The sequence below is a fragment of the Bacillota bacterium genome, from assembly GCA_030019365.1.
Classification (GTDB): Bacteria; Bacillota; Sulfobacillia; order JACIYH01; family JACIYH01; genus JACIYH01.
The window spans coordinates 236,867-294,537 of the sequence record JASEFA010000002.1 but is presented as its reverse complement, the minus strand read 5'-3'; the positions used below and the strand labels follow the sequence as shown (position 1 = coordinate 294,537).

The window sequence follows — 57,671 nt, the reverse complement described above, 5'->3', positions numbered from 1 at the left end:
TGTGCAGGCACTGGAGCGGGCGCTGGATGTGCTGGAGGCGCTGGCCGCCCACAGGCAGCCCGCGCGCCTGGTGGATCTCTCTCACCAGCTGGGGCTCCACAAGAGCACGGTCCACCGCCTGTTGTCTACGCTGGGAAAACGCCGTTACGTGGAGCGCGACGGAGACACGGGCAGGTACCGGTTGGGGCTGAAAGTCTTCGAGCTGGGTTCCTGGTTCTTCAACAGCATGGAGCTGCGGCAGGAGGCCCGTCCCCTGTTGCAGGAGCTGGTCGATCAAACGCTGGAGACGACTCACCTGGGTATCCTCGACGAAGGTCAGGTGGTATACATCGAAAAGGTGGAGAGCCCCCAGACGGTGCGCATGTACTCGGAACTGGGGAAGCGGGCACCCGCTCACTGCACCGCCATGGGCAAGGTTCTGCTCGCCCACCTGCCCGAACCGGAGCGGGACCGCATCATTGCCACCCGCGGGCTCACCCGGTACACCAGCAACACCATCGCCGACCCGGAGCAACTGAAGGACCACCTGCGCCGGGTGGCGGCCCAGGGCTACGCCGTGGATGACACCGAGCACGAGGAGGCCATCCGGTGCGTGGCGGCACCGGTGCGCAACTACCGGGGGGAGGTGGTGGCAGCTTTGAGCGTGTCGGGTCCGGCGGTGAGGCTGAGCCGGGAGCGCATCGGGGAGGTGGCCCAGATGGTGAGGGCCACGGCCCTGCGCATTTCCCGCCGGCTGGGCTTCAACGGAGAAGGCGCTTGAGGCGCCCCTTTTTGCCCCCGAATTGCAACCCTGTTTCACAGTACGGTACGGAGGGAAACAGGTATGCGCGTAATCATGATCGGTCAGGAGGCTTTCGGGCGTGCCTCCCTGGAGGCCCTGCTCAACCAGAGTGAGCAGGTGGTCGGCGTCATTACCGTCCCGGAGGTACCGGGGGGTAAGCCCAATCCGGTGCGGGAGCTGGCGGATGAGCGGGGTATCCCCTGCCTGCAGCCACGCAACCTGAAGGGCAACCGGGTGTACGAGTGGGTGCGGGGCCTTGTTCCCGACCTGCTGGTACTGGCCTACGTCACCGAGTTCGTGCCCCGCCGCCTCATCGAGCTGGCCCGGCTGGGGGGCATCAACTACCACCCCTCCCTGCTGCCCGGGTTCCGGGGCGGCACCGCCATCAACTGGGCCATCATTTACGGAGAAAAGGAGACCGGTGTCACCATCCATTACATAGACGAGGGTGTGGACACCGGCGACATCATCCTGCAGCGACGGGTAGAGATCGGGCCCGACGACACCTCGGCTTCCCTGTACTACAACAAGCTGTTCCCCCTGGGCGTGGAGATGATCGCGGAGGCGGTCCGGCTCATCCGGGAGGGCAGGGCTCCCCGAACCAAACAGGACGAGGCCCTGGCCTCCTTCCAGCCCGTGATCAAGGAAAGCGACGCGGGCATTGAGTGGTCGCAGCCCGCTCACCGCATCCACGACCTGATCCGCGGTGCCGCCCCCCGGCCGGGGGCGTGGACCACCCGGAGCGGCCAGAAGGTGAAGGTGTGGGAGTCTGCCCTTCCCGGTGCCGCTCCCGCCGCGGGGGCGGCCGGGGATGGGACAGAGGGGGTGCCGGGTCAGATCCTGCAGGTGTCACCGGCCGGCGTGCTGGTGGCGACCGGTGAGGAGGTGGTGCTGCTCAAGAGGCTGGGTGCGGAAGCTGGTCCCAAGCTTCCGGCGGCGGAGTACGCGGCCCAGATGGGACTGGCCCCCGGCCAGCGCCTGGGCGATTGACCTCCGCAGCCGCGCCGGAGTGCAGAGATGCTTGCGAGGGAAGGAGGAGATGGCGGAGATGGCGATCGAGATCAGGTGGCACGCCCGGGGTGGACAGGGGGCGGTGCTGGCCTCCCGCTTCCTGGCGGCTTCGGCCCTGCGGGAGAACAAGTACTTCCAGGCCTTCCCCCAGTTCGGGACGGAGCGCATGGGGGCTCCCATCGTGGCCTTCACCCGGGTGAGCCCGTGCCCCATCCACCTGCACTGCGCGGTGGTGGAACCGGACGTGGTGGCGGTGATGGATCCCACCCTGCTGGGCCAGGTGGACGTGCTGGCCGGCCTGAAGCCGGGCGGCACCGTGGTGGTGAACTACGCCGGCCCGGTGGAGGAACTGCGCCGGGCGCTGGGGGTGAAGGACGGGGGCGTGCGGGTGGCGGCGGTGGATGCCACGCGCATTTCCAGTGAAGAACTGGGGCGTCCCATCCCCAACACGCCCATGGTGGGTGCCCTGTCCCGCATCACCGGGGTGGTGGGCATCGACAACGTGCTGGCGGAGTTCAAGGAGAGCATGGGCGCCCGCTTCAAGCCCCCGGTGGTGGAGGCCAACCTGCGGGCCATCAGGCGCGCGTACGAGGAGGTGCAGGTGGGGTGAGCGAACTGGCGGAAAGCAAGCTGGCAGCCGGAAGCAAGATCGCCGCTCCTCCCCGGGGGTTGCCCGCGTGGCTCGAGATCCCCCTGGGGGGCATCCTGGTGGAACCGGGCAACGCCGTGGAGTACAGGACGGGAAGCTGGCGCACACGCCGGCCCATTCACGATCCTGCGAGGTGCACGAGCTGCATGATATGCTGGCTCTACTGCCCCGACGATGCCATCGTGGTGCGGGAGCAGAAGGTGGTGGGCGTCGATAAGGATCACTGCAAGGGATGCGGCATTTGCGCCCGCGAGTGCCCGGTCAAGGGCGCCATGAACATGGCCGAGGGCGGCGCCTACTAGGCGGCGGAAAGGAGGAGAACGATGCCCAGGCTCATTGGACTCACCGGGGACGGCGCCACCGCCGAGGCCATGCGCCAGATCGACCCCGACGTGGTGGCGGCATACCCCATCACCCCCCAGACGGAAATCGTGGAACGGTTCGCCGAGTTCGTGGCGGACGGCCTGGTGAACACAGAATTTGTGGCGGTGGAGTCGGAGCACAGCGCCATGTCCGCTTGCTGTGGGTCGTCTGCGGCCGGCGCCCGTACCATCACCTGCACCTCCTCACAGGGACTGGCCCTCATGCATGAGGTGCTCTACATCGCGGCCGGCAACCGCCTGCCCATTGTGCTCATCAACGTCAACCGCACCCTCTCCGCCCCCCTCAACATCCACTGTGACCACTCCGACAGCATGGGGTCGCGGGACTCGGGCTGGATACAGCTCTACTGCGAGAACGTGCAGGAGGTGTACGACACCGTCATCCAGGCCGTGCGCATTGCCGAGCACCCGCAGGTCATGCTGCCGGTGATGGTCAACCTGGACGGATTCGTCCTCAGCCACTCGGTGGAGAGGCTGGAACTCCTGGACGACGAGCAGGTGCGGGAGTTCGTGGGGCCCTTCCAGCCGGTGGTGGACCTGCTCGACCTCGAGCATCCCCCCGCCCTGGGGGCGCTGGTGGCGCCCGAGTTCCACTTCGAGCACAAGTACGCCCAGTGGCTGGCCACCGACGGGGCCCGGGCGGTCATCGAAGGGGTGGGGTGCGAGTTCGGCGAGCGCTTCGGCCGCAGCTACGGCCTGCTCGACCTCTATCGCCTGGAGGACGCCGAACTGGCCCTGGTAGTGCTGGGGTCGACCGCCGGTACCGCCCGGGCTGTGGTGGACGATTTGCGCGAGCGGGGCATCCGGGCCGGCACGCTCCGCATCAGGTGCTTCCGCCCCTTCCCCGCCGACGAAATCGTGGGGGCATTGCAGGGGAAAAAGGCAGTGGCGGTCATGGACCGGGCGGGCACCCAGGGTGGCGAAGGCGGCCCCGTCTTCGGCGAGGTGCGGGCGGCCCTCCACACCCGCGGCGTCCTCCTGCCCGTGATCAACTACATCTACGGTCTGGGCGGCCGGGATGTGCCCGCCGCATCGGTGGCGCGGGTGTTCACCCACCTGGGCCAGGTGGCCGAGGCGGGCAAGGTGGACCGGGCGGTCAACTACCTGGACCTGAGGGGGTGGAACTGATGTCGGTGAACCTGAAGGAGCTGGCCACCCGGGGCTCGCCCCTCACGTCGGGGCACCGGCTGTGCGATGGCTGCGCCGCCCCCACCATCGCCAAGCAGGTCATGCTGGGCGCGGGCAAGCCGGTGGTGATCGTCCAGCCCACCGGGTGCCTGGAGATATCCTCGGTGGTGTTCCCCTACACGGCGTGGAAAACCCCATACTACCACAACGCCTTCGAAAACGCGGCGGCGGTGGCCTCCGGGGTCGAGGCGGCGCTCAAGGCGCGCAAGCGGCGGGGGGACCTGCCCGCAGATTTCGACGTGGCCGTGGTGGCCATCGGGGGCGACGGGGGCACTTATGACATCGGCTTCCAGGCCCTCTCCGGGGCCCTGGAGCGCGGCCACCGCATGCTGTATGTGTGCTACGACAATGGTGCTTACATGAACACGGGCATCCAGCGCTCGGGTGCCACCCCCTTCGGGGCCTGGACCACCACCACCCACGTGGGGTCGGCTTACAAGGGCAAGGTGCAGCACCGCAAGGACCTCACCGCCATCGCCGCCGACCACAACGCCGCCTACGTGGCGCAGGCCTCGCCCCACAACTTCCGCGACCTCATGCGCAAGGTGAAGAAGGCCGTGGACGCCGACGGTGCCTCCTTCCTGAACGTGATCTCCCCCTGCTGGCGGGGCTGGCGCTTCCCGGAGGAGGAGACCATCGAGATGGCCCGCCTGGCGGTGGAGACCTGCTACTGGCCACTCTACGAGGTGGAGCGGGGGAAAGTGACCGTCAGCTACGTGCCCCGGGAGAAGAAGCCGGTGTCCGAGTGGCTCAAGAAGCAGGGCCGCTTCTCTCACTTCTTCGCTCCCGGCAACGAGGGGATGCTGGCCGAGCTGCAGGCGGAAGTCGACCGCGAGTGGGAGGAGCTCCTGGCCCGCGCCGGCCGGCGGTAGCGCCCGCGGTTCCCCCGGCAGGAAGGAAAACCCTTTGCGGCCGGCGAAGGTGGGTGCAACCATCGGCTGCAACCTCAGTTGCAACGTTAGTTGAGGGGAAGGGTTATGACCCTGGAAGAGGTGCGGGACAGGGCTCGCCGGTTGCTGGGGCCCGAGTGCCGGGTGTGCCGGGAATGTAACGGGGTGGCATGTGCAGGCCAGGTGCCCGGTATGGGAGGGATCGGTACCGGAAGGTCCTTCATCAATAACTACCGGGCCCTGGCCTCCTGGCAGCTTAACCTGCGCTGCCTGCACACGGTGTCCGAGCCGGCCCCGGCCACGGAGGTGCTCGGCATCCCCCTTGCCCTTCCGGTCATGGGGGCCCCGGTGGCGGGAGCGGTGGTGAACTTCCGGGGAATCATCACGGAGGAGGAGTTGGCGGGAAGCTTCGCGGAAGGGTGCGTCGCCGCGGGTACGGTGACGTTCGTCGGTGACGGTCCGGCCCCGGAGACGTTTGCGGCCAGCCTCAACGCAGCCCGGCTGTATCCGGGGAGGGTCATCGTGATAGCGAAGCCTCTGCCGGAAGAGGTGGTGCGGGACAGGTTACTGCGTGCGGTGGAAGCCGGGGCGGCGGCGGTGGGTGTGGACGTGGATGCGGCCGGAATCCTCATGATGAGGCGGGCCGGGGAACGGGTGGGTCCCATGCCCGCAGTGGAGCTGGCCCGGCTGGTGGAGTCGGTGGGGGTCCCCTTCGTGGCCAAGGGCATCATGACCCCGGACGAAGCCGAGCTGGCAGCCGGGGCGGGGTGCGCTGCCATCGTGGTATCCAACCACGGGGGGAGGGTGCTGGACGACACGCCCGGCACCGCTGACGTGTTGCCCGCCATAGCTCGCGCGGTGAAGGGCAGGCTGGCGGTGCTGGTGGACGGTGGGATCAGGACGGGCGGGGATGTCCTCAAGTGCCTGGCCCTGGGTGCCGATGCCGTCCTGGTGGGGCGGCCCCTGGCCATAGCCGCCATCGGAGGCCGGGGAGAGGGCGTCCGGCTGGCCCTGGAGCGGTTCCGGGATGAGCTGTTGACCGCCATGGTCATGACAGGGTGTCCTTCACCTGCCAGGGCGGGACACCACCTGGTCTACATCGGTTCATCGGGTGTCGCCATGAGCAGGAAGAGGTGCGCGCCCCGCTGATGGTTCCAGGGTTGCCTTGGGGCAGGGTGAGCAGGAAAAGGGCGGGGGATGAGCGAATAGAGCCACCATATTACGCATGGGGGTACCCAGTTTCATATTGTGGAACGCCTGGGTAGGCTGGGTTCCCGGGAAAGGAGGGGTGCTTTGCCCGAGCCCGGTGAGGCGATTTCCGGCGAGTCGGCCCCGGTTGTTGTGTTGCTGCGGCGGTCAGGCGTGTCTGTGGTCAGGTCGGGTGAGAAGTGCGGTGTCAACCAGAGCAGGCGCTGGTCAGTCCCTGTCGTGGCGATCTTGCTCCCGGCAAGGAGGGAGAGAAGGTGAGTCCTGAAGGGAAGGAAGCTGCCCGGGTGAAGGCGGGATACGGGCCAGCCTGGGGAACGGACGAGTTGCCCGCGCCCGTGCCATACACCCGCGCCAATATCCTCAAGCTGATCGGACCGGGCGTGATCCTGCTTTCGTTGTCCATCGGCAGCGGTGAGTGGTTGATGGGACCGGCAGCCGTGGTCAAGTACGGCACTGCCATCCTCTGGATCACTACGGTAGGCATCGTCACCCAGACCCTGTTCAACCTCGAGTGCAGCCGGTATACCCTGTACTGCGGCGAGCCCATCATGATCGGGTTCACTCGCCTCTGGCCGGGTCCCAAGTTGTGGACTCCGGTGTGGATCATCATTTCGTTTCTGTGCCTGGGCCCGGGCTGGGCGGTGGCATCGGCCACGGCTCTCGCGGCCATGATGCTCAACCGCATGCCCGGCAAGGCCGAGCAACCCGTGGTCCAGGTGGCGGGGGCCATCCTCTTCGTGGCGGTCATTGTCATCCTGATGTTCGGGGGCAAGATCGAGGCCCTGCTGGAGAAGCTCAACAAGTACATCGTGGCCTTCGTGTTCGGCAGCCTGGTTATCCTGTGCGTCGGTTTTGTCCCGGGCAAAGCGTGGGCGGAGATCTTCACCGGCTTCTTCCGGTTCGGCTGGTTGCCTGCGGGCAAAGTGGACTGGTTCCTGTTAGCCGGTCTGGCTGGGTATGCCGGTGCCGGCGGCATATTCAACATGGCCCAATCCAACTGGTTCCGCGATAAGGGCTACGCCATGGGTGCCTCGGTGGGCTACATCCCCTCCCTGATTGGAGGCCGTCAGATCCGGGTGTCGCCGGTGGGTAAGGTGTTCCCATCCACCCGGGAGAGCTTCGAGAAGTTCCGCACCTGGTGGCGGTACGCCGTGTTCGATCAGGCCTGGGTGTGGGGCCTGGGTTGCTGGATTGGCATGTTCCTATGCACCCTGCTGGCGTTCGGGATGATCCCCACCGGGACCTCCCTGAGCGGTTGGTCGGCGGCTGCTCACCAGGCCGAGGGCGTCGGAAAAGTGCTGGGTACCGTCGGTTGGTACTGGGTGCTGCTCATCGGGTTTTGGGTCCTGTGGGGAACCCAGCTTACCGTATCGGACACCTTCGTGCGCCAGGTGACCGACCTGCTCTGGTACGCCAGCCCCACGGTGAGGCGCTGGAGCAAAGAAGACATCCGCAAGCTGTATTACAGCGTGCTCATCGCCTTCACCATCTGGGCCTTCTACATGTTCAACAAGGGCGTGCCCCTTCATCTGGTGGCCCTGGTGGCCAACTTCGCCAACGTTGCCTTCTTCGTAGCCGGCATCCAGCTCCTCTTCATTGACCGGATGCTGCCCCGCGAGATCAGGGGCCATGCGTTGTACAAGCTGGGCGTCGTGGTGCTCGTGCTCTTCTACGGTGCCTTCATGGTGGTGGGCCTGGGTACCCAGCTGTTCGGGCTGAAGTTCTGACCGGCGACACAGGTCGGGACTGCTGCGGCGGGGCCGGTGCCGGGGTTGCCCGGGACCGGCCCTTCGCCGCGGCCGGGACCGGCGTGGTAGAATGGGCGGGGGGGAAGACGTTGAGAGGGCAGTTACTGGTCAGGGCCCTGGAAAGGCTGGTGGGCCGCGGCAACGTGATGGCCTCTCCGGCCAGCCTGGCCACGTACGGCTACGATGCCACCCTGCTGGAGGGGCGGGCCGACGCGGTGGTCTTCCCCGCCACGACTGAGCAGGTATCGGCGGTCTTGCGCTATTGCCACGGAAATGGCATCTCCGTCACGCCCCGGGGGCACGGCACCGACCTGAGCGGGGGTTCGATCCCCCTGGGTGGCGTGGTGATGGTCCTCACCCGCATGGACCGCATCCTCTCGATCGACGCCGTCAACCGGGTGGCCGTGGTGCAGCCCGGTGTGGTCAACATGGATCTGCAGAAGGCCGTGGACCGGCTGGGCCTCATGTATGCCCCCGACCCCGCCAGCCAGAAGGTGTGCTCTTTGGGTGGCAACGTGGGCGAGGGCGCGGGCGGGATGCGCGGTTTCAAGTACGGCGTCACCAAGGACCACGTGGTGGGGTTGAAGCTGGTCCTGGCCGATGGTGAGGTATGCCAGGTGGGGGGAGCCCTCGAGCCCATCGTGCCGGGTGTGGACTGGATCGGGCTGATGGTGGGTTCTGAAGGCACCCTGGCCGTGGTGACCGAGATCACGGTGCGGCTCCTGCCCAAACCTCCGGCCGTAAGGACCATGCTGGCGGTGTTCGACCGCCTGGAGGATGCGGGTGGGACCGTGTCGGCCATCGTGGCCCGGGGGATCATCCCCACCACCCTGGAGCTCATGGACCGTCCGGTCATCGAAGCGGTGGAGGCGTACGTCCATGCTGGATTGCCTACCCAGGCGGAGGCGGTGTTGCTCATCGAGGTGGACGGGGTGGAGGCCGCCCTCGAGCGGCAGGCCGATGTGATCGGGCAGGTGTGCCGCCAGCAGGGAGCCCGGGAGGTGCGCGTCGCCCGCTCGGCGGCGGAACGGGACACCTTGTGGCTGGGCCGCCGTACCGCCATTGGCGCCATCGCTCGCCTGCGACCCTGCTACGACCTGGAGGATGCCACCGTGCCCCGCAACCGGCTCACGGAGATGCTGCGACAGGTGACGGAAGTGGGCCGCGAGTACCGGTTGCAGATCGGCATGCTCGCCCACGCCGGGGATGGCAACCTGCACCCGCTCATCCTGTTCGACGACCGCGACCGCGAGGAACTGGACCGGGTGATGACCGCCCGGAGCGAGCTGTTCCGGCGCGCCCTGGCCCTGGGTGGTACCCTCTCCGGTGAGCACGGCATCGGTATCCTGAAGAAGGAGTTCATGTCCTGGCTCTTCGAGGCGGGCGCGTTGCAGGCCATGACTGCCATCAAGGCGGCCTTCGACCCGGGTGGAGCCCTCAACCCCGGGAAGGTCCTGCCCGACCGCGCCAACGGTCTGGCGGGTCAGGGGGGAGGGTGGGGTCATGACGTCCGCTGAGGCGTCCCTGGCCAGTCGGCTGGAAGCCCTCCTGGGGGCCGAGGCAGTACGACCGGGCGATGCCCCGCCGACTGCTCCGGGCAGGTGCCCCGAGATATGGGTGGCGCCGCGCGACGAGGAGCAGGTGAGGGAGCTGTTGTCCTGGGCTACCCGGGAGAAAGTCCCCTTGTACCCCCGCGGAGGCGCTACCAGATGGCGGGCGGCATTCCGGCCCTTTCGCCGAGGCATCGGGCTGGATATGCGCCACCTGGATCAGCTTGAGGAGTTGGACCCTGACAACCTCACCGTGGTGGCCGGCGCCGGCATGAGCCACGGTGCCCTGCAGGCCGACCTGGCCGCCCACCGGCTCTTCTTCCCGCCCGAAACCGCCTGGCCGGAGAGCTCCACCCTGGGAGGTGAAGTGGCGGCCGACGCCTCGGGACCGCGCAAGTACGCCTACGGCTCCGCGCGGGCCTACCTGCTGGGGGCGCGGGTGTTGTTTCCCGACGGTTCCGGTGGCTGGTTCGGCGGTAAGCAGGTGAAGAACGTATCCGGGTACGACGTGTCACGGTTCCTGTGCGGTTCCTGGGGTTCCCTCGGGGTGATCACCCGGGTCGTGATCAAGGTGCGCCCCCTTCCCGAGCGCGGGATAGTGAAAGTCCTCACGGGAGCGATGGCTGCCGTACTGCGGGCGGCGGAGGAGGTGCGGCGCCAGCTATACGGCTCCACCGCCATAGAGGTGTTGCTGGGGCGGGCCGCGTCCTGGTGGTGCCAGGAGGCCGGCGTCGTGTCCGTCGTTGCGCACGCGGCACTCGCGGGGCCGGAGGACACGGCGGAGGCTCTGCCCGAGCTCGCCGGCGCGGAGGGCCCGGCGGAGGTCTTGCCTGAGTTTGCCCGCCCTGGGGACGCCGGAGTAACTCTGCCGGCGGTGCTCCTGGTGGGCCTGGAGGGTGCTCGGGAAGCGGTGGACCGTCAGTGCGAGTGGCTGGAGGGACTGGCCGCCCGCCACGGCCTGGCCCTCCCGGACGGGTGGGCCACCTCAGCAACGCTCGCACGAGAGGATGGAGATGCGGCTGCGGCCATCTGGGAGGCGCGGCGGAGTCTGTTCGACCGGGCAGCCGGGGCGGGGGCGTCCGTGTGGAATGTGGCCGTCCCGCCCGCCGACCTGGGTCCCCTGCTGGAGAACCTCCACGCCATCGAGGGTGCTGCACCGGGAGCCGGGGCGACGTTGGTTGCGCCTGAGGTCAGGCCGAAGCTGGATGACCCCGCTGGGGCTGCGGGTGGGGAGCCGGCACGTGGCATCTTAGGAGTAGCGGCTCACGCCGGCAACGGCCACGCCCACCTCTTCCTGGCCGGAGGCAGGGCGCCCGCAGGCGGGGTGTCCCGCTGCGTGGCCGGGAGCGAAGCCGGGGCCGTCGGCGACTGGCGCTGGCCGGAAGCGATCAGCGCGGTGGTGCGCGCACGGGGCGGTTACCTGCTGACCGACGACGCCGCCTGGTCAGGTAGCCCATACGAGGTGCTTCCCCCGGTGGGCGGCCTGGGTGCTGTGTGTAGTCGCTTGAAGGGGGCGCTGGATCCGGGGGGCATAATGTGCCCGGCCGGCCGGGTTGGGGGTGAGGGGGCATGAAGAGCCTGTCACAGGCGGCCGAGCAGGTGGTGCGCTGCAACAAGTGTGGCTTCTGCCAGGAGGTCTGCCCCACCTACAAGGTGACCGGGCAGGAGTTCGCCGTGGCGCGGGGACGCAACCGCCTCATGCGGCTGGTGGTCGACGGGCGAATCACCCTGGAGCGGGACCCGGAACTCAGGGAGTACCTGTATACGTGCCTGCTGTGCGGCGCCTGCACCGTGGTATGCCCGCCCGGGGTGCCCACCGACAAGTTGGTGGCCGCCGCCCGGGCCGACCTCACCGGCGGGCAGGGGTTGCCCTTGCTTTACCGGACGGCCCTGCAGGGTGTCCTGCGCAGCCCCCGCCGGCTGGCGGTCCCCATGACGCTCCTGCGCCTGTACCAGAACTCCGGCCTGCGCTGGGTGGCGCGACATACCGGCCTCCTCAACCTGCTCGGTACCCTCGGGCGGGTGGAGGGCATGCTGCCCGGCATCCCGCCGTTCTCCCTGCGCGCCCGCCTCAGCGCGCCGGGTGCTCTGGTGTACGCCACGCCGGCCGAACGGCTCGGGTCGGCGCCGCGCAAACGGGTGGCCTACTTCCTGGGATGCGTCACCGACAACCTTTTCCCGCCCGTGGGGGAGGCCCTCATCGGTGTCCTGGAGCGCAACGGCTACCAGGTGGTGGTGCCGGACAACATGTGCTGCGGGGTGGCGCACCGGGCGTACGGTGACCTGGCGGCGGCCGAGGAGTTGGCCCGCCAGAACGTGGCCATCCTGGCCGGAACCGGGGCGGAGCTGGTGGTGACCGATTGCGCCACCTGTGCCCACACGCTGCGAGAGTACGCCGACCTGCTGGCCGACGACCCTCGCTACGGCGCGGCTGCGGGCGAGCTATCCGGCAAGGTCCGCGAGGTGAGCCGGCTGCTGGTGGAGGAGGGTTTTGAGGAGCCTCCGGGGACGCTGGAAGAGACCGTCACCTACCATGACCCCTGCCACCTGGGTCGCGGCATGGGTGTACGGGCCCAACCCCGCCAGATCCTGCGCAGCATCCCTGGCCTGGAGTTCCGGGAGCTGCCGGAGGCGGACTGGTGCTGCGGGGGGGCGGGCTCGTACAACGTCACCCATCACGGGCTCTCCGTGCGCATCCTGGAGCGGAAGATGGAGAACTTCCGGCAGACGGGTGCCCGGTTGCTGGCCACGTCGTGCCCATCCTGCCTCCTGCAATTGGGGTTCGGGCTGCGGCGGGCCGGCCTGGGGGCGCGGGCGGTCCATCCCGTGCAACTGCTGTGGCAATCCTACCGGAACGGAGGTTGATGGGGTTGTACTTCGAGACGACCGGACCAGACCACACGGAGCGGACGGTCTCCCTCTGCCTGGACCGGGCCCGGGAGCTGGACGTTCGCCACATCGTGGTGGCCTCCAATCAGGGGGTCACCGCGCAGGAGTTCATCCGCCAGGCCCGCCAGCGCGGCCTGCAGCTATATCGCGCCGTGCCGGGCTCGGACGGGGCGGCCGTTCCCCAGGGCATGCTCAACCTGGTGGTGGTCACCCACCAGGTGGGATTCCGTGAGCCTGGGACGGACGAGATGCCTGCGGAGGTGCGCCGGGCCCTCACGGCCGAGGGCGCGCGCGTGCTCACCACCACCCACCTCTTCTCCGGCGTCGACCGCGCCATCACCAAGGAGTTCGGCGGCCTGTACCCCGGCCAGATAGTGGCCCACGCTCTCTACATGTTTTCTCAGGGGGTGAAGGTGGCCGTCGAGGTGGCGGTCATGGCCCTGGATGCCGGCCTCATCCCGTATGGCCAGGAGGTCATCGCCGTAGGGGGCACCAGCCGGGGTGGCGACAGCGCCGTGGTGATGCTCCCCGCCCACTCCCGTCGCTTCTTCGAGACCAAGATCCTCGAGATCCTCTGCAAACCCCGCGACCCCGGCGACTGACCGCCTTACTCCGCCGTGGCAGGATTGGGTGGTGCGCTGGGCGTATTGAAGTGCGGGAGGGGGCAGCATTTTGGGCAAGCGCGTACTGGTTACAGGCGGGGCCGGGTTCATCGGTTCCCACCTGGTGGAGGCCTTGCTGGCGCGGGGTCATCAGGTGGCGGTGGTAGACAACCTGTCCACCGGCCGCCGCGAGAACGTGCCTTCAGGGGCAGATTTCCAGGCCGTGGACATCGGCGACCCCGTGCGTGCGGGCGAGGTGTTCGAACGCTTCCGGCCCGAGATCGTCTACCACCTGGCCGCCCAGACCAGCGTGCGGCGCTCGACCGGGGATCCCGCCGGGGATGCCAGCACGAACGTGGTGGGCAGCATCAACGTGCTGGACGCGTCGGTGCGCACCGGGGTCGAGAAGGTGGTATACGCCTCGTCGGGGGGAGCGATTTACGGGGAGCCCGATGGCCTCCCCGTGCGGGAAGATCATCCGGTGCGGCCCCTTTCGCCGTATGGTCTCTCCAAGTACGTGGTCGAGCTGTACCTGCGCCTCTACCGGGACAACCACGGTCTGCGCTACAGCGTCCTCCGCTATCCCAACGTGTACGGGCCCCGGCAGGACCCTTACGGGGAGGCGGGGGTGGTGGCCATCTTCAGCCGCACCCTCCTGGCGGGCGAGCGTCCCGTCATATTCGGGGACGGTCGCCAGACCCGGGACTATGTGTACGTGGCCGATGTGGTGGAAGCCAGCCTGCTCTGCCTGGAGCGCGGGGGCGACGGCGTGTACAACCTGGGGTGGGGCAGGGAGGTCTCGGTGCTCGAGTTGCTCGCCAGCCTGCAGGAGGTGCTGGGCACGGACGTCCCCCCCAGGTACGACCCGCCCCGGCCCGGTGAGGTCAGCCGCATCTGTCTGGATGCTTCCCGGGCAAAAGAAGAACTGGGCTGGCAGCCCACCACCCCGCTGGCCGAAGGGTTGCGCCTCACCGCCCGCTGGGTGGCCCAGGCCGGATAGGGTGACGCCCGCCCGGGTGGCGGCGTCGAGCGAGGCCTGTGGCGGGCGCCTGACGGGGGGCTTGCCGCCGGTGCCCGGCCGGGGGGTCTGGGTAGCCGGAAGGTACCGGCTGGTCCGGCGCCTTGACAGGGGGCGTTTCATACGGACACGAGGCAGTTTCTCCTGGCCGCATCGGTGATCGTGGCCGGGAGCGTGGGGAGCAAGATCCTGGGGTTCGTCAGGGAGTCCTGCCTGGCGGCTGTGTTCGGTGCCAGCGCCGCCACTGACGCGTATCTGGTGGCCTCCACCGTCCCCAACCTCATCGTGGGGGTGGTGGTGGGAGCCATTGCCACCACCTTCATTCCCATTTACACACGGGAGCGCCAGCGAGACCGGGCTGCCTCTGCCCGCCTGATAAGTGACATGTTCCTCCTCCTGGCCGGAGTGGGCATGCTGGCCGGGGTGGCCGTGGTGATCGGGGCCCGGCCCCTGTGCCGGTTTCTCGCGCCCGACTTCCCGGCCGCCACCTTCGACCTGGCCGCCCGCACCGCCCTGTACCTCTCACCGCTGCCGGTCCTGCTCGGGCTGAACGCCCTCGCCACCAGCCTGCTGCAGTCCCACTACCGGTTCACCGGTCCCGCCCTGGCGGGCATCTGCCAGAACGTGGCCCTCATAGCCGCTATCGTCACTCTGGGGCGCTGGTGGGGCATCACCGGCGTGGCGGCCGGGCTGGTGCTGGGGACAGCCGCCCAGTGGGTGGCGCTAGCGCCCGGCATGCGGGGGATCGCCCTGCGGCCTCCCGGCCTCCCCTGGCGCAACCCCGGCGTGATGCGTACGCTTTCCCTGGCCCTGCCCCTGCTGGCGGGCGGGGTGGTCGGGCAGGTGGCCCCGGTCATGCAGCGAGTGCTGGCATCGGGGCTCCCCGAGGGAAGCCTCTCTGCTCTCAACTACGCCACCCTGCTCAGCGGCCTTCCCACCGGGCTCACCGTAGCTGCCCTGGGGACGGTGCTCTACCCCGCGTTTTCCCGCCACACCGCGCAGGGCGACCTGGAGGGCGTCCGTTCCCTCCTCGCCCGTGGCATCAACCTGTCGGTGCTGGTGATGTCGCCGGTAACGATGGGGTGCCTGATCCTGAGTACCCCCCTGGTCAGGCTGGCCTTCGAAAGAGGGGCCTTCGACGCCGCCGACACCGCCGCCACCTCGGCAGCCTTCTGGATGCTGGCCTGGTCCATGCTGGCCGTGGTGTGCAGCGATCTCTGGCGACGGGCGTTCTACGCCCTGCAGGACACCGGATACCCAACGGTGGTGGGCGTCCTGGGGATGCTCGTGTCGGTGGGGTTGAGCCTCGTGCTGGTGCGTCCCCTCGCGCAGGCCGGGCTGGCCGCCGCCGTAACGGTCACCAACCTGGTCACGGGGGCGATGCTGCTTTTGCGTCTGCGAGGTCGACTGGGGCACCTGGGGGGCAGGCAGATGCTGGACCGGGTCGGCAAGGCCGGGCTGGCTTCGGGAACCATGGGAGCGGCGGTCTGGCTGGCCGATCGCCTGAGCCTGGAGTGGATGGCCGCCCACGGCGTACCCGTGGGCTCGGCCCTGGTGGAGGCGGCCCGCCTGGCCGCCCTGGTGGGTGGGGCCGTCCTGCTCTACCTGGGCATCCTGTGGCTGCTGGGCGTTCCGGAGATGCGCCAGGCCGCCGGCCTGGGCCGCCGCACTGTCCGGGCTGTCTGGCGCCGCCTCAGGCTCCGGCCGGGAACAGCCTCGCCGGAGTAGCGGCCCGGCTGCTCCTGCCCGAGCGGCCTCGCCCCGGCACAGGGCTCACGCCTCCCGGTGCCCCGGCCGCCTGGCCGCGGTACGGGGTACAGGCCCCCAGGGCGCGCCGGCGGCTTGGCCGGTTGCAAAGGCCTCTCCGGCCCGGGGGTTCACGCGGGGAACATCCTCTGCAGGGTAGCGGCGAAAACGGTGTATGCCTGCTGTCCGTAAAGGCAGAAAACCACTTCGTTGATGGCGCCAGCCGCCCCTATCCAGTCGCGGGTGGTTTCCAGCATGATGCGGGCTGCCTCTTCCATGGAGAACCCGCCCACCCCGGTGCCCAGGGCGGGGAATGCCACGCTACCGATGCCCAGCTCTCGGGCCCGCTCCAGGGCGCTGCGGGTGGCCGCCCTGATCTTGTCGGCGTCCGTCACCAGATCCCGCCCCATCACGGCCGCGTGGATCACGTAGCGCGCCTTGAGATTGCCGGCCCCGGTCACGACAGCCTCTCCCACCGGGATGGGCCCCTTGCTGACGGCCTCTTTCTCGATTTCCACCCCGCCCTTGCGTTTGATGGCGCCCGCCACTCCCCCGCCCATCCAAAGGTGGCTGTTGGCAGCGTTGACGATGGCGTCCACTTCCAGACCCGTGATGTCATCCTCCACCAGCCGCAACAACGTTCCACGGACCTCGACCCGCTTCCGTTCTTCTTCCATGGCAACTCCCACTACCTGACGGCTGGCACTAGCGGTCGGCCAGTACCACGATGATACCCACGAAGCCGACCACAAGCGTGATCACTGCGCCCATGGCCCAGAAGCGCAGATGGTCAACCCTATCCTGTAGAGTCCGCAGGTCGGTGCGGACCTCGCCCCGCACGGCCCTGATTTCCCCGCTCAACTTGTCGTCGAGGGCTTTGATGTCCGTACGGACTTCCTCCCGCACGGCCCTAATTTCCCCGCTCAACTTGTCGTCGAGGGCTTTGATGTCCGTACGGACTTCCTCCCGCACGGCCCTAATTTCCCCGCTCAACTTGTCGTCGAGGGCTTTGATGTCCGTGCGGACTTCCTCCCGCACGGCCCTGATCTCGCCGCCCAACTCGCCCCGCACGGCCTTGATTTCCCCGCTCAACTCGTGGTGCAGAGCCTTGATCTCGCCGGTCAGCTTGTCGTCAAGGCCCCGGATGTCGCGCACGAGTTCGTCGACCCGGGACGACAGCTTCTCATCGAGCCGATCCATACGCTGCAGAAGGAAAAAGAACTCCGGGGACGCCGCGCCTGGGGTTTGCTCTCCAGTAGCGGCGACTTCTCTGGAGATGTCCTCCTCAGGTATGGCCACCTGCCCACCTCCATCTGTATGGTAGCATCAAGAACTACCCGAAGACAACCCGTCGTTTTCCCAGCCACGTCCAGGCGGCTGGCACAATTGATACTGGCAGTCGAAACCCCGCCGCCGGAGGCGGCGGACCCGGGCCGGGCGGATTCCGTGGCATAGGCGGCAGGCTGCTTGCCCAGCTGCCGGCGGCCGCGCGCATGAGCCTGGGCTGCTCTGGCGCGGGCGACCTTGCTCCCCCTTGCCCCAAGGCGCTGGCAGAGAGAAGGCGCTGGTGATAGCATAGAGGGCGGTGCCCATGCTCCAGGCGGCGGCCGTGCTCGGGGCACCTCGGTGCCGGGCTTTCCGCGCCTGGGTGGGTACGTTTGCGACCGAGCTCTTGGGTATAGGGGAATGGACCAGGCATGTGGACACTGCGCCGTTTTCGCCGGGAAGCGTCCCGGCTGCTGGCCGGAATTCCTTCCCCCCTGCTGGAAGACCTCAACGGGGGCGTGATCGTGGTGCCGGGGGTGGGGCAGCGGCCCGGCGACCCACCAGGGGTCTATCTTCTGGGCGAGTACCGGGTCGACCCGGGCCTGGGTCGCATGATAGTGCTGTACTACGGTTCCTTCCGGCGGGTCCCGGGGGATGCGCCCTGGGCGCAGGTGGTGGAAGAGTTGCGGCGCACCATCCGCCACGAGCTGCGGCATCACGCCGAGCACCGGGCAGGTCTGGCCGACCTCGAGGTGGAAGACGAGTGGCAGAGGAGGCGATGGCGTGAGCAGCTACACGGTAATAAGGGCAGGCTCGCTCATCGACGGAAGCGGCGCTGATCCGGTATCGCCCGCGGTGGTGGTGATCCGGGACGACCGGGTGGTGGCGGCGGGCAGACCGGATGAAGTTGAGTATCCCCCCGACAGCCTGGTGTACGACGCCGGAGGCCGGACGGTGATGCCGGGCCTCATCGACAGCCACGTGCACATAGCCGGTTCCGGAGAGGCAAGCTGGATGGAAACCGTCAAGTATACCATTCCTTACACCACGTTGCGGGCGGCGGTGAACGCTCGCGCCACCCTGGAGGCGGGTATTACCGCCATCCGGGATGCCGGGGCGGGCTGGGGGATCGACGTGGGTCTCAAGCGGGCCATCAATGAGGGGCGGATACCGGGGCCGCGTATGGTGGTGAGCGGGCCCGGTCTCTCCATCACGGGAGGCCACGGCGATCCCGCCAACGGCTGGCCTCCCGAAGTGGTATTCCGCGCGAGGGAGATGTCGGTGGTCGATTCTCCCGACCAGGCCCGTCGGGCCGCCCGTACCCACCTGCGAGACGGTGCCGACTGCATCAAGCTCCTGGCTACGGGTGGCGTGCTGTCCGAGGGGGACCTGCCCACCAGCCGGGGCCTCACCATAGAGGAGATGCGGGCAGCCATCGAGGAGGCTCACAACCTGGGCAAGAAGACCCTGGCCCATGCCCAGGGTAGTACGGGAATCAGGAATGCCATCCTGGCCGGGATCGACTCCATCGAGCACGGTTGCTACCTCACGGAAGAGATCATCGAGATGATGCTGGCCCGGGGCGTCTTTCTCGTCCCCACCCTTTCGGCGGTGCACCACATCGTGGAGCGGGGGGCGGAGGCCGGCATCCCGCCCTACGCCGTGGAGAAGGCCCGGCGCATGCAGGAGGACCACTTCCGCAGCTTCCGCATGGCGCTGGAGGCGGGGGTCAGGATCGCCATGGGGACGGACGCCGCCACTCCCTTCAACTATCACGGTGATAACGCCCTGGAGCTGGAACTCATGGTGAAGGCGGGCATGACCCCTGTGCAGGCCATCGTGGCCGCCACCGCCCGCGGGGCGGAACTGCTCGGCCTGGAGACGGGCGTGCTTGCGCCCGGCAGGCTGGCCGACCTGCTGGTGGTGGACGGCAATCCCCTGGAAGACATCTCCTGCCTGCAGCACAGGGGTCGCATACTGTTGATGATGAAGGGCGGCGAGGTCCAGGTGAACCGGGGTCTTCGCCCGGCGGCCTGAATCTGGCGGTCGCGCGTCGGCCCGGGTGCTGACAGGGGCAGGAGCGCGTCGGCCGGGGCGGCGCATCGGGTAGGGTGTGTTGGCCGGCTGGGGCTTGGGCCGGGCGCGGGGCTGCCCGCCCGGGCTGCAGCTGGGCTCGTCCACGAAGCGCAGACCGAGAAAGGGGGATGGGGCGGTGGCGACGTTGCCGCGTGTCCTCACCATTGCGGGATCGGATTCGGGGGGTGGGGCCGGCATCCAGGCCGACCTCAAGACTTTCACTGTGCTTGGCACCTACGGGATGAGCGCCATCACCGCCATCACCGCCCAGAACACCCTGGGTGTGCAGGGTGTGCACGTGCTCCCGGTGCACATGGTCGTCATGCAGATGGACTCGGTGCTCTCCGACCTGGGCACCGACGCCGCCAAGACGGGGATGCTCGCCACCGCCGAGATCGTGACTGCGGTCGCGGAGACCCTGTCTCGTCATCATGTGAAGAGTCTGGTCGTGGACCCGGTCATGCGCTCGAAGTCGGGACACGCTCTGCTGGACGAGCAGGCCCACCGGGCTGTGGTGGAGAGACTGCTCCCCCTGGCCACCGTCGTCACGCCCAACGCCCACGAGGCGGCGGCCCTGTCCGGGGTCGACCTGCTGGCGGAGGCCGCCCATCCGGCGCACCGGGACGAGGCGGTGCGCGAGGTGGCCCGGCGCATCCACGCCATGGGTCCCCGCTACGTGGTGGTGAAGGGTGGTCACCTGCCGGGCCGGGCGGACGACCTGGTGTTCGATGGAAGGAGCTTCTTTGTTCTGGAGTCGGAGCGCATCGCCACGCCGCACACCCACGGCACCGGCTGCACCTTCTCCGCCGCCGTGGCCGCCTACCTGGCTCGCGGCCTCGATGCGGAGGCGGCGCTGCGGGCGGGCAAGGAGTTCATCACCCGGGCCATAGCCGCCGCCTTCCCGCTGGGCCACGGCATCGGCCCCGTCCACCACCTGGCGGGTGCCCCCCGCGGGCAACCGACCACGGGGCAAGCCAGCGAAGGCTGACCCCGCGGGGGATGCAGCCCATGGGGCGTCCACCCGTGAGTACCGGGATGTCCGGCGCGCGAGCGGCCAGGCCGGAATCGGTGGCGGGAGAAATGGGCATGGGGGTTTCGCCGTGAAGGCCGAGCTACGCAAGCGCTTGCTGTTGTATGTGATTGTGGACCGGGCTTTCGCCGCGGGGCGCGGCGAGGAGGAAATCGTGGCCGCGGCCGCCCGTGGTGGCGCCACCGCCATCCAGTTGCGGAGCAAGGAACTCACGGCCCGCCAGCTTTACCTTACGGGGCTCTCGCTGCGCAGGCTGACGCGCGAGATGGGCCTGCTCTTCATCGTCAACGACCGGGTGGACGTGGCCCTGGCGGTGGACGCCGACGGGGTGCACCTGGGGCGGGAAGACCTTCCCCTGGAGGCGGCCCGGCGCCTCATGGGGCGCAGGAAGATCATCGGCGTGTCCGTGGATACCGTGGAGGAGGCCGAACGGGCGCGGCGGGGTGGGGCCGACTACCTGGGGGCGGGTCCCGTCTTCGCCACCACCAGCAAGTGCGATGCCGGCCCCGCCATGGGGCCGGACGGGCTGCGCTCGATCTGCCGGGCCGTCCGCATCCCGTTGGTGGGCATCGGCGGGGTGAACGTCCACAACGCCCGTCGGGTGCTAGAGGCCGGGGCGGCTGGCGTGGCCGTCATCTCGGCGGTGGTGTCGGCGCCGGATGTAACCGCCGCCGCCGCGGCCCTGCGCTCCGCCCTCGCCTGAAGCGCCGCCTGATTGCACCGCGCGTGACTACTTCCAGCGGGTGAGGATGGTCTCGCGCCGGAAGAGGGGCACCGCCACTTTGAGCAGCAGGTAGTTGGCAATGACCAGGCCGATGAACATGACCCCCACCACCGGGGGCGTCATGCTCAGGCGGCCGAACAGTGGTCCAGGTGCGAGCGTCCGAATTGACGCCCCGGGGCGGGTTGTGCTAATGTACTAGTACACCGTAGAAGCCCGGGAGATGAGTCGTGGTTTACTTGCACGTGGATCCCCGCAGCCCCGTTCCCATCTACCTGCAGCTGGTGGAAGAGGTCAAGAAGGCGGTTGCCTACGGCGCCCTGGCGGTCGGGGACCAGCTGCCCTCCGTGCGGGAACTGTCGGTCCGGCTTGCCCTCAACCCCAACACGGTGGCCCATGCCTACCAGGAACTTGAGAGACTGGGCGTCGTGGTCACCCAGCGGGGCCGGGGGACATTCGTGGCTCCGCAGGCGGCGGACCAGGCCCGCCGGGAACGGCGGGCGCGGGTGTCCGCGCTGGTGCGCAGGCTGGTGGACGAGTCCCGGTCCCTGGGGTTGCCGGATGACGAGTTGCGCCGCCTGGTTGAGCGTGAGTTGTCGGGCCAAGAAGGGGCGTCGCAGGACGGGACGTAGGCGTAGGGGATCGCGGCCCCGGGGCGGGGTGGGGGCGCAGGCCGGCCGAGGCGTCGGGCAGAGCGGGGTCTGGCGCGGGATACGGGCCGTGGCGGCACGGGGGAGAAGGCGGATGCGGGAGACGGGATACGGGACGGGAGGTGTGCGGAGGTGAGCGAGTACGCGGTCTGGACCGAGGGCCTGCGCAAGTGCTTCGGAAGGACCGTGGGCGTTGACGGCATTGACCTGCGGGTGCCACGGGGCAGCATCTTCGGGTTCCTGGGGCCAAATGGCGCTGGGAAAACCACCACCATCCGATTGTTGCTGGGTCTTCTGCGTCCAGACGCGGGCAGGTTTGCCGTGCTCGGCCGCGAGGGACCTCCCTCGCCCGAGGTGCTGGCCCGGGTGGGGTACGTCCCCGAGATCCCGGCCCTCTACCCCGGACTCACCGCAGGTGAACTGGTCTCCCTGTGCAGGCGGCTGTACCGCAGGTGGGATCAGGCCCTGGTGGACCGCTACCTCGATCTTTTCCGGCTGCCCCGCAACCGCAAGGTGAGCGGCTTCTCCCGGGGGATGAAGGGCCAGCTCGCGCTCGTGCTGGCCCTGGCGCCGCGCCCGGACCTGCTGGTGCTGGATGAACCCACCGCGGGCCTGGACCCCCTCGCCCGCAAGCATTTCTTGCAGGCGGTCCTGGCAGAGGCCACCGCCACCGGCCAGACCGTGTTCCTCTCTTCGCACCTGCTGGAGGACGTGGAGCGGGTGGCCGATACGTTGGCCATGATCAGGGACGGTCGCCTGGTGTTGCACAGGTCCATGGACGAGGTCAAGACCGGGGAGAAGAAGGTGCGCGTTGTGTTCCAGGGTCAGGCACCTCCCTGGCTGGACCAGGTACCCGGGGTGAGGCGGGTGGGACGGGAGGGCGCGGCCTTCCTGATCACCGTGGCTGGGGACGTGCCCTCCGTGCTGGAGCGCCTGCGCACGGTGCCCCTGTTCGCCCTGGAGGTGATCGACCTCTCCCTGGAGCAGGTCTTCGAGGAATACGCGACCGCACCCGAGGAGTAGGGCCGGAGGTGGCTGTGATGGGCAGGCTCGGTGTCCTGGTGGAGAAGGAACTGAGGCAGGTCAGGTGGGTGCTCTGGGTGGGGCTGGGGCTGACCCTCCTGGTCGGCCTCTCCCTCCCTTACTTCTACCGGTTCCTCAGCAGGATCGCAGGCGCGGGGGCCATGCTGCCCGGCCTCTCGGGAGAAATCCTGCGGCAGCTGGCGGACTTCCGGGTGTACCTGTGGGCCAACTGGTACGGCAAGAACCTGTACCAGAACCTGACCGTGATCGCCCTGGTGCTGGGGGCGGGCGCTCTGGCCGGCGAGCGGGCTCGGGGGACGCTGCCGTTTCTGCTCACTCTGCCGGTCAGCCGGCGGCAGGCGGTGGCCGCCAAGGTGATGGCGGGCGCGGTGGTGCTTGCCCTATGCACGGTGATCCCTACCCTGGGGGTGTGGGCGGCCTCCCCCTGGCTGGGCGGTGAGAGCGCACCCGAGGGCTTTCTCCTGGGGATGCCCCTGGCCTGGGCCGGTTCTCTGGTGGTGCTGGGTGTGGCAGTGCTTGCCTCGGTGTTTGCGCACGACGGGGTGCGTGCGGGGGTGGGTGCCGGGGTCGTGTGCCTGGCACTGGCGGTGCCGGGGTGGTTCCGTTCGACCTTCTTTCTCTCGTTCTTTTGGCACATGAAGGCGTTTGCCATCATGGCGGGGCCGGGTTTTCCCTGGGCCTCCCTGCTAGTGCTCCTGGGGGCCGCCCTGGTGCTGTTCTGGGCCAGCACTGTGGCGGTGGGCTGCCGGGATCTGTAGCGGCTAGCCCCATCCAAAAGGAGGGGACTTGGACATGGGGCGGGCGGTTGACAGGGGATTGGGTGATATGTTAGCCTGTGGTAGAACCGAATAATGCTTGGTTGGCTCACGGCCAATCCGCTTGATCGCTGAATTCCCCGCCAGGGGAAACGGGGGAACCAGACCAACGGGGCGAATCTCGTCCGGGCCCGGCACCGGTCCGACCGGTGCGGGTGAAGGCGAGACGGGTCACACTCTTTCGATCCGAGCCCGGCAGCTAACCTCGTAAGCGTGGAAAGAGGAGGTGGGTTGGGCCGGGCAACCGTGCCGCCCGACGGGAACGCTTCTCTGCGAGGGGCGTGACTAAGCGAGGCGAGCCTGATGCCCGACCCAGGATGTACCTCCGGGTCGGGTTTTTCCACCTCCAGAGCCGGTGCCACCAGGCCGAGGAGGTGTTTCGTTTGCCCACAGAAGTTCTTGCCGCGCGAGGATACCCCGGGTGGGTGCCCTTCGCCGTCCTGGGAGCGGGCAACGGGGGCCAGGCCATGGCAGCCCACCTGGCCAGCCAGGGGTGGGACGTCGTCCTGTACAACCGGAGCCCCGACCGTGTGCGGGAGCTGCTCGAGCGCGGGGTGCTCACTGTGTCTGGCGCCGTGGATGGCCGCATACCGGTGAGGCCCTGCGCACGGCCCGACGGCGGCCGGGGCAGCCGGTTGGGGGTCGCGCCGGGCAGCGAGCCGGGGCGCGTGTGGAGCAGCCGCATGAAGGGTGCAGGGATGAGTGCCGCCGGGGGCCGGCCAGGAACCGGGACGGTATGGCTGACGGGGTCGCCGGCCGAGGCAGCCCGGGCGCGGGTGCTCATGCTGACAGTGCCCGCCACCGGCCACGCCGACCTGGGGCGCGGCCTGGCGCCCCACGTGCGGGAAGACCAGGTGCTGGTGCTGAACCCCGGCCGCACGTTGGGTGCCCTGGAGATGGAATGCGCGCTGCGGGCCGGTGGGTGCCGCGAGTTGCCCGTGGTGGCGGAGGCGCAGACCCTGCTGTACGCCGCCCGCGTGGCGGGGCCGGGGCACGTGCACATCTTCAGTATCAAGCAACGGGTGCCCCTGGCGGCCCTGCCCGCCTGGCAGACGCCCCGGGTGCTGGCATTGCTGCGGGAGGCTTTTCCCCAGTTCGTGGGCGCGGAAACGGTGCTCCACACCAGCCTGGACAACATAGGAGCCGTCTTCCATCCCGCACCCGTGCTGCTCAACCTGGCCCGGGTGGAGGCGGGCGATCCCTTCGACCACTACCACCAGGGCATTACCCCGGCGGTGGCGCGGGTGCTGGAGGCCCTCGATGGCGAGCGGCTGGGCGTGGCCGCCGCCCTGGGGATCGCCCTGCCCACGGCGCGGGAGTGGCTGCATCAGGCCTACGGGGCCCACGGCCCGGACCTGTATCGGGCGCTCCAGAACAACCGCGCCTACCGGGGCATCAGGGCACCCGATGGCCTGGACACCCGGTACGTGTGGGAAGACGTCCCCACCGGCCTGGTGCCCCTGGTATCGCTCGGTGAATTTGCGGGTGTGCCCACGCCCACCATGAGGAGCCTCGTCCACCTGGCCTCGCTGGTGCACGGCGTGGACTATTTCCATCACGGTCGCACCCTGGCCCGCATGGGGCTGGACGGCATGGGCGTGGCGGACCTGCTGAATTACGTCCGCGAAGGGAGGGAAGCGGCATGAACCGTCCGGCTGTGCTTGCCGCCACGCTGGGGGATTGCGTGCATGTGGCCGGCGTCTTTGCGTTCCTGGGGCTGGCCGAAGACCAGGGGTACCGGTGCCACTTCCTGGGCTCGGCCCGTTCCCCCGAGGAGGTGGTGGAAGCGATCGCCCGGTACCGGCCCGACCTGGTGGCGCTGTCGTACCGGTTGACCGCTGAAGCCGCGGGACGGCTGCTCGCCGACCTCAAGGGGATGCTCGAGTCCAAAGGACTCCTGCCGGGGAGGATGGTGTTCGGCGGAACTCCGCCCGTGGTAGAGGTGGCCGGGGAGACGGGGCTCTTCGAGCGGACCTTCGACGGGTCGGAGGGGGACGAGGCGGTGATCGCCTACCTCAAGGGCCTCCGGGGTACGGGCCGGGTGGAGCGGCGGGACGGGGAGGCATCGTTCCCGCAGACCCTGCCGGAACGGGTGGTCCGGCAGGCCCCTTACCCCCTCATCCGGCACCACTTCGGGTTGCCCTCCCTAGAGGCCACGATCGCGGGTGCCCGGCGCCTGGCCGAGGCCCGGATGCTGGACGTGATCTCCATCGGGCCGGACCAGAACGCCCAGGAGAGCTTCTTCCGGCCTCAGGAGATGGACCCCCGCCAGGACGGCGCCGGCGGCGTGCCGGTGCGGCGGCCCGAGGATTTCGCCGCCATCTATGCGGCCTCGCGGTGTGGCAACTATCCCCTGGTACGCTCGTACAGCGGCACCCGAGACCTCATCCCCATGGCCCGCCTGCTCAAGAGCACCATCAACCTGGCCTGGGGTGCCGTGCCCCTCCTGTGGTACAACGTCCTGGACGGCCGCAGCGGCCGGTCGCTGGGGGAATCCATCCGGGAGGCTCAGCAGGCTATGCGCTGGCATGCCCGGGAGGGTATCCCCCTGGAGGTGAACGAGGCCCATCACTGGAGCCTGCGGGACGCCCCCGATCAGGTGGCGGTGGCCGCTGCCTTCCTGGCCGCGTACAACGCCAGGAAGGCCGGCGTCACCCACTACGTGGCCCAGTACATGTTCAACACCCCGCCCGGGACCACGTTCCCCATGGACCTGGGCAAGATGCTGGCCAAGGTGGAACTGATCGAGTCCCTGCAGGACCGGCACTTCACGGTCTACCGCCAGACGCGGACGGGGCTGGCCAGCCTCCCCGTGGACATGAACCTGGCCAAGGGACAGCTGGCCTCCTCCACCATGCTGCAGATGAGCCTCCGTCCCCACATCGTCCACGTGGTGGCGCACTGCGAGGCCCACCATGCCGCCACCCCGGAGGACATCGTCGAGGCGGTGGGGATAGCTCGTGGCGTCATCCGCAATGCCATCCACGGGCTACCCGACATGACCCGCGACCCGGCGGTGCAGGGGCGCAAGGAGGAGCTGCTCGAGGAAGCCCGGCTGCTGCTTGACGCCATCCGGGACATCGCCCCGCCCGGTACCGCCGACCCCTGGGCCGATGCCGCCACCCTCACTCTGGCCGTACGCATTGGCCTGCTGGACGCTCCTCACCTGCGGGGGAACCCGGCTGCCGGCGGCGCCGTGCGCACGTGCATCGTGGGGGGTGCCTGCCGGGCCGTGGACGAGGAAGGCGCTCCCCTGCCCGAGAAGGTGCGCATCGCCCGCCTGCTGGCCGGAGGCCGTCGCGCCGCCACCTGACGCTGCCCGCGCGGTCCGCGCCGCCAGCTACGCCGCCCACGAGGGGCGCCCTCCGCCTCCCCACCCGCGGGAGAGTGGGGACTACCTGCCCCGATGCAGGACTGCCAGTGGCGCGGGTGATCAGATGGGGGCGACTAGTGTGAGGGCCTCTTCTTCGCGGGAGGCCACCTCCAGCAGGATGTCCGCAACTCGCCGGAGGGCGGCGGCCACCGCGGGCTGAGCCGGTGGTCCCGCGGTCGGCTCGTCGGGAGGCAGGCCTTCAGGGGTGCAGCCTTCAGCGGGCAAGCCGGGTTGGCCCCCTGCCGGGTCGCTACCGATGGCCAGCTCGCGGAACACGGTCGCTGCCTCGCTCCAGAGGGCGGCGGCCATTTCCAGTTCGGTGATGGCCCTGAGGGGTATTGCGGGCTCCAGGGTGCGGGCTTCCCGCAGGAAGGCCGCATACATCCGCCGGAAGGCGCTCCCGCCTGTCCCCCGTTTCTCAATCATCTGGTAGGCGTAGCGGCAGCACCACGCGAAGTCGGGGGCGTCCGCCCAGGAGGGTAGGGTGGCGGCCATGGCACGCAGCCCGGAAATGCCGTAATGCTGCACGCCCAGACGTGCGAGCTCAGGGGGCGGAGGGGCCTGCAGGTAAGATCGGGCGCAGGTGGCCAGGGCGGACCGCACCGCGCGCGGCAGCACCCCTTCGGGTATGGTGGACCGCGGCACCGGAGTCCACTGGCCGTCCACGGGGAAGGGCGGGGCCAGGGAGTGCATGGCCCGGCGGAAGTGGGCGTACGGGACTTCCTGCAGGTCCGGCCAGGCAGTATCCGCCAGCAGCACGCTGCCCGCCGCGCCCCGGCCGGGCGAGCCGGCGGGCGCCGGGCTGGTGCCCGTGTCGATTGCGGGCAGGTATCCTGCTGCGATGACGGCGTGTCCCCCGAAGTGGACGCTGGAGGTGTAGTAATCGAGGTAGTAGAGATCGGTCAGGGTCAGGATGGGTGTGCCTGCGTCTATGTACTGGCACAGCTCTTCCCAGGGCAGAGGAGCATTGCGCCAGGAGAAAGGGGTGCCCAGGTGCAGGAAGAAGTGGGGTTCCAGGTAGGGGGCACGCGCGCAGAATCCGTGAGAGGGTGAGAGAGCGGGGGCTGCCAGGTACGCGAAGCCCAGCCCCGCCCCCAGCCCGAAGCACATGGCCTCCGAAAGGACGACGCCGGCGCAGGACTCGGCCAGGTCACGCAGGGCTGTGGAGCCGCAGTGAGCGCCCGGCCGGTGAACAAACCCGGTGACGGTGGGCACGGTGGCCTCCCTCCTTTAGCAGGGTAGTCCGGCGGGTGCTATCCCGGCGCGTGGGGACTCTGTTCGCCGGCCCGGGGCAACTCCCCTGCCTTTCGCTCCAGGCTCACCAGGCAGATGGCGCCCAGCACCACCGCCATCCCCGCGCCCTGGGCGAAAGTGAGGTGTTCCCCGAGTACCAGCCATCCCAGGAGCGTGGCCACCAGGGGTTCCACGGTGAGGAGTATGGAGGCCGGGGCGGCCTCCACCCGGGCCAGGCCGTATGTTACCAGGAGGAAGGCGACCAGGCCGGGGCCGAGGGACATGAGGAGGATGGCCCCGGCGGTGGCGCCCGTGACCGGAGTCCCGGCCAGGGCCCGGGAGGTGACCCCGACGATGGGGGTCACCAGGCTGTTGAGCAGGGAACGCATCACTAGGAGTACGGGGAGCCCCAGCAGGGGCCCCCACACCTGCACGGTGGCCGGGGAGTAGGTGCCGGACAGGCGCCGCAGCACGAGCAGGTTGACTGCGTAGAAGAATCCCGATCCCAGTCCTGTGAGCAGGGCCAGGGGTGTGACGGAGCAGGCGGTCAGCGTCCCGCGGGGAAGGACCCCGGTCACCAGGCCCAGCCCCACGATGCTGAGGCCGAGCGCGATCACCTTGGGCGGCGATAGCTTTTCCTTCAGAAACAGCCGGGCCAGCAGGGCGACGAAAAGCGGGGCGGTGTAGTTGAGCAGTACCGCCACGGCCAGCGGCGCCCCCGCCACCGCGAGGATGAACATGGGCTGGGAAGTGCCCGGCCCGGAAATGCCCGACAGGAGGAAATAGCGCAGGTCGCTGCGCCGGACCGACAGCAGGCGGGGTCGTATCAGGGCCACACCAGCGGAGAGGATGATCAGGGAGCAGGTGGTTCGGACAGCAGCTATGTCGAGGGGATGCCATCCGCGGGCATCGAGTGCCCGCACGAAGAGTCCCGTGGTACCCCACGTGATCCCGCCCAAGAGGAGCGCCAGGCAGCCGAGAACGTGTCCCCCAGATGTGACCACGGCTATTACGGTATCAGAAACACTCCCCCGCTCGCAACTGGTGCGTGCGATGCAGGGAGAGGGGCAGGGTGCGGCCAATATGACATGTCAATTGTGTCCTTCCGGCAGGGCAGGGGCGGCGGAGGGTTGAATGTGGCAGGGCACGCAGGAGGCACCGTCTACCGGATCGAGGCGGAGAAACTGAAGGAATTCTGCCGGAGCGCTTTTCGGAGGGCGGGGACCAGCGAAGAGCACGCCTGGCTGCTGGCGGATGCCCTGGTGGAAGCGGACCTGAGGGGCGTCGAGACCCACGGCTGTTCGCGACTGGGGATGTACGTGGAGCGCATGGGGACGGGGTCGATCAACCCCCGGCCCCGCCTGCGAATGGTGAGAGAGCATGGAGCCACCGCGGTGCTGGATGGTGACCGGGCCATGGGCCAGCTGGCCACCTGGGAAGCCATGGGGAGGGCGATGGACCTGGCGGAGATCCACGGCGTGGGAGTGGTGGCGGTGCGCGACAGCGGTCACGCGGGGGCACTGGGATACCCGGCGGCGCGGGCGCTGGTACGGGACATGATCGGGTCCGTGACCACCAACACCGGCCCGCTCATGGCCCCCTGGGGCGGGGCGAGGCCCGTGCTGGGGAACAATCCCTTCGCGATGGCCATCCCGTCCGACGCCGGGTTCCCGGTGGTCCTGGACACTGCCCTGAGCGTGGTGGCGCGTGGTCACATCATCATGGCGGCCAGGCGGGGGAAGCCCATACCCGAGGGCTGGGCCATCGACCTGGAGGGGCGTCCCACCACCGATCCCGAGGCCGCCCTGCTGGGATCGGTGTTGCCCATCGCCGGGTACAAGGGGTACGGCATGGCCCTCATGCTGGAGATCCTCACCGGGGTGCTGGCCGGAGGCACGTTCGGCTCCGACGTGGGTCGCTTCGCGGGCGGGGACCCACGGCGCCCGGTGGATATGTCCCACCTGGTGGTCGTCCTGCGGGTGGCGAGTTTGATGGACGTGGCCGAATTCCGGGCCCGGGTGGCGCGGCTGCTCCAGCAGGTTAAGTCCAGCAGGCGCCCCGATACCGCCGGCGAGGTGCTGGTACCGGGTGAGCGGTCCTGGCGCAAGCGGGAGCGGCGACTGCGGGAGGGGATACCCCTGGAAGAAGCCACGGCGGTCATCCTCAGGAAGGTGAGCTGCGACCTGGACCTGGAACCGCCGGCCCTCGAGCCTCTTTCCTGACAGGGGGCCGCGGGCGGGGCAGAGGGGCCGCCCGGTTTGGGCTGCTGAAGCAGCCCCGGCCCCTGTACGAGCAACTGCAGAGATCCCCCGCTGGACAGGCCCGCTTCTTCACCATCGTGACGGGGATCTGGTGGCAGGTTCGGGCGCGGGCCCCGGAGGTGGCCCTGGAGGACCGGGAAGCCTGACCGCCGAAAGATGTGGGGGCATCAGAACGCGCGGCCGAAGGGGGACCTCGCCACCGGGGAGCCCTCAGGCGGCTCGGCAGGCCGCGGGGGCTCGACCGCACGCGTCTTGGGGGGTTCTACATGGAGTTGCGGTATGGGTCGGGGACGGTGAGGCTGGAGCTTCCGGCGGAGTGGAAAGTCGAGGAGGTGGCGTTCCGCCGGTATCCCGCCGAGGCCGACCCGGTGGGGGCCATCCGCCGGGCCCTGGCCGACCCGGTGGGCACGGCGCCCCTGCGGGAGATCGTGCGACCCGGGGAACGGGTGTGCATCCTGGTCAACGACAGTACCCGCAAGGCCCGCAGCGAGCTGATCCTTCCCATTCTCCTGGAAGAGCTCAACTGGGCCGGCGTACGGGATGAAGATGTTTACCTGGTGTTCGCCACCGGCAGCCACCGCCGGGTGGGGCGCGACGAGATGGCCGCCCTGACCGGGCCGGAGGCGGCCGCCCGGGTGGCCATGTTCAGCCACGACTCCCACGATGCCGGCATGCTCACCTTCCTCGGCATCACGTCTCGGGGCACGCCGGTTTACATCAGCTCCCGGGTGGTGGAAGCCGACCGCCGCATCCTGACCGGGAGTGTGGTGCACCACTGGTTCGCCGGCTTCGGAGGCGGGCGCAAGGCCCTGGTGCCAGGGGTGGCCGGTTACGAGACCATCCGGCGCAACCACGCCCTGATGCTGGATCCCGCCTGCCGCACGGGGGTGCTGGACGGCAACCCGGCAGCGGAAGACATGTTCGAAGCGGCCCGCCTGGTGGGGGCCGACTTCCTGGTCAACACGGTCCTGAATCCGGAGGGCGATATCCTGGGTGTGTTCGCCGGGGATATGGATCTTGCCCACCGGGAGGCCTGCCGCCTGGCCCACCGGGCCTTCGCCGGTTACCGGGCCGGTCCTGCCGACCTGGTGATCGCGTCCTGCGGGGGATGGCCCAAGGACATCAACGTCTACCAGTCCCATAAGGCCCTGGAGAACGCCGCCCTGGTGTGCCGCCCGGGTGGGGTCATCATCCTGGCGGCCGAGTGCCGAGAGGGCGTGGGGTCGGAGAAGTACTGGGAGTGGGTGCAGAAGTACTCCACCCTGGCCGAACTGGAGCGGGCCATCCGGGAGGAGTTCGTCCTGGGCGGGCACAAGGCGTGGGCGGTGGCGCGCATCACCGCCCGTCACCCGGTGGTACTGCTTTCGGCGCTCAAGCCGGCCATGGTTTCCCGGCTGGGGTTCGCACCCGCCTCCTCAGCGGAGGAGGCCCTGGCAGCCGCACTGCGCCACCTTCACGCAGGCGGTGTCGCCGGCACCCCGCGGGTGGTGGTGATGCCGCAGGCCGGGCTCACCGTGCCCCTGGCCTGACCTGCTGGGGTCGGGCAGCAGGATTTTGCCTGACGGATGGGGAACATTCCCTTCCCTGGCAAGAGGTCCGTCGATTCCACGAAGAGGGGGGTCTGGTGGGGATGGCGTGGCGGAGGCTCCTGGTGGTCGGGTTGGTGCTGTTCTTCGCCGTGGCGGGGGTGGGCGCGGGTTGCGCCAAGAAGGAAGCGCCGGCTCCGGCGCCCGCGCAGCCCGCTCAGCCCGAGAAGCCCAAGCCGCTGCGGGTGGGTCTGGTGTTCGACATCGGCGGGCGAGGCGACCTGTCCTTTAACGATGCGGCCTATGCGGGCCTGGAGAGGGCTCAAAAGGAGTTCGGAGACAAGACCGGGACCAAGTACCTGGAGCCGTCTGCAGGCGGTGAGAACCGCGAGCAACTGCTGCGCCTCCTGGCGGAGGACAAGTACGACCTCATCTTCGGCGTCGGTTTCATGTTCACCGAGCACGTGGCCAAGGTGGCCCAGGAGTTCCCCAACACCAAGTTCGGGCTGATCGACGGCTTCATCGACAAGCTCACCGACTCGTCGAACATCTCCTGCCTGCTGTTCAAGGAGAACGAGGGGTCCTTCCTGGTGGGGGCCGCCGCTGGCCTGAAGACGAAGACGAACAAGATTGGCTTCGTGGGCGGCATGAAGATCCCGCTCATCGAGAAGTTCGAGGCGGGCTACATCGCCGGCGCCAGGTACGTCAACCCCAGGGTCGAGGTGTTCAGCGAGTACATCGGCACGACGGGTGAGGCGTTCAAGGACCCGGTGAGGGGCAAGGAGCTCGCCCTCTCCCAGATCAGGAAGGGTGCCGACATCGTGTACCATGCCTCGGGTGCCTCCGGGATCGGCGTAATCGAGGCATGCGCTGCTCAGAAGAAACTGGTCATCGGCGTCGACTCAGACCAGTCCCTCACCGCCAAGCCTGAGCAGCGTCAGTACGTCCTTACCAGCATGCTCAAGCGGGTGGACGTGGCCGTCTACGAGACCATCAAGGCCGCCCTGGAGAACAAGTTCAAGGGCGGTTACCAGGTGTTCGGGGTGGCTGAGGACGGCGTAGGCTACGCCGTGAACCAGTACAACCAGCAAATGATCAAGGACATCCAGGATAGGCTGGAAGACCTGAAGAAGAGGATCATCAGCGGCGACATCAAGGTTCCCGCGGACAAGAAGGAGCTGGCCGAGTTCGAGAAGACGCTCCCCAAGTAGATGGCGTTCCTGGAGCTCAGAGAAGTAACGAAGCGTTTTCCGGGGGTAGTGGCCAACGACCATATTTCCCTGGAAATCGACAGGGGCGAGATCTACGCCCTGGTGGGCGAAAACGGGGCCGGCAAGAGCACCCTGATGAAGGTGCTGGCCGGTCTCTACCAGCCGGATGCCGGGGAAATCCGCCTGGATGGCAGGCGGGTGGTGATCGACAGCCCCCGGCGCGCAATTGAACTGGGGATCGGCATGGTGCACCAGCACTTCATGCTGATCCCTCGTTTCCCTGTGCTCGAGAACATCGTGCTGGGATCCGAGCCGGCCCGGGCGGGAGTGCTGCGAGAGCGGGACGCCCGGCGGCTGGTGGAAGACCTGTGCCGGCGCTACGAGTTCGCCCTGGACGTGGGGGCGCGGGTGGGCGACCTGTCGGTGGGTCAGCAGCAACGGGTGGAGATCCTCAAGGTTCTCTACCGGGGTGCCGAGATCCTGATCCTGGACGAGCCCACCGCCGTGCTGGCCCCCCAGGAAGTGCGCGAGTTGTTCCTGAACCTGTGCAACCTGCGGGAGCAGGGCAAGACCATCATCTTCATCAGCCACAAGCTGGATGAGGTGCTGGAGATAGCCGACCGCATATCCGTCCTGCGCCGGGGCGTGCTGGTGGGCACCGTGCGCAGGGAAGAGACCGGGAGGGCGGAGCTGGCCCACATGATGGTGGGCCGGCCCGTCCTCTTTGAGCTTTCCCGCGGCTCCTATCGCCCGGGAGAGGACTGCCTGGTGGTAGAGGACCTCACCGTGTCCGGCCCGGGGCGACGGCCGGCGGTGCGGGGTGTGAGCCTGCGGGTCAGGGCGGGGGAGATCTACGGGATCGCGGGGATAGAGGGCAACGGCCAGTCCGAGCTGGTGGAGGCCCTCACCGGATTGCGGCGGGCATCCGGGGGGCGCATCCTGGTGCACGGCCACCCCGTGGGCGACGGGAAGGTGCGGGGGATGCGGGAGCAGGGCCTGGCTCACATCCCCGAGGACCGCCAGCGGCGGGGGCTCATCCTGGCCATGACCGTGTGGGAAAACGGCATCCTGGGCCTGCACCGGAGCTTGCCTTTCGCCCGCCGGGGATGGCTGCAGGTGGCGCCCATAAGGAAACACGCCCAGAGTCTGGTGCGGGAGTTCGACATCCGCCTGCCCGGGCTGGACATCCCGGTGCGCAACGTGTCGGGAGGGAATCAGCAGAAGCTCATCCTGGCCCGCGAGTTGGGGCGCGAACCCACCCTCATCGTGGCCTCCCAGCCCACCCGGGGCCTGGACATAGGGGCGACGGAGTTCGTGCGCCAGCAACTCCTGCGGGCGCGCGACCGCGGCCGGGCAGTGCTCCTGGTATCGGCGGACCTGGAAGAGGTGCTCTCCTTGAGTGACCGGGTGGGCGTCATGTACAACGGGGAACTGGTGGCCGAGTTCCGGCCGGACCAGGTCACGCCCGAGGAGATCGGCCGCTACATGCTGGGCGGGCGCGCCCGCGCCGGCGTGCCCGGGTCGTCCGGCGGGGAGGCGTCGGGCGGGGACGCGCAGGGCGGGGCGGCGGGGCGCGGAGGAGACCGCACGATGACGGGGACGGGCGGGGAGATGGGATGAGGAAGCGCTACCGGTACCTGGCCCTGGAGATGGCCTCGCCCCTGGTGGCCATAGCATTCGCGGTCCTGGTGGGCGCGGTGGTGATGGGTGCCATCGGGAAGAACCCGGTGGAGGTTTACCGCATCATGTTCACCTTCGCCTTCCGGCGGCTGGACAGCGTGGGCATCATCCTGTTCGGTGCCACCCCCCTCGTTTTCTCCGGCCTGGCCGTCGCCATCAGCTTCCGGGTGGGGCTTTTCAACATCGGGGTGGAAGGGCAGTACCTGATCGGCACCTTCCTGGCGGCACTGACGGGTTTTGCCCTCAGGGGGTTGCCATCTTTCATCCACCTGCCCCTGGTCATCGCCATGGCCGCCCTGGGTGGGCTGCTGTGGTCCCTCCTGCCCATATACCTCAAGGTCCGGCGCGGGGTGCACGAGGTCATCACCACCATCATGCTCAACTACATCGCCTTCTCCCTCATCCACTACCTGATCGCCGACGTATTCATGGATAAGCAGCAGGGGCTCATGCCCGGCGTTGGCAATCCCCTCATCCGGTTACCGAAGATCGCGCCCAGCGCCCTCATGCCCAGGATGCACGGATTTCTTGCCCTCTTCGGAGTGGACCTGCCCAGGCACGTGTACCTGAACTGGTTCTTTCCCCTGGGCCTGCTCCTGGCAGTGGCCGTCCACTACCTCATCTGGAGGACCGCTTTCGGATACGAGTTGCGGGCCGTGGGCCACAACCCCGCGGCTGCGGAGGCGGCCGGAATCCAGCCCGCTTCCGTGCAGACGAAGGCGTTCCTGCTGAGTGGCCTCATCGCCGGCATGACCGGGCTGAGTGATCTCCTCTCGTATTTTGGGTATATGGACCTGGACTTCCCCAAGGGGTACGGGTTCACGGGGATCGCGGTGGCCCTGATGGGCAAGAACAGCCCCCTGGGGATCGTGCTGGCGGCGCTGCTATTCGGGTTCCTCAGCCGGGGAGCTGAAGGGGTGCAAACCTTCGCGGCGGTGCCCATGGACACGGTGGTGATCTTACAGGGAGTAATGATCCTCAGCATCGTGGTGGCGTCGGCCGTCATGGGCCGCTACATCCGCCGCCAGGAACGGAAGGAGGCGCTGGGGGCCTGATCGTGAGCGAGCTCGTGGCTTCCGCCATCCGCATGGGACTGCCGGTGCTGCTGGCCGCCCTGGGCGCCGTCTACTCCGAGCGCAGCGGCGTGGTCAACATCGGCCTGGAGGGGATGATGATCACGGGGTCGTTCTGGGGCGCGGTGGGGGCTTACTACGCCGGTCCGCTGGCCGGGATGGCCCTGGCGGTGGTGGCGTCCGTGCTCATGGCCCTGGTGCATGCTGGGGTTTCGGTGACCTTCCGGGTGGATCAGATCGTGAGCGGGGTGGCGTTGAACATCCTGGCTTACGGCGCCGCGCGCTTCTCCAGCATCACCCTCTTCCAGAAGGCCACCATGAGCCCCCACGTGCAGGGTTTCACACCCATCAGCATCCCCGGCCTCGATCAGATCTCCTGGCTGAAGCCCCTGGTGAGCAACGTCTCCCCGCTGGTGGTGGTGGGCCTGCTGCTGGTACCCTTCAGCTACTGGCTGATCGAGAAGACGGTCTTCGGGCTGCGCCTGCGCTCGGTAGGGGAGAATCCCCTGGCCGCAGACACCCTGGGCCTGAAGGTTTTCCACCTCCGCTACGCGGGAGTGCTGCTGAGCGGGGTGCTGGCGGGTCTGGCCGGAGCCTACCTCTCGGTGGAGCACACCGGCATGTACGTGGAAGGGATGACCCAGGGCAAGGGGTATATTGCCCTGGCCGCCATGATCTTTGGAAACTGGTCTCCCGTGGGGGCCATGGGGGCGGCCCTGCTGTTCGGGCTGGCGGAGTCGCTGAGTTTCCGGGTGGTCGAGAGCGCGGTGGTGCCCTACCAGTTCATCAAGATGATCCCTTACGTCCTGACACTGGTCGTGCTGGCCGGCATGCTCAAGCGGACCACGCCCCCGGCCGCGGACGGCATCCCTTACGAACGCGAGGAAGCCTGACGGGTCGGCTTTCCCTACGAGCGGGAAGAAGACTGACGTTCCCCGACGCCGGGGGAGGGGGGTACCCGCTGCCGGGGGAGAGGGGGTATTCACTGGTGCGGGCCGTGGACCTGATCCTGAAGAAGAGGGACGGGGGCACGCTGTCGCGGGAGGAACTGGACTTCCTGGTTCAGGGTTACGTGCGGGGGGAGGTCCCCGACTACCAGATGGCCGCCTTCCTGATGGCGGTGTGCTTGCGGGGCATGGAACCCGGCGAGGTGGCCGACCTCACCATGGCCATGGCGGACTCGGGCGACCGCATGGACCTGGGTAGCATCCCCGGCATCAAGGTGGACAAGCACAGCACGGGCGGCGTCGGCGATAAGACCACCCTGGTACTGGCCCCCCTGGTGGCCGCTGCCGGGGTGCCGGTGGCCAAGATGTCGGGCCGGGGCCTGGGCCACAGCGGGGGGACCCTGGACAAGCTGGAGTCCATCCCCGGGCTGACGGTGGACGTACCCCCGGAGCGCTTCCTGGAGCAGGTGCGCCGCATCGGCCTCGCCGTGGTGGGGCAGGGGCGCCGCCTGGTCCCCGCCGACGGCAAGATGTATGCCCTGCGCGACGTGACCGGCACCGTGGACAGCCTGCCCCTGATAGCCTCCAGCATCATGAGCAAGAAGATCGGCGCCGGCGCCGACGCCATCGTGCTCGACGTCAAGACGGGCAGCGGCGCCTTCATGAAGGATTTCGAATCCGCCCTGGCCCTGGCCCGCACCATGGTCGACATCGGGGAGAGGGCCGGCCGTCGCACCCGGGCGCTCATCACCAGCATGGACCAGGCCCTGGGCCACGCGGTGGGCAACGCCCTGGAGTTGCGGGAGGCGGTGGCCACTCTGGCCGGCGGGGGTCCCGCCGACCTGAGGGAGCTATGCCTGGTGCTGGGCAGCCACATGCTTGTCCTGGGCGGAGTCGCCCGGGACCTGGCCCAGGCGCGCTCGCGCCTGGACGAGTTGCTGGAGTCGGGGGCAGCCCTGGCCAGGTTCCAGGCCATGGTGGAGGCCCAGGGGGGCGACCCCCGGGCCGTGCTCGCGCCCGGCGTTTCCGGGGGGGCCGACGCCGGCGTGCGCGACGGGGACCTGCTTCCCGTTGCCCGGTACGTCCACCTGCTCCCGGCCGATGTCGATGGGTACGTCACCCGTGTTGACGCCCTGCTGGTGGGCCGCGCGGCCATGCTGCTGGGGGCGGGCCGGGCCAGGAAGGATGACCGCGTTGACCCTGCGGTGGGCATCGTCCTCCGGCGCAAGGTGGGCGATCCCGTGCGGCGGGGAGAGCCACTGGCGGAAGTGCACTACAACGACGCCGACCGCCTGCCGGCCGCCCTGGAGCTGTTGGAGCACGCCTATCGCATTGAGGGACAGCGGCCGCCGGTCCCACCCCTGATCCTGGCCCTGGTCACCGCCCAGGGCGTCGAGCACTACCGTGCCGGACCACAGCGCGCGCGACCGGGATGCGGCGCCGGCTTGACGAAGGGAGATGTTGGCCGTGAGTGATAAGGCCGGGGCTCCGGCGCCGGGTGGGGCGGTGGAAGGCGGGTCTGCGGGGACCATCTCCGACGGGGAACTGGTGGCACGGGCTACGGAGGCCCGGGAATGGGCCTACGTCCCGTACTCAGGGTTCGCGGTGGGGGCCGCCCTGCTCACCCGGTCGGGTGAGGTGTTCACCGGGTGCAACGTCGAGAACGCATCCCACGGCCTGACCGTCTGTGCCGAGAGGGTGGCCATCTTCAACGCGGTGTCCCGGGGCCAGCGCAATTTCGCTGCCCTGGCGGTGGTGGCCGACACGGAGGGCGTGTGCTCCCCGTGTGGGGCCTGCCGTCAGGTGATGGCGGAGTTTGGGGACTTCCGCGTCATCATGGCCAACGTGAGAGGTGACCGGAGATCCAGTTCCGTGGCCGAGCTCCTACCCGCTGCCTTCGACTTCCCGCCCACGGGAGGCGCTGCCCATGACGCCCGCTGAACTGGCTGCCCGCATAGACCAGACCCTTCTTGCCCCCACTGCCACCCCGGCCCAGGTGGAGGCCCTCTGCGCGGGGGCACTGAGGCACCGCTTCCGGGCCGTCTGCGTGAGCCCGGCGTATGTGGCTCTGGCCGTGGAGCACCTGGAGGGAAGCCCGGTGCGCGTATGCACGGTGGCGGGATTCCCCCTCGGCACCGTCACTCTGGCGTCCAAGGCGCGCGAGGCGGAGGAAGCGGTGCGCGCCGGGGCCAGCGACGTGGATATGGTGATCAACATCGGCCGCCTCAAGGCCGGTCAGCTCGACTACGTGCGCGACGAGATCCGCGCCGTGGTGCGGGGCGCCGCCCGCGCCGCCGTTGGCGCCGCGCACCGCGCGCCCGTTGGCGCCGCGCACCGCGCGCCCGGCGACGCCACCAGCCCCCCGCCGGGTGATGCTGGGCACCGCGCCTTTGGCACGGGAGGCGCCACCGCCGAGGGGATCGTGGTCAAGGTCATCATCGAAGCCTGTTACCTAACGGACGAGGAGAAGGTGGTGGCCTGTCGCCTGGCGGAGGAGGCCGGGGCCCGCTTCGTGAAGACCTCCACCGGATTCGGGCCGGGCGGTGCCACGGTGGAAGACGTGCATCTGATGCGCCGGGCGGTGGGTGACCGGCTGGGCGTGAAGGCCTCGGGTGGCATCCGCACGCTGGCCCAGGCCCTGGCCCTGCTTGGGGCCGGCGCCGATGTGCTTGGCACCAGTTCCGGCGAGGCGATCATGGCCGAACTGGTTTCGCATACGTAGGGGCAGCCGGCCGGCCGCCGGGCGGGCAACCGGTCGCCTGCTGGGCAGGCTGTTCCGCTGAGTGGCGGCCCCCGCAGGGAGGTTCCTATCGATGGGGTGGAGTTCCGATCGTACCCGGAGTGATTTCGCCCTGACCCGGCACTAGATGTCGCGGCGGGCGAAGCAGCGGATGGCCAGCGCCACCATCGCGGCGGTGTAGAGCAGCGCGTACACGATCATCCACACGCTGGGCTCGGACAGGCTGCCCAGGGGGCCCAGCTGGCGCACGGCCATGAAGGGGTCCCCCGACGACCCGGTGAGGACGGCTACGATCTTGCGGTAGAGGGCGTCGGAGGGGAGGATCAGGCTGGACACGATGCCCAGGCGCTGCATGGTCAGGTTGTCGATGAGGGCACCCACCTGCTCCGCCATGCCCCCCACGAAGGCCACCACGTAGAGGCCGAGCACCGCCATGCCGTTGGCCCAGTGGGTAGGGATGTGCTCCCCAGCACGGTCACCGCCAGCAAGGCGAGCGGGGTCAGGCAGAAGAGGGCGAGGGCGCCGGGCTCCCCGGTAGTGCTCGTGCCCGTGTAGTGCCGCACGATCGCCAGGATGGCCCCGAAGTACAGGGCGGCGTACAGGGCGAGCAGGGCGCCCAGCCCGGCGTACTTACCCCCGATCACGGCGGCCCGGGAGAGCGGGCGGGTCACGATGGTCTGCAGCACTCCGTTCTCCAGCTCCGTGGAGACCACGCCCACAGCCGAGAATATGGCCAGGAAGGCCACGATGAAGTTCCCGAAGAACAGGCCCAGCACCAGGAGCTGGGTCCCCAGGACCGAGGCCGTCAGCTCCCGTTCTATGGGCGAGATCTGCCGGGCGGCCGCGCGCACGCCCAGGGCAAACAGTACCAGGAAGACCACCGTCAGGATGAGGGTCAGGAGCAGGGCGGAAGCTCGAGAGGCGAACGCATCGCCGCACCCGAGTGCTTCATCCCGATGCCTGGCGGGTGACGCGTGCGGTGGCGCGCAGCTTCCGGTACAGGCTGGCCCGGCTGATCCCCAGCTCCCGGGCGGCCTGCTCCACCGCCGTGCTGCCCGATCCGTAGCGGGAGAGGCAGGTTTGGATCAGACTGGCCTCAAAGCGGCGCACCTGCTCGCGCAGGGTGCCATCGGCCACCGCCGTCGTGTGCCGGCGCAGGCGCGGTGGCAGGCTCTCCAGGGTGATGGTGGGCCCCTTGGCCAGGTGGACGGCGTACTCGACGGTGTTCTGCAACTCCCGCACGTTCCCCGGCCAGTCGTACGCCAGGAAGGCGTCCAGGACGGCGCGGCTGAATCCGCTCACTTCCTTGGGCACGAGCCGCCGCTGGTTGTCGAGGAAGTACTCGGCGAGGAGCGGTATGTCTTCGCGCCGCTCGCGCAGGGGCGGTACCTGGAGGGGGATGACGCTCAGGCGGAAGTACAGGTCCTCGCGGAACTCGTGGTCGTGCATCATCTGCTCCAGGTCGCGGTTGCTGGCAGCGATGACCCGCACGTCCACCGGGATGGGGTGGGTGCCCCCCACCCGTTCCACCACGTGATCCTGCAACACGCGCAGGAGCTTCACCTGCAGGTGCAGGGGCATATCGCCGATCTCGTCCAGGAAGATGGTGCCACCGCTGGCCAGCTCGAACTTGCCCGGCTTGCCCTCGCGCTTCGCCCCGGTGAATGCACCCCCCTCGTACCCGAACAGCTCGCTCTCCAGCAGGGTTTCCGGGATGGCACCGCAGTTCAGCACCACGAAGGGGCCGGACGCCCGCGGGCTGGCGGCATGGACGGCGCGGGCGAACATCTCCTTGCCGGTGCCGCTTTCCCCGCAGATGAGGACGGTGACATCGCTGGCCGCCACCTGCATGGCCTGTTCTTTCATGCGCAGGATGGCGGGGCTGGTGCCCTTGATGTCGGCGAAGGTGTATCCCGGGAGGGTGTCGGTCATGCTGCGGACCAGGCGCCTCACCTCGGAGAACGCCCGGAAGGTGGCCACCACCCCCTTGACGACGCCCTCCACGCGGACGGGCAGGGCGGTGACCAGGAAGTGGGTGGGCCGGGGCCGCTGGTAGATTTCCTCGCGCTCACGGTACTCCTGTCCGGTGGCGAGCACGGTGAGCATGGGGGAATCCGGCCACAGGGTGGAGAGGTGCTTGCCCAGCAGCTGCCGCCGCGGCAGCCCGATGAGCACCTCGGCCGAGCGGTTGCAGTGGGAGATGAAGCCGGACTCGTCGATGGCCAGGACGCCCTCGCCGATGCTCTCCAGGATGGTGGCAAGCTGGCCCGAGGTGATGCTCAGCCTGGTCATGGCGTGATGTTCCCGGACCTTGCTGGCAAGCAGCTCCGCCATGCGTTGCAGGAATTCCAGCATCTCGCGCTGCTTGCCCAGCAGGATTTCCCGCTGGGCGGCGGTCATGGCGGAAAGACCCAGCACCCCGACCACGCGGCCGTCCACCACGATGGGACAGCAAATCTCGGCCTGCTCTTCCGTCTCCCCGGTGAGGGAGCGGGGGTCGTACGTGGGGTCCGAAGCGGGATCCTCCACCACGAAGGACTGTCCCGTGCGCAGCACCCGACCGTACAGGAAGCCGGCCGTGGGGTCGCCGCCTTCCTCGTTACCACCGATGCGCTGGCGGTACTTACCGGTGCCGGCCACCACGGTGATCCGGTCGTCCACGATTTCGGTTTCCACGCCCAGGGCGGCAGATACCGCCTCCGCCACCTGCTGCGCTGTCTCCTGAATCGATAATAGATCCGACCCGGGCAACCCGGCCCCCACCCCCATGGCGGGCATGTGCGCCGCATTCCCGCCCGCCTACCAGCGCGGCAGGCACGTGCGTTGCGGTCCCGGCCGCCCCCCGCGCGGCGGTTCCCGGCCCGTTGCAGTAGTTAGTTCGCTCTGGAGTGCCAGCCATCCTGCCCACCCCGGCGGGGGGCGGAGAACGCACGGTCAGCGGACTGACCGTGTAGGCGGGAAGACTGTCAGGGCACTGACACTGACGCTGGTTATGTGGTAACATTTGGTAGAGTCAGCAATACGCGGTTGACGGAAATCGCGCGTGCGATCTTTATGTTAACGCTGCAGATTGCGGTGGTGCCCCGCGGGGAACCGGAGGGACGGATGGCGGAGTGCACAGTCAGCCGATTGACCATGTGAGAGGCCACACTGTCAGTCGGCTGACCGTGTTGGTTTGCCTGTGGGCGTCGGGGGGCGTGGGCGTGGGCTGCCGCGCGCCGCGTCGGGGTCAGACGGTAGCGTGGGCCGGGGAGAGGGGGCTCAGCCACTTGTGGGCTTCGGCGATGGAGTAGGCGGCCAGGGCTCCCTCCTGGGCGGCCTCCATGATGCGTCGGGGCCGCACGGCGTCGCCCACCACGTACACCTCGCCCACGCGGCCGGCCAGGTCCAGGGCCAGGTCGTTCACCGGGGTGGCTCCCACGGCCAGGAGCACGGCATCGGCGGGGAAGGACGCGGTCTGCAGGTGGCGGTCGATGGTGTGGACGGTGCCGTCGGTGATGGCGGTGGCCGTCACTCCGGTGAGTCCGTTGATCCCCAGGCGCTTGAACCGCCCCAGCATGTCCAGGCGGTTGATGGGCTCCATGTCCAGGGCCAGGTCCTGCAGCATCTCCAGGATGGTGACCTGCTTACCCTGCTCGGCCAGGAGCTCCGCCGTCTCGCATCCCACCTGACCGCCTCCCATTACCACCACGCGCTGGCCGTCCACCTTCCTGGTGCCGGCCACCACGTCCCAGGCCTGGAAGACGCGGGGCCCGTCCACACCGGGGATGTCGGGAACCGCCGGCACCGCCCCTGTGGCGACAATCACGGCGGCCGGCTGCTCCCGCAGGACGTCCTCAGCGGAAACCCCGCGCCCGGTGACCACGCGCACCCGGAACAAAGCCAGCTCCCGGGTGAGAAAATCCGTGAACCAGTTGATCTTGTCCTTGTGGGGAGGAAGGGCGGCCAGCAGCATCTGTCCCCCCGGGCGGTCCGACTTCTCGAACAGCACCACGTCGTGGCCGCGCATCGCGGCGATGCGGGCCGCCTCCATGCCGGCGGGGCCGCCTCCCACCACCACCACCTTCACGCGATGGGGGGCGGGCGGGATGGTGCCCAGGAGCTCCTCCGTCCCTACGGCGGGATTGACGGTGCAGCGCATGATGCTGGAGGCGAAGATGCCGTTGCCCACGCACCCGATGTTGCAACTGATGCAGCGGTTGATGCGGTCGGCGTGCCCGGTGGCCGCCTTGAGGGCGAACTCGGGGTCGGTGATGAGGCCGCGCCCCACCGCCACGAAGTCGGCCTTGCCTTCGGCGATGATGCGGTCGGCCATCTCGGGCGTGCGGATGACGCCCACCGTTATCACCGGGATGGTCACCACCTGCTTGATGGACTCGGCCAGGTAGACCCGCCATCCTTCCGGGTACGACATGGGTTCCAGGACGCGGTCCATGCTCTCGTAGATACCGGCCGACACGTGCAGGACGTCCACCCCGGCCTGCTGCAGCATGGGCGCCACCTGTCTGGCCTCGTCCAGGGTGAGGCCCCCGGGGATGAACTCGTCGGCGCTGAAGCGGAAGCCGATGACGAAGTCGTCCCCCACCTTCTCGCGCGTGCGCCGGATGATCTCCAGGGGGAAGCGCATCCGGCCCTCCAGCGTCCCGCCGTACTGGTCGACGCGCTTGTTGGTGTACGGCGAGATGAACTCCCCGATCAGGTAGCCGTGGGCGCCGTGGAGTTCCACGCCGTCGAAGCCGGCCAGTTTGGCGCGGGCGGCCGCCTCCGCGAACCTGTTGATGAGGGTGTCGATCTCTGCGCCGGTCAGCTCGCGGGGCTGCACCCCCAGGAAGCGGCAGGGCACCGGCGACGGCGCCACCGGCACGTGGCCCTCGGTGATGGCGGGGGTGGTTTGCCTCCCGGCATGGTGGATCTGCTGCAGGGCCACCGCCCCATGACGTTTGATGGCGGTGGCGAGAAGGCGCAGGCCGGGGACGAACTTGTCGTCATCGATGCGATGCTGGCGGACCACGTTCTTCCCGATGGGGTAATCCACCTGGGCGTTTTCCACGATGATCAGGCCCGTCCCACCCTTGGCCCGCTCTTCGTAGTAACGGATCATGCGGTCGGTGACCTCGCCGTCCTCGCCGCCATAGTTGGTCGCCATGGGCGGCATCACCAGGCGGTTCCGCACCGTTATCTTGCCGATCCTGCCTGGCTGAAACAGACTCGGATAATGCTTGGTGGGCACTAGCCACTCCCTCCCCGCAGGCGTTGTTCTCCTCAATATTGGTGTCCTGCGGCGGGGTGCCTCATGCCTGACGTTCGTCGCCGGGAGGCCGATCCGGATCGGTGGTTGTGCACGGGAGGGGGGCGACGCTGCCGCCGGCGCGCGCGCCGGGGTCAGCAAGGGAGTCGGCGGGGGCGACGTGGCGGGCGATCAGGACCTGCACGGCGAAGAACAGCACCACCGCCGTGGCGGCGGCCAGGATGAACGGCGCCAGCACCAGCTTCTGCCGGAGGTAACCGGCCAGGGGCACGGCCAGGACGGCGGCGACGCTGCTCATGGTACCGATGGCGCCCAGCGCCCGGCCGCGTATGGTCTCCGGTAGCGCTATCACCCGGAAGGCATCGCTGGCGACCATGGAAAACTGGAAGGCGGCCGAAATGGCGAGCATGCCGGCCAAGATGGCGCCCAGGTGCCTCTGCAGGGACCAGAGCAGCACGGTGCCGCCCAGGGCGAGGGAGGCCCAGGAGAGCACCCGGTAGACACCCCACCGCGCCACCGCCCGGCCGGCCAGCAGGCTGCACAGGGCCGAGACGGCCGAGCCGGCCGCGTAGAACAGGTTGATCTGGGACTTGCTCAACCCCATGGCGTCGCTGGCATGCAGGGCCAGGAACGGTCCCCACATGGTGGTGCTGAGGACCAGGTAGTACGCCACCGAGATGAGGAGCACGACCGCCAGCCGCCCTGAGAACACCTGGGTGAAGTGGAAGTGGATCGACCCCGCCGCCGCCGGTTTGGTCTCGCGCAGGAGGGCGTGCCGGGCGATCGCGGTGCCCAGGAAGATGACTCCGGTGGTGAGGAGCAAGCCCCGCGCCCGTACGACGGGAAGCAGGTAGGCTCCCAGAAGGGGCCCCGCCACCACGCCCAGCCCGATGGTGAATTCCACCAGGCCGAAAGCGTGACCCTGGCGCTCGGGAGGAACGGCCTCGCCAATGATGGTGGAGAAGGTGGGCCCCTGGATGGCGTTGGCCACGTACCAGAGGATGTAGACCAGGACGAAGGGTTTCCACGAGGACATGAACGCTGCCGCCGATATGGCCACGGCGCAAAGGTACGTAGGATAGACGAGGGTGGGGAGACGCCCCCAGCGGTCGCTCCAGATGCCGCCCTGATACTGGAACAGGGCGGCCACCGCCGTCCAGATGGCCACGGACAGGCTGACCTGGAAGGCCGTCGCCCCCAGGTCGCGCAGGATGAGCGGAAGGATGGGGCTCCACAGCGTCATGGCGCCCACGTTCAACGCCGTGGTGGCGGCCATGACGGGCACGTTTCTCGCTGCGGGCCACGATCCGGTTGTCTGCTGCACGCCTACACGTTCGCGCTCTACTTCTCCCATCCCTTCCGGGCGGCGTACCGTCGCCTCCCAGGATGCGGCCGGGCCGCCGGCGGGTGGCCCCCGCACCGCCCGCATATGGATTAGGCAGTGAGACCTCGGGGGGTGCGGTCATGGAGACGGTGCGGGCGGGGCTGGAACTGGTGGCGGAGAGTGCCGTCATCATCACTCCCGGTCTCTTCCTCAGCATGGAGGTTACCTTTGATCACCAGGCGGCTCCGGAATGGAGCGGCAGCGACGTGTATCAGCTGGACGGTGCGGTGCTCGGGGGCCGCCGGGTGGCGGCCAGCGGGCGCCATCGCACCTACCGGGAGACCTGCCTGCCGCTGGGCCTGGGGACGGTGGAAGCGGCGCCGGCGGTACCGGCGCCGCTTCCTGACTACGTCCGCCGCACAAGGGTGAAGCTGCAGGGTAGCCTGTTCCTCGATCCGGGCCAGCTGGTGGCGGGCCTCACCGCCCACTGGGTGAATGAGGCGGGCCAGGTGATCCTGGACGCTCCCCTCCGCCGGCCGGACGTGGGCCTGGACTGGCTGGGGCGCGGCCTCTTCGTCCTGGACGTGTCCGGCCAGGTCCGGGCGCTCCTGGCCCGGCTCTGATGGTGGTCACCTGCCTGGCCTGCCTGCGGCTCCGTCTGGGTCGGCGGTGGGCCGACAGGCCAGCCAATGCCCGCGTGCGGTGTTGCCCCGCCGGCAAAATGCGGGCTGCCTGCGTCGTTCCTCAGGAAACGAGCGGGCTGAGGGCCACCGCCAGCAGGGCGGCGGTGAGGATGCGGATGACGGTGCCCAGTACGGCGGCCTCCATGGCCTCGCCTTCGGACAGGTCGGAAACCCGCGCCCATACCGCCGGGATCTGACCGAATATCACCTGCAGGGGGAAGCCGGACGCCGCCAGCACGAAGGACCCGATCACCAGGGCGGGAGCCACCTGGGCCGAGATGTCCTTGAGCGTGTTCATGGCCAGGGTCGGGGAGGCCAGCACCGACAGGATGCCGGTCTTGGGCTCGATGCTGAGGGCGGTGAGGGCAGCGGTCAGGCCGCTCTCGATGGGCTTCCACGCTCCCAGGTAGTCCAGGGCCCCGATAATCCCGAAGATCACCACGGCAGCGGGGATGATGAGCAGGAACACGAGCTCCGCCCCTTCGCGACCGGCACCGAATACGGTATCGAGCGCGCCCTTGGTGGGGGTGAAGTGCGGCAACTCCTTCAGCTCCACCCGCCTGGTGTCCCGGTAGATGGTGCGGCTGAGCAGGAACGGCACCACCACCAGGGGCAGGAAGAGGGCGATCAGGATCACAGGGAATACGGCGATTCCGGCCCGGGTCATGGCTAGCATGCCCAGCATGAAGGTGGAGAAGGACTGCTGGGACTGCACCATGGTGGCCACCGCGATCTTCTGCTCCGCTCGGGTGGCCCCGGCCTGCTTGAGAGTGGGGCCGGTGATGCGGCCCGCGGCGTTGATGTCACCCAGGATGTTGTACACGGCGGGGATGATCACCGTGGGGTTGATTCTCATCCACCTGGCGGCGGGCGCGAATATGCGGATGAGAGCGTCCGTGAATCCCAGCCTCTCCAGAACCCGCCCCACGATCACGCTCAGTATGATGGTGACGCCCAGGGCACCGGTGATGTAGATCTTGACCACGATGTCGAAGACCTTCTTCACCATGGCGTCGAAGGTCCCCGCGATGGTCCCGGGCCCGAGGAGCAATCCCAGCAGCGCCAGGAGTACCATGACCAGCCCGATGACCTCAATGCGGGTCATGGTGCGCCCGGTCACCGCTTCCTTTTCCAGGGTCGCCATTCTCATTGCCTCCTCTCATGGGAATCCTCTCTTTCCGATGAGCCCTTCCCGTCGCACGTTTGACCTATATGCGGCTCGCATCACCTCCCCGGCGGCCGGGCGGCCACCTGCTTGGGCAGGAGGAAGCGCCCGGCCATGTCCTGCGCGTATTGCCTGACGGCGGCGTGGCCCGCCCGCTCGAGCGGCAGGGCCAGCACCCGCTCCCGGAACAGCCAGACCTCCACGGCGGGAAGGAGGGCGTGGAGGGCGTAGGCCAGAGGCATGCCGTTTTCCAGGATTTCCACCGCGTGGGAGTTGCCCACCAGGAAGGTCAGCCCCAGCTCCCTGGCCTTCTCCACCAGGGGGTGGGAAGGCCGTGCCCTGCTGATACTGGCCACGATGGTGTTCACGTCCGGGTGCTCGCTGAGGGCCTGGCTCAGATGGGCATCGCTGAAGCCGGTGTGGGGGAAGATGTGCAGTATCTCCCGTACCGGAGAACCGGGGCTGCCGTGGAGGAGCTGCGGCCCGGTGGCCACCACCGTTTCCATGGCCTCGGGGCACTCGCGCAGGTCGCGGTCACTGTCCAGGGCGTCTCGCTCGCGGGCAAACCCCATGAAATCCTCCAGGCGGTGCAGGATGTCGCCGGCCGTGCGGATGTCATCCAGGGGTTCGCCCACGTACATGATGTTGCCGGGGACACCCCCGTAGGCGATGTCCACCCGCACGGGGCGGTGGCCGTGCAGGAAGGGGATGCCGGGATGCAGACCGTGGAAGGCCTCGTGCAACTCGAACACCGCTATCCCGTACAGCGACAGGTAGAACTTCAGGGGCACCCCTCCCGAGTTGGCCGCGTCCGCCACCGGGTGGTGGGCCACGATGGCGTCGATGTCCATGGCTCCCGCCAGCTCTATCTGGGACTCGGTGAGGGTCATGGTGACCGCCAGCTTCCGCACCGGCTGATCCGGATCGCCGAATACCAGCCCGGGCGTCTCCATCACCGCCTTGCCCGGGATTCCCGAGGACTTGATGACCACGAACCGGTTGCCGGTGCGGGCAAGCTGACCCAGGTCGGTCACCACCCGCCCCCCCGTGATGGCGTCCAGGGCCATCAACACGTCGTTCACCCGCGGCACATCCATGCTCTTTCCTACCTCCTTTGACCGGACTGCCGGCTTCCCACGGGCCCGCCGCGGCGGGTCCTGCCCTGGGGGCAGGCCTCGCCGTAAACGAAAACCGCCGGCCCGGGTAAACGGTCTACCCAAGACCGGCGGTTTGCAGGCTCTTCGGCCCGAAGCTCCCTACACCTGCCAGCCCTTTGCGATCCGGCGACTCGCACCACGCGGCGCCACCCTGCCGCCTGACCGCAACTTTCTGTCCGGTCGGCGGCGGGCGGACAATCCCCCTCTTCTCACGCCGGGCGGCTCACTCGCCCGTGAGGGGCTTGTCCATCACGATGATGGTCCCCGCGATCTCGGCCTCCGGGTCGTAATCCTTGAGGATGCTCCTGACCCCGAGCCAGGGAAGCTGGCGCTCAAGCTCCTCCCGCATCCGTTCCTTGAAGGCGTCCAGCAAGGCCACGTCGGCCATGCGCGAGGCCGCCCGGTTCACCCGGTCCAGATAGTCCAGGCCCCGGATGCGCTTGTGATCCGCCAGCACCACGATCTTGGTACCGACGATGTCCACCCGCAGCCGCCTGACCCCGATCTCGAACGCTTCCTGGTTCACCTGGTTGTATATGCGGGCTATTTCCTGCTTGAGCTCCCCCAGCTCGGGCACCTTGTGGCAGCCACTCCCCCTCGCCTGTCCGCTTTGTCCCCTGTTATTCGACATCTTCCTCTGGATTCCTCCTTGGCCTCCCCCGGCGGGAACCGGCAGGACCCGACACGCCCGATGGTGTACCATACATAGGTGGAATCGCCACCGATTCCCATCATTCCGAGAGGGGGTAGGGGATGTGAGGAGGCGCAGGGTGCTGGCGATCCTGGTGGCGGCGGTCATGGTCCTGGGCGTCCTGGGGGCGGGATCGGGCTTGCCCGGAGCCGCGGCCGCAGGGCGGCCTGCGCCCGCCGCAGCGGGTGGTGGCGCGGGGCACGAGGTGGCACCGCCCAACGTGGACCGGCTGGTAGACGTTCTCATGGAGCGGGGCGTTATCCCTCCCGGCGCGGACGACAACCAGGTAAGGGAGGCGGTGGCGTCTTATCTGCGCACCAAGGTGGGCGCCATGGCCGGCGGCGCGGAGGAGAAGAAGGCCTGGCATCGCGAGTACGGCACCAGGTACCAGTGGAAGGAAGGACTGGCATCCGAGGGCCTGCTCTCGGGTAGGGGTGAGAAGTTCGGGCAGGTGAAGGACAACCTGCTCGATCCGGTGGTCGAGCAGCCCCGTCCCGATCCCGCCAAGACGGTGAAGAACCTGGTGCTGCTGGTGGAGTTCGGGGCCGAGGGCCCGGTGCACAACCAGATCCCGCAGCCCCAGGGCTTGGCCGCCCGGGAGAATTACTGGACGGCCGACTTCAGCCCCGGGCATTACACCGGCCTCCTGTTCAACCCGGACGGCTACAGCACGCCCGAGGGGGTTTCGTCCCACAGCCTCACCAGCTACTACCTGGAGCAGTCAAACGGCGGCCTCCTCATCGAGGGGGACGTATACGGCTGGTTCCAGGTCCCCAACCCCGAGTGGCACTACGGGCGTGATAACCCGGCCGGCGGCATCGACAACGGTGGTCCCGCCGGCCCCCGCCAGCTGGTCAGGGAAGTGGCCAAACTGGCGGTGCAGGCGGGCGTCAACCTGGCTGATTACGATTTGGAGGATCCATATGATCTGGACCGCGACGGCGACCTGATGGAGCCCGACGGCATCGTGGACCACCTCATGGTCATCCACGCCGGGGTGGGGCAGGAGGCCGGTGGTGGCGCCCAGGGGGATGACGCCATCTGGTCTCATAGCTGGAACCTCCCACGGCCGTATCTGGCCGATCCCAGCCACGGCGGTGGTCCCTACTGGTCGGGCACTGCGGTGTACGACTACACCATGGAGCCCGAGGACGGGGCCCTGGGCGTGTTCGCCCACGAGTTCGGACACGACCTGGGCCTGCCCGACGAGTACGATACCATCTACAGCGGTGACGGCGAGCCGGTGGAGTACTGGTCCCTCATGAGCGGGGGGAGCTGGACGGGCAAGCCCCTGGGCGCCCGGCCCACCAGCATCAGCCCCTGGGGCCGCATGATCCTGGGACTCCTGCACGGCGGCACCTGGGTGCAGCCCACCGTGGTGAACTGGGATGAGTTGGCCTCCGAGGTCGCGCCCGACGGCCTGACCTTCCTGCTCGACCAGGCCACCTCGCTGGGCCAGAACAACCAGGTGGTGCGGGTGAACCTGCCCCCCAAGCGGGTGGACCTCAACGTGCCTCACTCGGGATCCTACGAGTTCTGGGGCGGACGGGGTGACGAGATCGACCACCACATCACCACGGTGATCGACCTCACCGGCAAGTCGTCGGCCACCCTGGACTTCTGGACCTGGTACGACATCGAGGAGAACTGGGACTTCGGCTTCGTGCAGGTGTCCACCGACGGGGTGAACTGGACCTCCCTGGAGACGCCCAACACCACCTATGAGATTGACCCCGACGGCTACCCGGCCATCCGGGCCAACCTGCCGGGCTACACCGGCTCGAGCGGGGGCTGGCTGCACGAAACCATCGACCTCTCGCCTTACTGCGGCGGGCCGCTCTACCTGCGCTTCCGCTACATGACCGACTGGGCCGTCAACGGCGCCGGCTTTTTCGTGGACGACATCACCGTCACGGCCGACGGCCAGGTGGTCTTTAGCGACGATGCCGAATCCGGGCTGGGCCATTGGGCCAACCACGGATGGGACTGGTCGCCCGGCTACCGCCTGGGTGGTCACTACTACCTGCTGGAGTGGCGGAACTGGCACGGCAGCGACGTGGGCCTGCGCGAGGCCGCCCGCGCCAACCTACCCTTCAACCCCGGCCTGGTGATCTGGTACCGCGACCTCTCGGTTGACAACAACTGGGTGGGCGTGCACCCCGGAGAAGTGTTCCTGGGGGTGGTGGACGCCCACCAGTACGTGTGGTGCGACACCGGCCTGCCCACTGCCTTCCCGCCCTTCATCCAGCTCTACGACGCTTCCTTCGGGCTGAACGACCCCCTCGACCTCGACCTCTCGCGCTACGCCTGGGTGAAGCGGCCCCAGTTCGAAGGCAAGCGGGCCCAGCCGCTCTTCGACGACCGCGACGAGTACTGGACCTGGAAGACACCCTGTAGCGGGATCATGCTCTCCACCTATGGCCTCAAGGTGCGGGTGGTGGGGAACGCCCCCGACCTCAGCGTGGGCGCCATCACCGTCTACCGCTGAGCAATCCCATCTACCGGGAGCGCCTGCCCGGTGCTCCCGCCCCCGGGCAGGTCCTTGGCAGCGTTCAAGGGGCGCGCGCGAATGAGCGCGGCTTGCGGGCGGGCCGGAAGACGGGCCAGCCCGCGGGCCGGCGACGCTATCGGCCGCAGTGGGGGCAGATGGGGAGTGACACCGGGCGGCGGTCACCGCAATGGGGGCAGGGTTCGGCCACGCGGTTGCCGCACTCGGGGCAGAAGACGTACTCGCGGCCCAGGGGCAGGCCGCAGCGCGGGCATTGCCCCGCGCGGGCACGGGCGCGCATTACCCGCCCGGGGCTGAAGACGTAGCGGCGCAGGGCAACCATGCCGGCGGCCGTGATGGCGGCCCCGGTCAGGGAGACCCCCAGCTGGGCCCAGGCCCGGAAAAGCGTCCAGGCGTAGCTTCCCACCAGGAAGGCGGCCTGCAGCACGGCGAAGGCCATGAAGCTGGTGAGCAGCACCAGGTAGGGGAAATGCCTGCGGCGCAGGGCCTGCCAGGCCGCCACCGCCAGGGCTAAGACTGGCAGGGCGTACCCCAGCCGGAGCAGGAGCACCCGGGTTTCGTATTGCCGGGATGCGCGGGCATACTCGGCCGAAACCGCAGCCCGCTTCTCTTCCAGCCTGGCTTGGGGATCGCGGAGCGCATCCTCCCAGCGGGCTACCACCCTGGCCGCAGCCTGTGTCGCCTCGCGGGCGCGGTCGTATGCGGCCAGAGCCTGCTGGTAGGTTGCCTTCCTCTCGCGATCTTCCCGGCCGGCGTCGAGGGCGGTGCGGTACTCCTCGCGGCGAAACTCGTACTCCACCCGCGCCCGCGACTCGTTCTCCTGCGCCTGCCCCAGGGCTTGCCGGGCCTGATTGAGATCGCCCTGCAGCCGGGAGACCTCCTCCTCGAGCGCGGCGATGCCGTACCTGGCCGCCACAGCACCGTAGTCGGGCCGGGCCGGGATGTCCCCCAGGCGGTCGAGCACCCACAGGCCGCCCAGCAACAGGAACACGACCAGCCCCAGCGCCAGCACTTTCTCAGCCCGGGTGGCTTCCGCCCGTTCCTGTTCCTCGGGATGCACGGTCATTGCAGCTCCGTCCCCCCGTATGCGCCGATGTGGTCCGCGCAGGAATTCGGCACCGGACGCCCGAATTCTTGCCGCCCCCTTTTCCAACCGTCCCAAGCAGGTACGCGGGGAGCGCGGGGTACCGGCCCCCGCTGCTCGAGATGGCCGCCCTATATGACACCGTCCGGACCCCGTCCGGACACCGTCCGGACACCGTCCGGGGGCCCAGTATTCTCCTGTTCCTGCCACATTTATCCTGACAGAAGGCAGGTTATCCACAGGTGGCGAGGATTTGACCGTATTGGGAGGATATGGGTGTCGGTTTTCTCGCCAGATGCGTGGTCGTTCGGGGATAGCGGAGAGTCCGGAGGCCCCGCACGGGGCTCTGGGGTCGACATAAGATTGGCCGCACCGCATTATGTACTGAGGGAGCCTCAGTGGTGGCACCAACTGGACAATTTTTCACCGCTTCCTCGGGCGGGGAGTGGCTATGGCGGCGACATCTCGCCGATGGCCGGCGGCCACCGTCCGCGGCCGCAGATTCACCTTCCCCCGGCCAGTTCTGCCAGGGCGGCTGCCATGGCCTCGCGGATGCCTTCCCGGGGCGCCTCGTAGCCCCAACCGATCTCGCGGCCCTGGACGAAGATGGCGCGGGGGATCTGGTGGCAGAGGAGGACGTCCCGCTCGTCGGCGCAGAACTCGCGCAACACCACGGCGTCGCCGAACTCGGCCGCCGCCTCCCGCACCCTCTGGGCTTCGATGTCGCTCGTCTGGCAGAAGGTGTTCCAGAAGAGGTCGACCGCCACCCTGCCCGGCACCGGCTCGAACTCATAGCGGGGCGTAAGCAGGCGGGGAGCGGCCGGCGGCGGCTCCGCGAAGGTCTTCCACAGGACTGCTTCGTCACCCCGCCGGTCCACCATGCGGTAGCCCAGGCGCTCGAAGAATGAGGCGGGCATGAACCAGAAGTCCCAGTAGTAGGCGATGGTGGCGAGGCCCCGCAGGCCCTGGCGGCGAGCCTCATCCTCGGCGGCGGCCATCAGGGCCCGGCCCGCTCCCGTGCCTTTGGCCTTCTGCTGGACCACCAGGCAGGGCAGCACGGCCAGGTCCTCGCCCAGGGGACCCCAGGGCGACACCGCGATGGGCATCACGTAGGCGAACCCGGCCAGTTCCCCGTCCACTGCGGCCACCTTCACCCGCACGCCGGAGGCGTGCATCCTCTCCAGCCATGCTTGCCGCCTGCGGGCGCAGGCGTCCATCTCCTCCGACTCGTTCACGTGGGTGCACGCACCCACATAACAGGCGACCTCCGCACCGGTTCCCGGCTCCAGGTCGAATACGGTTACTTCCGCCACGGTCGGTCCCTCCCTCCGGCCTGTCCTTTTCTGGCTCACCCTCCGGGCGGGCGGGCCGGCGCCCGGCCACTACTTCCCCATCAGCGGCGGGAAATCCTGGTGGGGCACCGGGGCACTTCCTGCACGCCGGGGCACGTTGCGGGCGGAATGTGCGTCTTATGGGAAAGGAAGAGGGGGCGATTGGCGTGGGTGGAAGAGGGGCAGTTCACAGGTACGTTATTCTGCTTGCCGCAATCGTCATTGCGGCGTCGTTACTGGCTTCATGCGCTGCACAGAGAAAGGTTGCAGAGTGGGCCACGGCGGGATCCGGGGCGGCGGGACCTGCGACGCAGACCGCCATGGGCGGTGCCCCCGGCGAGGCACCGCGGTCGGCGGGCGAGCTGGGGGACATCGCGGAGCGCCACGTGGTCAAGCGGGCGGAGATCACCGTGGACGTGGAAGATGCCGTCGAGACGTCGGCCCACATTGCCGCGCGCGCGGAGGCCTTGGGCGGGTACGTCTCCGGTTCCGCCATCGGCCGTAACCGGGAGGGCCGCAACGAGGCCCGTGTCACCGTCCGGGTACCCGCCGATCACTTCACCGCCCTGGTGGAAGAGATCGAGAAGCTGGGTACGCTCATGTCGCGGCAGATATCCAGCACCGACGTCACCGAGGAGTACGTCGACCTGGACGCGCGCATCTCCAACCTGAAGCACCAGGAGAACAGGCTGCTGGAGATCGTGTCCCAGGCCAAGACGGTGGAAGACCTGCTCAAGGTGGAGAAGGAAATCGAGCGCGTCCGGGGCGAGATCGAGTCCCTTACCGGCCGCCTCAACCTGCTCAAGAACCAGACCGACTACGCCACCATCAACGTCTACCTGCGTTCCACGCCCCTGGCCGCAGCCGGCATCTCCACCTCTGGGGTCGAGGGCCTCTGGGGCCGGGCGGTGCGCGCCCTCTACAAGAGCCTGACCACAGTCATCGAAGGGGTCGGCCGTGCCATCGTGGCGCTGTTCGCGGCGCTGCCCTACCTGGCGCTGGTGGCCCTGGCGGGCTGGGTGGCCTGGCGCCTGAATCGGCGCCGCCCCTTGCTGCGCCGGGCTGCCGGGCAACCTGCATCCCGTGGCGGCACGCCCGCCGCCTAGCCCCACCGGTCGCTGCGCCACAGGCCTGGGGCTGCATGCGCCCAGCCGCCCTCGGGCTGCCCGCGGCGGACAGGGCGGCCTCCACCCGCGGCGGTGCTCAACCGCATTCTGCTGCTCAGCGATTGCACCCGTCCCGCGGACATCGCACCGAGCAGGTAATGCCTGACTATACCCAGGTTTGCACGGGAAATGTGGCAACTGCCACGAACCCTTGGTGCCGGGCCGGAAGTATGGAAAAGCCGGGGCATGGTCAGGAGGAGAGCTTCTCGTCAAACCACCTTGCGGTGTCGGCCCCGCAGAGTCCAGCCAGGGCAGCCAGGAAGCCTGCGGTGGAGGCGATCCTCGCCCCGCCTGGGCCAACTCCGCCTTCAACAAGCTGATGGTGTTCGGTGCCACCCCCGCTGACGTCGTGCCCGAGATAAGTGCCCTCGCGGTCCTCGTGGTGCTGTTCGGGGCGTTGGCGGTGTGGCGCTTCCGCCTGAACTAGCCGCGCGCTCCCCAGTTGCCCCACCTGGCCTTCGGGCACGGCCCCGCCTCCTGTGAGTATCCTCCCCGGCTAATGTATGCCACATTGCGGCATATGCTCCGCAGCCGGGATGTGCCAGGAGGTGGCATAGGGGGGCGGAACTGCAGTCGGGATGTGGTCTACCATGTGGAATGGGGTATACGGATGTGGATTTGGGCAGTGTGCACGGGAGAGGTCTCGTGTTTTTCGTGCCCTTGCCGGAAGGGAAGCACAGTTCGGGCGGCATAATCTGCGGGAAGAGGTGGTGCCGCCATGATAGGTATTGTGCGCGTCCTGACCGCCGAGGACCCGGACGTGTTGGCCGCCCACGGCAGGCAGATCCAGGCCAGGTATGGAGTCCAGACGCGGACCGTGTCCATCCCCGAGCAACCTCTGGGCATCTACGACGAGGATAGCGAGCGGCAGGCCGTGCCCAAGATCCTGGAGGCGGTGCGGAGGCTGGATGTCGAGGGTGTGAGGGCGATCCTGATCAGTTGTGCGGCTGACCCCGGGCTGAGGGAGGCCCGTGCCCTGGCACGCGTGCCCGTGGTCGGCGCGGGCTCGGCAGCGGCGGCCGTGGCCCTCGCTCTGGGGGAACGGGTGGCTGTTTTGAACCTCACGTGGGGCACACCCCGCGCGGTGCGCGAGGTGCTGGGGGCGCGGCTGGCCGGGGAAGGTGCACCGGCGGGAGTCCGGGATACAACTGACCTGCTGGCGCCGGCCGGGCAGGCGGCCGCCGTGTCGGCAGCCCGGAGGGTGGTTCAGGACAGCGGGGCCGACGTGCTGCTGCTGGCCTGTACGGGCTACTCCACTGTGCACATGGCCCAGCGCCTACGCGGTTATGTGGGCCTGCCGGTGGTCGACCCGGTTGAGGCCGCAGCTGCGATGCTGCTATTTACCTTCTCCGGTTCGTAGCTGCCGCGAGGACGGCCCGGCCACGGGCGAGTGATTTGGGTCCATAGCACAAACTGGCAGCCGCTCTCCCGAGGGAGCGGTGACTCCCGGAGCGAATCATTAATCCGGGGGTGAAGAAACTGGCGTTTACCGTCCGGGATGCCTTGCGGGTGGGGGGCCTGGAGCGGGCGGTGGTGGCTGGGGGTCACCAGGGTCTGGACCGGGCCGTGCTCTACGTGGATGTGCTGGAAGTGCCCGACGCGGCCCGGTGGGTGCGGCCGGGGTTGTTCGTGCTCACCACCTTCTACGCTGTGCGCGACGACGTGGCCGGGCAGATCGAGGTGATCCGGCAGCTGGCAGCGGGGGGTGCCGCTGCCGTGGCGGTGAAGGTCGGGCGCTTTGTCACCCGGTTGGACCCCAGGCTGCTGGCGGCGGCGGACGAGGTCGGGTTTCCCGTTCTGGAGCTGCCCCCCGGCGTTCCGTATGTGGATGTGAGCAAACCGCTCGTGGAGGCTATCCTGGAAGACGAACGCGTCACTGGCAGGCGCCAGTCGTTTCTCACGGAGTTCCTCACAGGGGTCCTGCCGCTTCATGGAGAGGGGCGGGTTTCCGAGGAATACGCGCAGGCCATGGGGATTGACCTGGGCCACCCCAACCGGGTGTT

The 57,671-nt window shown here is 68.7% G+C and carries 51 protein-coding genes and 1 riboswitch (2 of these 52 running past the window's edge); of the genes, 37 read left to right on the top strand and 14 right to left on the bottom strand.

What is annotated here, in order from left to right:
- The 14 genes from QME70_04670 to murJ all read left to right on the top strand — a co-directional run.
- Positions 1–760, top strand: partial view of an IclR family transcriptional regulator gene (locus tag QME70_04670; protein ID MDI6893899.1) — the 3' portion only. It extends 38 nt beyond the left edge of the window; 760 of the gene's 798 nt are visible here — the last part of the coding sequence; its start codon lies off the left edge, out of view; the stop codon is at positions 758–760.
- 63 nt (positions 761–823) lie between these two features.
- Complete coding sequence (locus QME70_04665) at positions 824–1,771, top strand: methionyl-tRNA formyltransferase (protein MDI6893898.1); 948 nt, start codon at positions 824–826, stop codon at positions 1,769–1,771.
- 49 nt (positions 1,772–1,820) lie between these two features.
- Positions 1,821–2,402 carry a 2-oxoacid:acceptor oxidoreductase family protein gene (locus QME70_04660; protein MDI6893897.1) on the top strand — a complete coding sequence of 194 codons (582 nt, stop codon included), beginning with the start codon at positions 1,821–1,823 and terminating at the stop codon, positions 2,400–2,402.
- Between the two features lie 5 nt (positions 2,403–2,407).
- Positions 2,408–2,743 carry a 4Fe-4S binding protein gene (locus tag QME70_04655; GenBank protein ID MDI6893896.1) on the top strand — a complete coding sequence of 112 codons (336 nt, stop codon included), beginning with the start codon at positions 2,408–2,410 and terminating at the stop codon, positions 2,741–2,743.
- A 21-nt stretch (positions 2,744–2,764) separates the two neighbouring features.
- On the top strand, positions 2,765–3,952 hold the full coding sequence (locus QME70_04650) for a transketolase C-terminal domain-containing protein (protein MDI6893895.1): 1,188 nt from the start codon (positions 2,765–2,767) through the stop codon (positions 3,950–3,952).
- Entirely contained in the window at positions 3,952–4,884 is a 933-nt protein-coding gene (locus tag QME70_04645) for a thiamine pyrophosphate-dependent enzyme (protein MDI6893894.1), read from the top strand. The genes QME70_04650 and QME70_04645 overlap by 1 nt, the downstream gene beginning before the upstream one ends.
- 105 nt (positions 4,885–4,989) lie before the next feature.
- A complete protein-coding gene (locus QME70_04640; GenBank protein MDI6893893.1) occupies positions 4,990–6,051 on the top strand; it encodes an alpha-hydroxy-acid oxidizing protein in 1,062 nt (353 codons plus the stop codon).
- 314 nt (positions 6,052–6,365) lie between these two features.
- Positions 6,366–7,838, top strand: a complete 1,473-nt coding sequence (locus QME70_04635; protein MDI6893892.1) for an Nramp family divalent metal transporter — start codon at positions 6,366–6,368, stop codon at positions 7,836–7,838.
- A gap of 110 nt (positions 7,839–7,948) precedes the next feature.
- The gene (locus QME70_04630; GenBank protein MDI6893891.1) at positions 7,949–9,376 is read left to right on the top strand and encodes an FAD-linked oxidase C-terminal domain-containing protein; all 1,428 of its coding nucleotides are present in this window, start codon (positions 7,949–7,951) and stop codon (positions 9,374–9,376) included.
- The gene (locus QME70_04625) at positions 9,363–10,982 is read left to right on the top strand and encodes an FAD-binding oxidoreductase (protein ID MDI6893890.1); all 1,620 of its coding nucleotides are present in this window, start codon (positions 9,363–9,365) and stop codon (positions 10,980–10,982) included. The genes QME70_04630 and QME70_04625 overlap by 14 nt, the downstream gene beginning before the upstream one ends.
- Complete coding sequence (locus QME70_04620) at positions 10,979–12,274, top strand: (Fe-S)-binding protein (GenBank protein MDI6893889.1); 1,296 nt, start codon at positions 10,979–10,981, stop codon at positions 12,272–12,274. Before QME70_04625 ends, QME70_04620 begins: the two co-directional genes overlap by 4 nt.
- A 5-nt stretch (positions 12,275–12,279) precedes the next feature.
- Positions 12,280–12,900 (top strand): pyruvate kinase alpha/beta domain-containing protein, encoded by a 621-nt coding sequence (locus QME70_04615; protein MDI6893888.1) that lies wholly within the window; start codon positions 12,280–12,282, stop codon positions 12,898–12,900.
- Between the two features lie 70 nt (positions 12,901–12,970).
- Positions 12,971–13,900, top strand: a complete 930-nt coding sequence (locus tag QME70_04610) for an NAD-dependent epimerase/dehydratase family protein (protein MDI6893887.1) — start codon at positions 12,971–12,973, stop codon at positions 13,898–13,900.
- A 180-nt stretch (positions 13,901–14,080) separates the two neighbouring features.
- Complete coding sequence (murJ, locus tag QME70_04605) at positions 14,081–15,646, top strand: murein biosynthesis integral membrane protein MurJ (protein MDI6893886.1); 1,566 nt, start codon at positions 14,081–14,083, stop codon at positions 15,644–15,646.
- Between the two features lie 149 nt (positions 15,647–15,795).
- On the opposite strand, the gene QME70_04600 is transcribed toward murJ, so the two are convergent.
- Entirely contained in the window at positions 15,796–16,341 is a 546-nt protein-coding gene (locus QME70_04600; GenBank protein ID MDI6893885.1) for a macro domain-containing protein, read from the bottom strand.
- A gap of 28 nt (positions 16,342–16,369) precedes the next feature.
- Positions 16,370–16,963, bottom strand: a complete 594-nt coding sequence (locus QME70_04595) for a hypothetical protein (GenBank protein ID MDI6893884.1) — start codon at positions 16,961–16,963, stop codon at positions 16,370–16,372.
- A gap of 398 nt (positions 16,964–17,361) precedes the next feature.
- Between QME70_04595 and QME70_04590 the strand changes: the two genes are divergently transcribed.
- The 9 genes from QME70_04590 (at position 17,362) to QME70_04550 (ending at position 26,579) form a co-directional block, all read left to right on the top strand.
- Positions 17,362–17,769: a metallopeptidase family protein gene (locus QME70_04590; protein ID MDI6893883.1), complete on the top strand. Its 408-nt coding sequence runs from the start codon at positions 17,362–17,364 to the stop codon at positions 17,767–17,769.
- Positions 17,714–18,967, top strand: coding sequence for an amidohydrolase family protein (locus tag QME70_04585; protein ID MDI6893882.1), 1,254 nt, complete (start codon positions 17,714–17,716; stop codon positions 18,965–18,967). The genes QME70_04590 and QME70_04585 overlap by 56 nt, the downstream gene beginning before the upstream one ends.
- A 184-nt stretch (positions 18,968–19,151) precedes the next feature.
- The gene (gene thiD, locus QME70_04580; GenBank protein MDI6893881.1) at positions 19,152–19,994 is read left to right on the top strand and encodes a bifunctional hydroxymethylpyrimidine kinase/phosphomethylpyrimidine kinase; all 843 of its coding nucleotides are present in this window, start codon (positions 19,152–19,154) and stop codon (positions 19,992–19,994) included.
- 112 nt (positions 19,995–20,106) lie between these two features.
- The gene (thiE, locus tag QME70_04575) at positions 20,107–20,739 is read left to right on the top strand and encodes a thiamine phosphate synthase (protein ID MDI6893880.1); all 633 of its coding nucleotides are present in this window, start codon (positions 20,107–20,109) and stop codon (positions 20,737–20,739) included.
- Between the two features lie 248 nt (positions 20,740–20,987).
- Positions 20,988–21,389 carry a GntR family transcriptional regulator gene (locus QME70_04570; protein ID MDI6893879.1) on the top strand — a complete coding sequence of 134 codons (402 nt, stop codon included), beginning with the start codon at positions 20,988–20,990 and terminating at the stop codon, positions 21,387–21,389.
- 150 nt (positions 21,390–21,539) lie between these two features.
- Complete coding sequence (locus tag QME70_04565) at positions 21,540–22,430, top strand: ABC transporter ATP-binding protein (GenBank protein ID MDI6893878.1); 891 nt, start codon at positions 21,540–21,542, stop codon at positions 22,428–22,430.
- A 17-nt stretch (positions 22,431–22,447) separates the two neighbouring features.
- Positions 22,448–23,209, top strand: coding sequence for an ABC transporter permease subunit (locus QME70_04560; GenBank protein MDI6893877.1), 762 nt, complete (start codon positions 22,448–22,450; stop codon positions 23,207–23,209).
- A gap of 116 nt (positions 23,210–23,325) precedes the next feature.
- Positions 23,326–23,494, top strand: a riboswitch (cyclic di-AMP (ydaO/yuaA leader).
- 155 nt (positions 23,495–23,649) lie between these two features.
- Positions 23,650–24,912: an NAD/NADP octopine/nopaline dehydrogenase family protein gene (locus QME70_04555; GenBank protein ID MDI6893876.1), complete on the top strand. Its 1,263-nt coding sequence runs from the start codon at positions 23,650–23,652 to the stop codon at positions 24,910–24,912.
- On the top strand, positions 24,909–26,579 hold the full coding sequence (locus QME70_04550; protein MDI6893875.1) for a cobalamin B12-binding domain-containing protein: 1,671 nt from the start codon (positions 24,909–24,911) through the stop codon (positions 26,577–26,579). Before QME70_04555 ends, QME70_04550 begins: the two co-directional genes overlap by 4 nt.
- A gap of 120 nt (positions 26,580–26,699) precedes the next feature.
- Here the strand turns inward: QME70_04550 and QME70_04545 are convergent, their stop codons facing one another.
- Together QME70_04545 and QME70_04540 are read right to left on the bottom strand one after the other, a co-directional pair.
- Positions 26,700–27,854: a DUF4872 domain-containing protein gene (locus tag QME70_04545; protein ID MDI6893874.1), complete on the bottom strand. Its 1,155-nt coding sequence runs from the start codon at positions 27,852–27,854 to the stop codon at positions 26,700–26,702.
- Between the two features lie 38 nt (positions 27,855–27,892).
- Entirely contained in the window at positions 27,893–28,876 is a 984-nt protein-coding gene (locus tag QME70_04540) for an EamA family transporter (GenBank protein ID MDI6893873.1), read from the bottom strand.
- 132 nt (positions 28,877–29,008) lie between these two features.
- Here QME70_04540 and QME70_04535 point away from each other — a divergent pair, with 132 nt between their 5' ends.
- The 9 genes from QME70_04535 to deoC all read left to right on the top strand — a co-directional run bounded on the left by QME70_04535 (position 29,009) and on the right by deoC (position 39,292).
- Positions 29,009–30,094 carry an Ldh family oxidoreductase gene (locus QME70_04535; protein ID MDI6893872.1) on the top strand — a complete coding sequence of 362 codons (1,086 nt, stop codon included), beginning with the start codon at positions 29,009–29,011 and terminating at the stop codon, positions 30,092–30,094.
- 305 nt (positions 30,095–30,399) lie between these two features.
- Positions 30,400–31,662 (top strand): nickel-dependent lactate racemase, encoded by a 1,263-nt coding sequence (gene larA / locus QME70_04530; protein ID MDI6893871.1) that lies wholly within the window; start codon positions 30,400–30,402, stop codon positions 31,660–31,662.
- Between the two features lie 101 nt (positions 31,663–31,763).
- Complete coding sequence (locus QME70_04525; protein ID MDI6893870.1) at positions 31,764–32,870, top strand: BMP family ABC transporter substrate-binding protein; 1,107 nt, start codon at positions 31,764–31,766, stop codon at positions 32,868–32,870.
- On the top strand, positions 32,871–34,490 hold the full coding sequence (locus tag QME70_04520) for an ABC transporter ATP-binding protein (protein ID MDI6893869.1): 1,620 nt from the start codon (positions 32,871–32,873) through the stop codon (positions 34,488–34,490).
- Positions 34,487–35,605 carry an ABC transporter permease gene (locus QME70_04515; protein MDI6893868.1) on the top strand — a complete coding sequence of 373 codons (1,119 nt, stop codon included), beginning with the start codon at positions 34,487–34,489 and terminating at the stop codon, positions 35,603–35,605. Before QME70_04520 ends, QME70_04515 begins: the two co-directional genes overlap by 4 nt.
- Positions 35,602–36,516 (top strand): ABC transporter permease, encoded by a 915-nt coding sequence (locus QME70_04510; protein ID MDI6893867.1) that lies wholly within the window; start codon positions 35,602–35,604, stop codon positions 36,514–36,516. The genes QME70_04515 and QME70_04510 overlap by 4 nt, the downstream gene beginning before the upstream one ends.
- A 95-nt stretch (positions 36,517–36,611) precedes the next feature.
- The gene (locus QME70_04505) at positions 36,612–38,045 is read left to right on the top strand and encodes a pyrimidine-nucleoside phosphorylase (protein MDI6893866.1); all 1,434 of its coding nucleotides are present in this window, start codon (positions 36,612–36,614) and stop codon (positions 38,043–38,045) included.
- A 55-nt stretch (positions 38,046–38,100) separates the two neighbouring features.
- Positions 38,101–38,511, top strand: coding sequence for a cytidine deaminase (locus QME70_04500; protein MDI6893865.1), 411 nt, complete (start codon positions 38,101–38,103; stop codon positions 38,509–38,511).
- Complete coding sequence (deoC, locus tag QME70_04495) at positions 38,498–39,292, top strand: deoxyribose-phosphate aldolase (GenBank protein MDI6893864.1); 795 nt, start codon at positions 38,498–38,500, stop codon at positions 39,290–39,292. Before QME70_04500 ends, deoC begins: the two co-directional genes overlap by 14 nt.
- A gap of 141 nt (positions 39,293–39,433) precedes the next feature.
- Here deoC and QME70_04490 read toward each other — a convergent pair whose 3' ends face one another.
- From QME70_04490 to QME70_04470, 5 genes are all read right to left on the bottom strand, one after another.
- Entirely contained in the window at positions 39,434–39,703 is a 270-nt protein-coding gene (locus QME70_04490) for a hypothetical protein (protein ID MDI6893863.1), read from the bottom strand.
- Complete coding sequence (locus QME70_04485) at positions 39,667–40,209, bottom strand: hypothetical protein (GenBank protein ID MDI6893862.1); 543 nt, start codon at positions 40,207–40,209, stop codon at positions 39,667–39,669. Before QME70_04485 ends, QME70_04490 begins: the two co-directional genes overlap by 37 nt.
- A gap of 49 nt (positions 40,210–40,258) precedes the next feature.
- On the bottom strand, positions 40,259–42,061 hold the full coding sequence (locus QME70_04480) for a sigma 54-interacting transcriptional regulator (GenBank protein ID MDI6893861.1): 1,803 nt from the start codon (positions 42,059–42,061) through the stop codon (positions 40,259–40,261).
- Between the two features lie 478 nt (positions 42,062–42,539).
- A complete protein-coding gene (locus tag QME70_04475; GenBank protein ID MDI6893860.1) occupies positions 42,540–44,540 on the bottom strand; it encodes an FAD-dependent oxidoreductase in 2,001 nt (666 codons plus the stop codon).
- Positions 44,541–44,601: 61 nt separating this feature from the next.
- Entirely contained in the window at positions 44,602–45,912 is a 1,311-nt protein-coding gene (locus tag QME70_04470; protein ID MDI6893859.1) for an MFS transporter, read from the bottom strand.
- 110 nt (positions 45,913–46,022) lie between these two features.
- Here QME70_04470 and QME70_04465 point away from each other — a divergent pair, with 110 nt between their 5' ends.
- Positions 46,023–46,505 carry a hypothetical protein gene (locus QME70_04465; protein MDI6893858.1) on the top strand — a complete coding sequence of 161 codons (483 nt, stop codon included), beginning with the start codon at positions 46,023–46,025 and terminating at the stop codon, positions 46,503–46,505.
- Positions 46,506–46,626: 121 nt separating this feature from the next.
- Here the strand turns inward: QME70_04465 and QME70_04460 are convergent, their stop codons facing one another.
- The 3 genes from QME70_04460 to QME70_04450 form a co-directional block, all read right to left on the bottom strand.
- Positions 46,627–47,709, bottom strand: a complete 1,083-nt coding sequence (locus tag QME70_04460; GenBank protein ID MDI6893857.1) for a hypothetical protein — start codon at positions 47,707–47,709, stop codon at positions 46,627–46,629.
- A gap of 80 nt (positions 47,710–47,789) precedes the next feature.
- Positions 47,790–48,821, bottom strand: coding sequence for a Nif3-like dinuclear metal center hexameric protein (locus tag QME70_04455; GenBank protein MDI6893856.1), 1,032 nt, complete (start codon positions 48,819–48,821; stop codon positions 47,790–47,792).
- Positions 48,822–49,110: 289 nt separating this feature from the next.
- Positions 49,111–49,518 (bottom strand): Na-translocating system protein MpsC family protein, encoded by a 408-nt coding sequence (locus QME70_04450; GenBank protein ID MDI6893855.1) that lies wholly within the window; start codon positions 49,516–49,518, stop codon positions 49,111–49,113.
- A gap of 124 nt (positions 49,519–49,642) precedes the next feature.
- Between QME70_04450 and QME70_04445 the strand changes: the two genes are divergently transcribed.
- Positions 49,643–52,066 (top strand): immune inhibitor A, encoded by a 2,424-nt coding sequence (locus tag QME70_04445; protein ID MDI6893854.1) that lies wholly within the window; start codon positions 49,643–49,645, stop codon positions 52,064–52,066.
- A gap of 136 nt (positions 52,067–52,202) precedes the next feature.
- Here the strand turns inward: QME70_04445 and QME70_04440 are convergent, their stop codons facing one another.
- Together QME70_04440 and QME70_04435 are read right to left on the bottom strand one after the other, a co-directional pair.
- Complete coding sequence (locus tag QME70_04440; GenBank protein MDI6893853.1) at positions 52,203–53,153, bottom strand: zinc ribbon domain-containing protein; 951 nt, start codon at positions 53,151–53,153, stop codon at positions 52,203–52,205.
- 521 nt (positions 53,154–53,674) lie between these two features.
- Entirely contained in the window at positions 53,675–54,484 is an 810-nt protein-coding gene (locus QME70_04435; GenBank protein ID MDI6893852.1) for a GNAT family N-acetyltransferase, read from the bottom strand.
- A gap of 338 nt (positions 54,485–54,822) precedes the next feature.
- Here QME70_04435 and QME70_04430 point away from each other — a divergent pair, with 338 nt between their 5' ends.
- The 3 genes from QME70_04430 to QME70_04420 form a co-directional block, all read left to right on the top strand.
- Positions 54,823–55,608 (top strand): DUF4349 domain-containing protein, encoded by a 786-nt coding sequence (locus QME70_04430; GenBank protein ID MDI6893851.1) that lies wholly within the window; start codon positions 54,823–54,825, stop codon positions 55,606–55,608.
- 778 nt (positions 55,609–56,386) lie between these two features.
- On the top strand, positions 56,387–57,028 hold the full coding sequence (locus QME70_04425; protein ID MDI6893850.1) for an AroM family protein: 642 nt from the start codon (positions 56,387–56,389) through the stop codon (positions 57,026–57,028).
- A 110-nt stretch (positions 57,029–57,138) separates the two neighbouring features.
- Positions 57,139–57,671, top strand: partial view of a PucR family transcriptional regulator ligand-binding domain-containing protein gene (locus QME70_04420; GenBank protein MDI6893849.1) — the 5' portion only. It continues 730 nt past the right edge of the window; 533 of the gene's 1,263 nt are visible here — the first part of the coding sequence; it begins with the start codon at positions 57,139–57,141; its stop codon lies beyond the right edge, outside the window.

Bases quoted from the DNA above. Each gene is read 5' to 3' on its own strand.
- QME70_04660 (MDI6893897.1), top strand. From the start codon at position 1,821: ATGGCGGAGATGGCGATCGAGATCAGGTGGCACGCCCGGGGTGGACAG.
- QME70_04515 (MDI6893868.1), top strand. From the start codon at position 34,487: ATGAGGAAGCGCTACCGGTACCTGGCCCTGGAGATGGCCTCGCCCCTG.
- larA (MDI6893871.1), top strand. From the start codon at position 30,400: ATGGAGTTGCGGTATGGGTCGGGGACGGTGAGGCTGGAGCTTCCGGCG.
- QME70_04590 (MDI6893883.1), top strand. From the start codon at position 17,362: ATGTGGACACTGCGCCGTTTTCGCCGGGAAGCGTCCCGGCTGCTGGCC.
- QME70_04650 (MDI6893895.1), top strand. From the start codon at position 2,765: ATGCCCAGGCTCATTGGACTCACCGGGGACGGCGCCACCGCCGAGGCC.
- QME70_04490 (MDI6893863.1), bottom strand. From the start codon at position 39,703: ATGGCGGAGCAGGTGGGTGCCCTCATCGACAACCTGACCATGCAGCGC.
- QME70_04525 (MDI6893870.1), top strand. From the start codon at position 31,764: ATGGCGTGGCGGAGGCTCCTGGTGGTCGGGTTGGTGCTGTTCTTCGCC.
- QME70_04640 (MDI6893893.1), top strand. From the start codon at position 4,990: ATGACCCTGGAAGAGGTGCGGGACAGGGCTCGCCGGTTGCTGGGGCCC.
- QME70_04440 (MDI6893853.1), bottom strand. From the start codon at position 53,153: ATGACCGTGCATCCCGAGGAACAGGAACGGGCGGAAGCCACCCGGGCT.
- QME70_04560 (MDI6893877.1), top strand. From the start codon at position 22,448: ATGGGCAGGCTCGGTGTCCTGGTGGAGAAGGAACTGAGGCAGGTCAGG.
- QME70_04430 (MDI6893851.1), top strand. From the start codon at position 54,823: ATGGGCGGTGCCCCCGGCGAGGCACCGCGGTCGGCGGGCGAGCTGGGG.
- QME70_04645 (MDI6893894.1), top strand. From the start codon at position 3,952: ATGTCGGTGAACCTGAAGGAGCTGGCCACCCGGGGCTCGCCCCTCACG.
- QME70_04450 (MDI6893855.1), bottom strand. From the start codon at position 49,518: ATGTCGAATAACAGGGGACAAAGCGGACAGGCGAGGGGGAGTGGCTGC.
- QME70_04600 (MDI6893885.1), bottom strand. From the start codon at position 16,341: ATGGAAGAAGAACGGAAGCGGGTCGAGGTCCGTGGAACGTTGTTGCGG.
- QME70_04550 (MDI6893875.1), top strand. From the start codon at position 24,909: ATGAACCGTCCGGCTGTGCTTGCCGCCACGCTGGGGGATTGCGTGCAT.
- QME70_04520 (MDI6893869.1), top strand. From the start codon at position 32,871: ATGGCGTTCCTGGAGCTCAGAGAAGTAACGAAGCGTTTTCCGGGGGTA.
- QME70_04460 (MDI6893857.1), bottom strand. From the start codon at position 47,709: ATGGCGACCCTGGAAAAGGAAGCGGTGACCGGGCGCACCATGACCCGC.
- QME70_04465 (MDI6893858.1), top strand. From the start codon at position 46,023: ATGGAGACGGTGCGGGCGGGGCTGGAACTGGTGGCGGAGAGTGCCGTC.
- QME70_04665 (MDI6893898.1), top strand. From the start codon at position 824: ATGCGCGTAATCATGATCGGTCAGGAGGCTTTCGGGCGTGCCTCCCTG.
- deoC (MDI6893864.1), top strand. From the start codon at position 38,498: ATGACGCCCGCTGAACTGGCTGCCCGCATAGACCAGACCCTTCTTGCC.
- QME70_04470 (MDI6893859.1), bottom strand. From the start codon at position 45,912: ATGGGAGAAGTAGAGCGCGAACGTGTAGGCGTGCAGCAGACAACCGGA.
- QME70_04625 (MDI6893890.1), top strand. From the start codon at position 9,363: ATGACGTCCGCTGAGGCGTCCCTGGCCAGTCGGCTGGAAGCCCTCCTG.
- QME70_04620 (MDI6893889.1), top strand. From the start codon at position 10,979: ATGAAGAGCCTGTCACAGGCGGCCGAGCAGGTGGTGCGCTGCAACAAG.
- QME70_04425 (MDI6893850.1), top strand. From the start codon at position 56,387: ATGATAGGTATTGTGCGCGTCCTGACCGCCGAGGACCCGGACGTGTTG.